Genomic DNA, 57,398 nt, shown 5'->3' on the forward strand with positions numbered 1-57,398 from the left:
TGGCGCCCGGTAAGTTGGATGAAGTGGCGTATGGCTGTAGCTATGAGGAAATCGATGCGTACCTGATGGGCGAAGAGGTGTCGTCGCAGGCGCGACAGATCATTGAAGGCGCCTACCTCAAGACAGCCCACAAACGAGCATTGCCACGCGTCCCTGCATCGTTGTAATAGGGTTCTAAATGCAATGCTGTTCACTTAAGGCAATCGACAAACCCGTGGCGAGGGAGCTTGCTCCCGCTGGGCCGCGAAGCGGCCCCAAAACCTGCCCAATGCGGAGCATCAGGCATACCGCCCACGCCGGTTTACGACTGCTTCGCAGCCGAGCGGGAGCAATCTCTGGCCACAGGTCCATCATTTCTCTCAAGTGAACAGCATTGGGTTCCAAAGGAGACTTTTGACCTTGAACGGAGTGGGTAAATGACACAGGCAATCGGCATCAAGGACCGTGTACGCATCAAGCACGTCGAAGTCCTCTCGGACGACTGGTACGTGCTGCGCAAGACCACCTATGACTACCTCGGCCGCAATGGCCAATGGCGCGAACTGACGCGTGAAACCTATGACCGCGGCAACGGCGCCACCATCCTGCTCTACAGCAAGGCCAAGCAAACCGTGGTGTTGACCCGGCAATTCCGTTTCCCGGCCTTCGTCAACGGGCATGATGACCTGTTGATAGAAACCTGCGCCGGCCTGTTGGACAACGACGATCCGCACACCTGCATCCGCAAGGAAACCCAGGAGGAAACCGGCTATATCATCCAGGACGTGCGCAAGGTGTTCGACGCCTTCATGAGCCCGGGCTCGGTGACGGAGCGGGTGCATTTTTTCGTCGGCGAATATTTTGACGAAGACAAGCAGCACGAAGGCGGTGGCCTGGAAGCCGAAGGCGAGGAGATCGAAGTGTTGGAGCTGTCCCTCGACCAGGCTTTGGGCATGATCGAGACCGGGGAAATTTGCGACGGCAAGACCATCATGCTGTTGCAGTACGCCAAGCTGCACCGGTTGCTGGATTAGCCCCGGGCCTGCTGTGGGCGGGGCGCGCCGCTGCCGAATCGTTCGCGATAGGCGGTGGGCGGCAAACCGACAGCGTTGCGGAACGCCGCCCGGAAACTTTCCACCGACCGATAGCCGCAAGCCTGGGCGATGCCGGCCGTGCTCTGGTCGGTGCTTTCCAGCAGCTCCCGGGCCCGGTTCAAGCGTTCCTGTTGCAGCCAGGTCTTGGGCGGCAGGCCGGTGGTCTCGACGAAGCGCCGCAGGAAGGTGCGCTCGCTCATGGCGACGCGGGCCGCCATGTCGCAGACGCTCAAGGGTTGATCCAGGTGCTCGCGAAGCCACTGCAGGACGCGGCTCAGTTCGTTGCGTGGCGACTTGCTTACGGGGGCGACGATGAATTGCGCCTGCCCGCCGGTCCGTTGCGGCGCCATGACCAGGCGACGGGCCACGGAGTTGGCGACATGCGTGCCGAAATCCCGGGCGATCAGGTGCAGGCAGGCGTCAATGCCCGCCGCGCTGCCGGCTGAGGTGATCAACGGTCCGGAATCGACATACAGCACGTTTGGATCAACCTTGATCAGCGGGAATCGCTCGGCCAGTTCCGCGCAGAATTGCCAATGGGTGGTCGCGGTCTTGCCGTCGAGCAGCCCGGTGGCGGCCAGGGCAAACACCCCCGAGCAGATCGACAACAGGCGTGCGCCGCGGGCGTGGGCGCGGCGCAGTGCTTGCAGCAACGCCTCGGGAGGCGGTTCGTGGTGGCTGCGCCAGCCGGGGATGATGACGGTTCGCGCGCTGTCCAAGGCTTCGAGCCCCGCGTCGACGGCTATCCGAAGGCCGCCCAGCGCATGCATCGGTGCTGGATCGACGGCGACGATTTGGTGGTCATACCACGCTACATCCAGTTCCGGGCGCGGCAGGCCGAAAATCTCCAGGGCGATGCCAAATTCGAATACACACAAGCCTTCATAAACCAGGATCGCCACGGTTCCGGGGTGAGCGTGCATTTGGCGTGATTCCACCGTTTATTGTCTTGCGCCGCACTGTAGCGGACTGGCCCGTCTCCCTACAATCGATCGCAGGCAATCAGGGACACCGAGACGGTTGAGCCTTGCAAAGGTGGATAAGGGACGGAAAATGAAGAAAATCGCCGTGGTGGGCTGCACCGGTGCAGTGGGCATGACCATGCTGCAATTGCTTGAAGATACCGACTATGAAGTGGTCTGCATGGCCTCGGGGCGTTCGGCCGGCAAGCGCTTGGCGGTGGGGCGGGCGCGACATCTGATCGAGCCTTTTTCCCTTGAAGGTTGCGCCGCGTGCGATATCGTTTTCCTGTGTGTTTCCGGGGCCTTTGCCTTGGAATACGGTGAGCGCTTGGCGGAAAATTCCTACGTCATCGATAACTCATCGGCGTTCCGTTATCACAACGATATCCCTTTGCTCGTACCGCCCATCAATGGGCAGCGCTACAGGGGCGAGAAATTGGTCGCCAATCCCAATTGCTCATCAGCCATCGCACTGATGGTGCTGGGTCCGCTGCATGACGCGTTCGGGCTGCAGAGCGTGATCATCTCTACGTACCAGGCGGCCAGTGGGGCGGGACAGCCGGCGATGCTGGAACTGCGGGAGAAGGCCAAGTCCTTCAGCGACTATGGCGACCGCGATGACAGCGAGCACTTCGCCCATAACCTGGCCTTCAACGTGATTCCCCAGGTCGACTCGTTCGAAGCCAACGGTTACACCCGTGAAGAAATGAAAGTGGTCTGGGAGTTGCGCAAGGTGCTCGATGAACCGGCATTGGCGATCAGCACCACCGCGGTCCGGGTGCCGACCTTGCGTTCCCATGCCGAAAGTCTCAGCCTGCGCTTCAACACCCCCATCCAGTCGCTGGCGCAGGTGCGCGAGCTGTTACGCAACGCGCCAGGGGTTGAAGTGGTGGATGAGCCGGAATACGGCGCTTATCCGATGCCCATGACCTCGACCTACAAACACGCGGTGGAAGTCGGACGGATTCGCTACAACCTGATCTACGGCGAGTACGGGTTGGACTTGTTCATCAGCGGCGACCAACTGCTGCGCGGGGCGGCATTGAATGCATTTGAAATCATGCAATTGATCAAACATTGATCAGGTCCGACTCCGAACATTGGAACGCGCAGCCATGGCTGCGCGTTTTTTGTTCAGCCGGATTGGACCTCGCTGTCTTCCTGCATATCGTCCAGGTATTGCGGCTGGTCCGTCTGGCTTGCCTGATCCGGCAGTTCGGTCACGACGCTGAAGTCGCTGATCTCGATGGCGCCGACCCCATGACCGAGCAGATGGAAGGAAAACGCCTTGCGCTGCTGTGGGTTGTCGAAACTGATGTTCATCACCAGTGGTTGGTCGGGTGTCACCGCCACCTCGGTCGGCAGGTCCATCGGCACATCCTGCTCGAACTCCTTGGCCTTGAGGGAAATGTAGGCGGCATGGTCAGCTTCCACGGCTCGGATGGTCAGGCTGACGCGGGTCTGCGAGCCCTTGGGCATTTCCAGGTATTGGGCACCGATCAGGTTGTCGGTCCAGTCGTTGGTGACCTGGGCCGGCAACGGGATTTTGTCCGTGCTGCCGAACTGATAATGCTGGTTCAAGGGCGTGCGCAACAGTGTCTGGTCCAGGGCGGTGGCCCGGGCGCTGATCAATCGGGCACGCTGGCCGCTGTATTGCCCGCCATAGATGACGCGGTCGGCGATGAAGCCTTCGCTGGTGTAGTCACGGCAATGCTGGAGGAAATCGCATTCGGTAAACGTGCCCTTGCCATCGTGGTAGCGCAGCTTGCCGTTGGTGAACGACATGATTTCCCGACCCGTCGGGTAGTCCCTGAACATCGAGCGGCCGGACAACGATTTGGGCACCGCAAAGCCGAAGTAATCGAGGATCGAGGCGGTCAGGTCCACATGCCCGTAGGTGCCTGACTTGATCCGGGGCAATGGTTCCGGCGCCAGCGTCAGGTTGAACCCCCAGGACGAGGCCAGCCGCACATCGTCGATGCCATGGGATTCGTCCGAGGTGATGACCACCAGGGTATTGTCCAGGATGCCCTGGCGTTCCAGGCCCGCCAGGAAGTTCGCCAGTGCGTCGTCCAGGTAACCCACCGCCGCCTGCTTGGCCGTGTCGTAGCGTTGCAGGTAGTCGTCCGGCGCGGAGTAGGGCTGGTGCGTGCCCACGGTCAGCAGAGTCAGCATCCAGGGCTTGTCCGCTTGTTGCAGTTGCCCGACGTAGTCCAGCGCGCCTTCGAAGAACGTCTTGTCGTCCTTGCCCCAAGGAAATTCCAGATAGGCGGGGCGCGTGAACCACTCCATGCCCAAGGTCGTGTCGAAGCCGATGTGCGGCATGATTCGGTCCTTGGCCATGAAGCGCAGGCCCGCGCCCTGGAGGAAATGCGTGGAAAAGCCGTTCTGGCGCAACTGGGCCGGCAGGCAGGCTTGGTTGCGCTGGGTCTGGTTGAGCATTTCGACGCCTTTGGGCGTGCCGTCGTCGAGCTTGTCGTAATCGCCACACAGCATCGCGTACAAGCCACGAATGGTCTGGTGGCTGTGCAGGACGTAATCGGGGGTGTTCATGCCGCGCTCGGCCCAGGCGCTGAGGTGTGGCATCAGGTTTTCCTGATAGCTGCTTCTCAAGGCCTGGCGATTGGCACTCACATAGGCGCCGGGAATGCCTTCCAGGGCGATAACCAGCACGTTGCGCGCACGCCCCGGTTCGGCCAGCAATTTGCGGCCATCGAGGTCCAGGCGGGTCAGCCCTTCCATGGGCGGGATTGGGTCAACGGTGTCGCCATCGAGCCATTGCCGGGCTTGGTCCTGCCCGGCGGCGATCCCCGCCGTGACGAGTTGGTGGGGCAGGTTGAACACATTCCATTGGTCCGCCTCACTGGGGCGCCAGGCTTGCAGTGCGCCGTGGATCAGCAAGAGCAACACCGGCACGGCCCAGGCGCGGCGCGGCAAGCGTGGCGCCTGGTGGGGGCGGCAGGTCCATTGGCTCACCAGACACAACGCCAGGGCTGCCAACTGGATCGCGGCCAGCCACGGATGGGCGAAGCCGCCGCTGGTGGAGTTTTCAACGAACTGCGGGTCGGTCAGGTAATGAATATCCGAAGGACCGGGCATCCGCCCGACCGCGCTGACCAGCTCGATGCTGGCCAGGGTCAATGCGCTCCAGGCCAGTAATACCGGGAATGCCAGCCACCCGGGACGGCGATGGAGCAGCACGATCAACAACCCGCCGATACCCAGGTCCGAGAGATAACCCAGCGGGTCGGACCAACCCAGGGCGAGACGCAGGCCCATGGGGACCATCAATACGCAGCCAATCAGGGCGATGAGCGAGGCGCGGGGATGGGTTGAAGCGCGATAAAGAACGTTCACAAAAGCAGGCCTTTCGGTTGAAGTCATTCTACTGAACGGACACTGCCCCTGTGGGAACGAGCCTGCTCGCGATAGCGCCGGATCAGCTGAGTTCATAGTGACTGACACACCGCCATCGCGAGCAGGCTCGCTCCCACAGGGGGCTTCCGTCGGTCATGAAACTGTCATGAAGAGAGATGGTAGCAAGGGCTGTCGCCCCTGGCCGGGCCAATGGTCCGGTGTCCGGCTGCGCTACGCTGTGGTTCACTGGCACAGGCCCCTACAATGGCCGTGTCGCGCTGCTTTGAGGCGTGCAGAAAACTTGTATCAGGATTTCTCATCGGGGGGATGGATGGACAGGTTCCAGGAAATGCAGGTTTTCCTCGCCGTGGCCCAGGCGTCGGGGTTTTCGTCGGCGGCGCGGCGCCTGGGCCTGTCGGCGGCCAGCGTCACGCGGGCGGTGGCAGCGTTGGAGCAACGCATCGGCACGCCACTGCTGGTCCGTACCACTCGCAACGTGTACCTGAGCGAAGCCGGCCAGCGCTTTCTCGAGGACTGTCGGCGGATCCTGAACGATTTGCAGGAAGCCGAGGATTCGGCGGCTGGCAGTCACGTCCAGCCCCGCGGGCAGTTGACGATTACCGCGCCGGTACTGTTTGGGCAATTGTTCGTCACGCCGCTGCTAGTGGATTACCTGCACCGATTCCCCGAGGTCAGCATCAACGCCTTGTTGTTGGACCGCACGGTCAGTCTGGTAGAGGAGGGCATCGACGTTGCCCTGCGCATTGGCGAGCTGCCGGACAGCAACCTGCACGCCGTGCGGGTCGGTGAAGTGCGGCGGGTGGTGTGCGGCTCCCCGGATTTCTTCGCGCGCCACGGGCGGCCCCGGCATCCGGATGACCTGGAGCGAATGCCCGTGGTGGCGTCATCGGCCATTGGCCAGGTCAAAAGCTGGACCTTCATCGATTCAGGCCAACCGTTGGCCGTCCGGCCCGTGCCGCGGTTGGTAGTGACGGCCAACCAGGCGGCGATTACCGCCGCTTGTCAGGGACTGGGGATGACGCGAATCCTGTCTTATCAGGTGGCGGGCAACGTGGCCGCCGGTGAGCTGGAAATCGTCCTGGCCGATTTCGAATTGCCGCCGCTGCCGATCCATGTGGTGTACCAAGGCGGGCGCAATGCGCCGGCGCGGGTCCGCAGTTTTGTCGATTTTGTTGTCAGTGCATTGCGCGAACATCCAGCCTTGAGCGGCTGAAGCATTGTTTCTCTGGCTGAAACAATGGATTGCATCTGCAGGTGATTCTCTTGTTTTTGCCTTGGGCGGAAGATGACCCCATCGACGCCGTTGTGGTGATGGCGTCACTTCCAGCGGAGTCGACCATGAACCCGATCAAGCACTATCACTTCCCGCTTTCCGGCCATTCCCATCGCGTTCAACTGATGCTGTCGTTACTCGAACTGCCGGTCGAGGAGATCTTTGTCGACTTGGCCAAGGGCGCGCACAAACAGGCGGATTTCCTTGCGCTCAATGCGTTTGGCCAAGTACCGGTCATCGATGATAACGGTGTGGTGCTGGCGGACTCCAACGCGATCCTCGTGTACCTGGCGCAAAAATATGGCAAGGGCCGCTGGCTGCCCACCGATCCGGTCGGTGCCGCCCGGGTGCAGCGCTGGTTGTCGGCGGCGGCCGGGCCGATCCATGCGGGGCCGGCCACGGCGCGGCTGATCACGGTGTTTGGCGCGGCCTACAACGCTGAGGACGTGATTGCCCGATCCCACAATGTGTTGAAAGTCATCGATCAGGAATTGAGCAGTCGTGATTTTCTGGCGGGTGATACGGCGACCGTCGCTGACGTCGCCGGCTACAGCTACATCGCCCACGCACCGGAAGGCAATGTGTCGTTGGAGGACTATGCCAATGTGCGGTCCTGGCTGGCGCGGATCGAAGCCTTGCCCGGGTTCGTGGGCATGCCGCGGACGGTTGTCGGGTTGCAAAAGCATTCATGAGCACTTGAATGGGTGTGGCGAGGGGATTTATCCCCGCTGGGGCGCGAAGCGGCCCCCTAGAAGTATCGGCCGTCGCGGTTTGTCAGAACGAGAGCAAGGGGCTGCTGCGCAGCCCAGCGGGGATAAATCCCCTCGCCACATAGGATTGCGTCGCTCTATCGTGAGGTGGGATCAGGCGTAGGAAAGCGCCTTTTCCTCCAGCAGTTCCTCGTACAGCTGCACCCACTTGTGGCCCATCTCTTCGGACGTGAACAGCTGACGATAACGGGCTTCGGCCCTGGCCCCCATTGCCTGGGCCTGCGCCGGGTTTTCCCACAGGGTGCGCATCGCCTCGCGGAATGCCTCGGGGTTGCTCGGTGGCACCACCAGGCCGGTTTCTTCGTGGATATTGATGTAGCTGGTGCCAGTGCCGATTTCGCTGGAGATCATCGGCTTGCCGAACATCGCGCCTTCGAGCAGGGAGATGCCAAAGGCTTCGGAGCGCAGGTGCGAAGGGAACACGATGGCATAACTCAGTTCCAGCAGCGCAACCTTGTCTTCGTCCCCCAGTCGCCCGAGGAAATGCAGGTTGCGCAGGCCCAGTGCCGCCGCCTGGGCATGCAGTTGTTTTTCCAATGGACCGGCGCCCACGATGACCACGGGATAATTCACGCCTTTGAGGGCGTCGAGCAGAATGTGCAGGCCTTTGTAATAACGCATCACCCCCACGAACAAAAAGAACCGCTCACCCAGTCTGGCCTTCCACCCCGCCATGCGCTCGGCGTCGGGCTGTGGATAACTGCTCTTGTTCAGGCCGTAGGTGATAATCCGGGTCTTGGCCCTGTATGCCTTGAGCACATCGCTGGTATGCACATAGTTCGGCGAGGCTGCGACGATCCGATCCGCGCCGTCCAGGAAACGTCGCATCAGCGGTCGATAGAGCGTGAGCAGGTGCCGTTGGCGAACGATGTCCGAATGGTAGGTCACGACGTAGGGTTTTTTCGCGGCGCTGCAAAAGTGCACCAGGTCCATGAACGGCCAGGGGAAGTGGAAATTGATCACGTCCGCTTCGGCGGCCAGTTCACGGAATTTCTTGAAAACGCTGTAGGAGAAGCCGGTGGATGCTAGCTGGAAGTCCATTCGAGCTTGATGAACCACATGCTGGCGGATCTTGATCGGCTCCGACGCCGGTTGCCCGCTCAGGGCCAACACGGTGTTATCGATACTCAACCGGTCGGTGCTGTCGCACAGCTGGAAGATAACCTGTTCGATGCCACCCATGGAGTCTGGCAAATAGGTTTTGTAAAAGTGCAGGACTCGCATTCAACCTCCCAAGACCTGGCGATACGCCTGAGCCGTGACCTTTGCACAGCGCTCCCAGGAAAACAGCGCAGCCTGTTGTAAGCCTGCTTCCCGACACGCCTGCCAGTGCGGGCGATCCTCAATCAACCGCTGCATGGCGTCGCGCATGCCTTGTGGATCGTCGGGCTCGCAATAAATGCCAGCCGCCCCGGCCACTTCCGGCATCGCCGAGCAGCGGGTGGTCATTACCGGCGTGCCGCTGGCCATGGCTTCAAGCACCGGTAGGCCAAAGCCTTCGTAGAACGACGGGAAAATCAGTGCCCGGGCCCCCGCCAACAGCTGGGCGACCTGTTCGTCAGGCAGATACCCCGCCAGGCAGACATGACCATCTGCCAGGGCGCGTTTCAACTCATCATTGAGCTGTGCCTGTTGCCATCCGCTCATTCCTACAATGAACAAAGGAAAAGCCTGACGTATGGACTCAGGAAGCCCGGCATGAGCGCGCAAGGCCAATGACAGGTTCTTGCGTGGCTCCAGGGTGCCGACACAGAGAAAGTATCGGCCGTGCTCCAGCCCATGGGCCTTGAGCACGCTGTCGATCGCTTCCGGTTCGCGCGGGTGGAAACGTGTCGCCACCCCAAGCGGCGCGACCCTCAGGCGCTCGGCGGGAATGCCGAAATATTGCTGGGCTTCATCGGCGATGAATTGCGAGTCGGTCAGAATCAATTGGGCCTGTTCCACTGCGCGGCTGAGCCGTCGCTCGATTTCCTTCAGGCGTGCCGGTGGCTGCGTCTCGGGGTAGCGCAGGTGCGTGAGGTCATGGAGGGTGATCACCGTCGGCCCTTCGAAAGCCAACGGCCACAGGCTGGGTTCGTGATACAGGTCGATAGCCTTTGAACGGCCTTGATCGAAGCGTTTCTGCTCCAGCCAGCGCCGCGCTTGGTAGGCGCCCGGAACCCGTCGCAGCAACGGGCTCAGCTTGGAATAGCCTGGCTTGGCTGTTGGTGGCAACTGCGGGCTCCAGCCCCAACCGTGGAACAACGACAACTGTACGTCCGGCTCCCGCGCCAAGGCAGTCGCCAGTTCCGCTACGTAGTGGCCGATACCGGTGCGGGGCGCCTGGAGAATGCGTGCGTTGAGGGCTATCCGCATGTTGTTTCCCTGTCGACGATCGCTGCACCAATAATGTGGCCCTCGATTCGCTCCACCAATTGCGCACTGGCCTGGCGCCAGCTCAGCCATTGCCATTGCCATTGATCCAGGTTGCGCTTGGCCGGGAATACCCCGGTGCGCTCCATGTCGATGACCAGGTTCGCCAGGCTTTGGGGATCGTCGAGATCGAAATAGGCCATGAACTCTCCGCCGATTTCCCGAAACACTTCAATGTCGCTGCCCATCGCCGGCAAGCCGCGTTGCATGGCTTCTACCAACGGCAGGCCGAAGCCCTCCACATAGGACGGGAACACCAGCGCCGTGGCGTGTCGGTAGGCGTGTTCCAGGCTTTGGTCCGCCAGGTTGTTGAACATGAACAGGCGGCTGTCGAGCTGCGGATGGCGTTGAATGCGCTCGATCAGGGCTTCGCATTTCCAGCCGATCTTGCCGACGATGCAGAGTCGCGCTTGTGAACCGGCGGCCCAGGCCCGTTCGAAGGCATCGAGCAGGTAAGCGTGGTTTTTGCGCGGCTCGATGGTGCTCACCATCAGGAACACCGGCTCGGGGCGCTTGAACAGCCGCAACAAGTTCGGGTCGACGGGTTGGGTGGCGTCAACCAGGTCCAGTTCGCTGCCCAGGTGGAAATAGTCGAACCAGCGCTTGCGCACCTCTTGCTCGCCAATGCGCCGGACCATTTCCTGGCGAAGCTGGTCGCGGATGGTGGCGGAAATGGCGATGTAGCCGTCGGCGGTGCGGGCGATCCAGTCGAACCAATGGTTGAACACCTTGACCAGTCCGGCGTCGCAGAATTGCGGATGGGTCAGGGGAATCAGGTCGTAGACCACTGAGATGATCCCGACGCCATCACGCTTGAGCTGTTCGGCCAGGGGAAAGAAACCTGAGTGCCAGGAAGAGTCCAGCAACACCAGCTGATCGCCGGCCCGATGTGCCAGCGGTACGCTGCGTGCCGGGACTGGCTTGCGTTTGAGGAGACGATCGAGGATTCGAATGGGGAGGCTCAAGCACGCCAGGGAGAACAGTCGGCAAGCCACGTACAAGAAGCGGCGAGCCCAGATCGACTGGCTGAAGGGGCGCCGTTGTTCGAGGGTCCGCTGCCTGAGCCAGAACAGGTTGGCGAACTGTACCAGCCGTGCTCGCAGACTGGCCAGATCCAGTCCGTTCGTGGGCAAAGGGGCCAGGCTTTTCACTTCGTACAGCTTGCCCTGCAGCATCACCACGGGAATGCATTCGCGTTCGTGGTCCCTGGCCGGCAGTTCGCGAATGACGTTGCGCACCACGCGCTGGATGCCGGAGTTGTCATTCGGGTGGTCGTATACGTAGGTGCAATCCACCAACAGACGGCTCATGGCAACTCCTTTTGCGGCACCGCCTCGACGGCCGTTTGGCTCGAACGCTGGATACTGGTCCGGGCCTGGAGCCAGGAACAGCCGACGAAATCCTCCTGGCGATTATTGATCACGTGGAACACCAATCCGTAGTCGCGCCATTCGAAATTACGGTCCAGGTGCGAGTCCAGCCGCGACAGGCTGAGCGCGACGGAGTAATTGCCCTTGCCCAGGCGCATGTCGAAACTGAAGCGGAAGGTGATCTGTTCGCCGGCCTTGAGGTCGGTCACGGCCTTGTCCTGGCGATGGGTGTTGATGCCGTACATGGGCTGGCCCAGGCGGTCCTTGATCAAAAAGCCCAGTACCAGCCGTTCGATGTCCTGGCGGGTCTCGACCCGCACTTGCAGCACCATCGGCTGGCCGATCCCGGCCACTTCCACCGACTGCCCTTGGCTGTTGAGCAACTGCACATCGACGATGCCGGCCTCGCCGGTGCCGGAAATGGTCCGCACCTGACCGCTGGCGAGCATTTCCTGGCGGACCACTTGGCCTTCGCGCTGGGCCAGCATCGCGTTGTAGTAATCCATCACCTCTTCCGGTTTGCCGCGCATGGCCATGCGCCCGTGTTCGAGCAGGATCGCGGTGTCGCAGATCGACTGGATCGCCGAGCGATCATGGGACACGATCAGCAGCGTGGTGCCGGCCTTGCGGAAGCTGCGGATGCGCTCGAAGCTCTTGTGCTGGAAGTAGGCGTCGCCCACCGACAGCGCTTCGTCGACGATCAGGATGTCCGGGCGCCGGGCGGTGGCGACACTGAACGCCAAGCGCATCTGCATGCCGCTGGAATAGGTGCGTACCGGCTGGTCGATGGCCTCGCCGATTTCGGCGAAGCCCTCGATCTCGGGCATCAGGGCTTCGATTTCCTCCACCTGCATGCCCAGCAACTGACCGGCCATGAACGCGTTCTGGCGACCGGTGAAATCCGGATGAAAGCCCATGCCCAGTTCCAGCAACGCGGCAACGCGGCCTTGTAGCTGGATGTGGCCGCAGGTGGGTTGGGTGGTGCCGGTGATCATCTTGAGCAACGTACTTTTGCCGGCGCCGTTGACCCCGACGATGCCGACGGCTTCCCCGGGCTGGATCTCGAAATCCACACCCTGGAGGATCCAGTGCAGTTGATGGCGCTGGCGGGAAAAGGGAACCAACCACTCCAACAGCCGGCTCCAGCGGTTCGGATACTGCTTGTAGGCCTTGCCCAGGCCGGTGACACGCAAATGTCCCATCAGAGTTCATCCACCATTTCACCGCCGCGCCGGCGAAACATGCGCAAGCCCAGGGCGCACAACAGCAGGGCGAGCACCAGCAACGGCACCAGCGAACTCCAGACCGGCCACTGGTTATAGAGAAACAGGTTCTGGTAGCTCTGCATCAGGGCAGTCATGGGGTTGAACGCGAGCAGTTGCTGGATCGACGGCGGCAGGATCGTCATCGGGTAGACGATCGGCGTGAACCAGAACCAGAATTGCAGGCAAATGCCGAACAGCTGCCCGACATCGCGGAAAAACACATTGAGGATCCCCAGCAGCATGCCCAGCCCGGCGGCGAACATCACTTGCAGGGCCAGCAGCGGCACCAGGGCCAGCAAGGTCATGCCTGGCCAGCGTCCGGTGATCAACAGGAAACCGAGAAACAGCCCAAGGATGATCGCGAAGTTGATGCCCGCGTTGAAGAGCACGATCACCGGCAGGCAGATCCGCGGGAAGCTGATCTTTTTCAGCAGGTTGGCGTTTTCCAGGAACATGCCCTGGCTGCGGGTGGTGATTTCCGCGAACAAGCCCCAGGTCAGCAGCCCGGCGCAGAGGTAGACGCTATAGGCCATGCCATCTTCGACCCCGGGCAGGCGGGCACGCATGATGTGGGAAAAAATCACCGTGTAGACGAGGATCATCGACAACGGGTTGAGCACCGTCCACAACGCGCCGAACAACGAGTTGCGATACCGCGCCTGGAACTCGCGCTTGACGCTGCCCAGGACGAAGCCGCGGTAATTCCACAGGGAGTGGGGCAAGCTCAGCAACATGCGTCGACCCTGCCGTAGTGGTCTTCGAAGCGAACGATGTCGTCTTCCCCCAGATATTCGCCACTTTGCACTTCGATGATCACCAGATCGATCACGCCGGGATTCTCCAGACGATGTTTGTGTCCGGCCGGGATGAAGGTCGATTCATTCTTGGCGACCAGGTGCGAACCCGAGCCATTGTTGGTGACCTTGGCCATGCCTTCGACCACCACCCAGTGTTCGTTGCGATGGTGGTGCATTTGCAGCGACAGCGACGCGCCAGGCTTGACCACGATGCGCTTGATCTTGAAGCGTGGCCCTTCTTCAAGCACGGTATAACTGCCCCATGGGCGGCTGACCGTGCGATGCAGGCGATAGGCTTCGTGCGCCTTGTCCTTGAGTTGCCGGGCGACGCGGCGCACATCCTGGGCGCGGTCGGCATGGGCCACCAGCACGGCGTCGGCGGTGTCGATGATGATCAGGTTTTCCACGCCCAGGGCCGCCACCAGACGGCCTTCGCTCTGGACGAAGTTGTGCTGGCTGTCGATGAACAGGGCCTCGCCGGTGGCGCGGTTGTTCTGCGCGTCGGCGGGCACCAGGCCGGCGACGGCGCTCCAGGAACCAATATCGCTCCAATCGAATGTGGCCGGGATCACCACGACATTGGCGGAGCGCTCCATCAGGGCATAGTCGATGGAGATGTCTGGCATGTCGGCGAAATGCGCCGCGGACAATTCCTGCTGCACGCACCCTGAGGTTTCCACCGCCGTGCTGGCCGCGACACAGGCGCGCGCCTGTTCCAGCAGCTCGGGGGCGTGGGCTTGCAACTCCGCCAAGAGGGTCTTGACCGAGAAGCAGAACATTCCTGAGTTCCACAAGAAGCGGCCGCTTTCCAAATACTGCGTGGCGGTCGGCAAGTCGGGCTTTTCGACGAAGCGAACGACCTTGGCCGCGCCCTTGGTGTCCAGCGGCTGGCCCCGTTCGATATAGCCGAATCCGGTTTCCGGCGCCGAGGGCAGCACGCCGAAGGTCACCAGGTGACCGCTCTTCGCCAGTTCCACGGCGTGCGCCACCGATGCCTGGAAGGCCGCCTCGTCCTGGATCAAATGATCGGCCGGCATGACCACCAGGATCGCCTCGTCGCCATGCAACGCCTGAATGGCGAGGGTGGCCGTGGCAATGGCCGGCGCGGTGTTGCGGCCCGTGGGTTCGAGGAGGAAGTGACCACGGTGACGTTCCAGGTGGGCACTTTGATAGTGATCGCGGCTCTGGAAATAGTATTCGCGATTGGTGACCGTGACGATATCGCCCCGGCCATCGAACAACCCCGCGGCACGCCGGTAGGTTTTGCCCAGCAACGATTGGCCGTCGGGCAAGCGCATGAAAGGCTTGGGATGACCCTCGCGGGACACCGGCCACAACCTCGTCCCGGCTCCGCCGGAGAGAATCACAGGAATGAGCATGGCCTACTCCTTGGCGACGCGTTTCATGTCCGCATCCATCATCATGCGGATCAGGGTGTCGAGGTCGGTCCGGGGCTTCCAGCCCAGGACGCGTTGGGCCTTGGCCGGGTTGCCGAGCAACACCTCGACTTCGGCCGGGCGGAAAAACGCCGGGTCGATCTTGACGAAGTCACGGTAGTCCAGCCCCACATGTTCGAAGGCGATCCTGCACATCTCGCGCACGGTGGTGGTGACGCCAGTGGCCACTACGTAATCGTCGGGGGTGTCCTGTTGCAACATCAGCCACATGGCCTCGACGTAATCGCCGGCAAAGCCCCAATCGCGCTTGGCGTCGATATTGCCCAGGCGCAACTCCTGCTGCTTGCCCTGCTTGATACGCGCGGCGGCGTCGGTGACCTTGCGGGTCACGAACTCGATGCCGCGCAGCGGTGATTCGTGGTTGAACAGGATGCCGCTGCTGGCGTGCAGGCCGAAGCTTTCCCGGTAATTGACGGTGATCCAGTGGCCGTACAGTTTCGCGACGCCATAGGGACTGCGTGGGTAAAACGGGGTGTGCTCGTCCTGCTGCTCGGCCTGGATCAGGCCGAACATTTCGCTGGTGGAGGCCTGGTAGAAACGGGTCTGCGTACTGAACTGGCGAATGGCTTCGAGCAGATGGGTGACCCCCAGCCCGTCGACGATGCCGGTGGTCACCGGCTGGTCCCAGGAGGCCGCGACGAAGCTTTGCGCGGCCAGGTTATACACCTCGTCCGGCGCCGACTTGATCACCGCCCGCTGCACCGAGCAGGCGTCGGCCATGTCACCGTCCAAATAAACGATGTCTTGTTCGATGCCCATCTCTCGCAGCCGCCAGCGCGAGTCGCTGCTGCGTCGCGCCACCAGACCGTGGACTTTGTAACCCTTGTCGAGCAGCAACTTGGCCAGATACGCGCCGTCCTGGCCGGTGATCCCTGTGATCAATGCACTTTTCATTCTTGTTGTACCCGTATCTCCCAGTCGGACAGGATCGCCCGCAAGGATTGTTGTGTTGTTGTTTCGGGCGTCCATCCGGTGGCCTGTCGTAGCTTGGCAGGGCTACCACAGACGCGACGCTGTTCTGCGCGGCGAAGACGCGCAGGGTCCTGGATCAGTTGCACATCGACCTGGGCGATATCGCCCAGTTGTTCGATCAGGCTGCGAATGCTCTGCTCGCGACCCGAGCAGATGTTGTAGACCTGCCCCGGGGCGCCTTTTTCCAGCAGGCTCAGGTAGGCCAAAATCACATCGCCGACATCGAGGAAGTCGCGGGTCACGTCGATATCGCCCACCTGCAACCGGGCCGGTTGCAGGCCCAGCTTGATCAGGCTGATTTGCCGGGCGGCGCTGGCAATGACGAAGCTGTCCTTCTGGCCGGGGCCGATGTGATTGAACGGGCGAGCCACCAGCACCGGCCAGCCTTCGCTCATGCCCCATTGCAGGCTCAGCAGTTCGGCCGACAGCTTGCTCACGGCGTACGGGTTGCGTGGGGCGGGTGCTTGCAGTTCGGTAATCGGCAGCCGGTCTTCGCTGACCTGACCATAGACGTCACCGGAGCTGACATACAGGAACGTGCCGGTGAACCCCCGGGCCTTGAGGGCCTGGAGCAGGTTCAAGGTGCCCAACAGGTTGATGTTCAGGGTGCGTGCCGGGTCGCGGAAGGCTTCAGGGACAAAGGTCTGGCCCGCCAGGTGGATCACGGCGTCGGGAACCTCGGGCCAGAGGCCCTCCAGGGTCTTGGCATCCGTCAGGTCGTAGCGCGCGGCGACAGGCATCACCTGCCAGGCCGAATCATGACCGTTCAGTCGAGAATTGAGGTGACGTCCAACGAAGCCGCTGAGGCCCGTAACGAACAGACGTTTTTTCAAGCACCAGCCCCCTTTACGGTGACTTCGTCTATCGCGAATGGAGTAGGAAATTTCCGTAAGATCGGGGAAAAGTCACTCAACGATCAGCTTAGCGAAGCATTTGTTGTAGTTGTTTGGTTGCCAATCTGTTCCAATTTCGCCGCAATTTCAACAGCGCAAACCGTGACTGACCAGTTCTCATATTTATAGCGGGTTTATTCACATCGAGCGGTTCACGAACCCTTGGCGGATGTGTTTAGAATGCCCCTCGTCACACTTGCCCCTGGTTCCGATCTTCGGATCAAACCGCAAGGGACGGGACCATTAAAAAAACAAGAACGAGACGGGTAGCAAGATGAACGACGCGTGGCGGCTCCCGGGCCGGCTCGATGCGTGACTCGACCGTCATGAAGTTGGGGCTGCCGGGATGGCGGCGCCATGATGGGATGCCATGAATTTCATTCTTTACTCGGATGTAAACGATCACTCCATCAGTCAGAGCCTCGGTCGCCCTGAGTACAGCTATTACTTCGTGCTCAAGGCCTATCGCCCCGTGCTGGAAAGCCTGGGGCCGGTGCATGTGGTGTCGTCGGTCGCAGAGGTCGATCCGCTTTATCAAACGTTGCGGCAGGCCGGACAGGACTGCTTGTTCCTTTCGTTTTCCCCCCCGCACAAGACCCCGCTCGACCTGCTGTGCCCGATGGTCTGCGTAGTGGCCTGGGAGTTCGATTCGATCCCGGCCGAGCACTGGGATGACGACCCGCGGCATGACTGGAGCCGCACGCTGGCCCGTCATGGCCGGGTGATTACCCTGTCCAGCCACACGGCCGAGGCGATCCGTCGGACGCTGGGCGAGGATTTCCCGGTGTTGGTGTTGCCCACGCCACTGTGGGAGCGTTTCGCGGCGGTTCGTGAGCAACACCCAAGCCGGCCGGTCAACCCGGGAACGACCTTGCAGATCAAGGGTTGCATCATCGACAGTCGGCCCCTCGGGTTGTCGGCGGATGGCTTGATCGCGCCGATTTTCGAAGGTGAGCCGGAACCAGAGCCTGGCATTGATCCGGGCATCGTACCGCCGCCGCTGACTTGGCGGCGGCGGGCATTCATTTCCCGTCATTACCTGCGCGAAGTCGTCCGCGCCTTCACCGGCAGGAGCGAGCAGGGCCCCGTCTGGCTGTTCAAGCACAACCTGCTGTGCTGGTATCGCGAGGCGGTCCGCGACCTGATTCCGGTGCCGGTACGCGTTGCCACCAGCCGGGTCCTGAGGGGGCCAGCGCCGCCGTTAGTCGTCGAGCCCGTTCCTGAGCCCGCGCCACCGGAACATCCCCAAGCCGTCCTGCCGGACACCAGCCAGATGGCGGAAACCGACGTCAGTGGGGTGGTGTACGTCAGCGTGTTCAACCCTGATGACGGTCGCAAGAACTGGCATCAGTTGATCACCGCCTTCTGTTGGGCGCTACGCGACGTCGAAGACGCCACGCTGGTGCTGAAGATGACCCAGAACGATCTGTCGACCTACTACGTCGAGCTGCTGACGCTGCTGTCCCAGCTGTCGCCATTCAGTTGCCGGGTGGTGGTGATGCACGGTTACCTGGAGGACGAACAATTCGCCCGGCTGTATGGCGCGGCGAGTTTCTACGTCAACGCGTCCCGTTGCGAAGGCCTGTGCCTGCCGCTGATGGAATTCATGTCCTGCGCCCGCCCGGCCATCGCGCCGGACCACACGGCGATGCGCGACTACATCGATACCGAAGTAGCCTTCATCGTCAAGTCCAGCCGCGAACCCACGATCTGGCCGGAAGACTCGCGCATCTTGTATCGCACCCTGCGCCATCGGCCCGACTGGGGTTCATTGAAACTCGCCTATGAACAGAGCTACGCCATGGCCAAGCACCAGCCGCAGGCCTACCAGGCCATGGCCGTTGCCGCGAGCGAGCGGATGCGCCGCTATTGCGGGTTCGCCCCGGTGCAGCAGCGCCTGGCGGATTTCCTGGCGGCGCCAGGCTGTGATGAAGGGCTGTCGCGGGTGGCCCAGGCAGGTACCGCCTCATGTTGATCATCATTTATTCGGAAACCAACCAGAGCAACATCCTGGAAAACCTCGGCAAGCCCGAGTACAGCTATTACTTCGTGCTCAAGGAGTTCCGCCCGGTGCTGGAGCGGTTGGGGCAGGTCGTCGAAGTGACTCGACCTGACGAAGAGGTCGACCCGCTTTATGCCGATTGCCTGGGGCGCGGCGAGGATTGCGTATTCCTGTCGTTTTCACCGCCGCACCGCACTGCCGCCCATTACGCCTGTCCGACGATCCCGGTGTTTGCCTGGGAGTTCAGCACCGTCCCCACCGAAAGCTGGCAGGGCGAGCCCCGGCACGATTGGCGGGTGGTCCTGGGCGCAACCGGCATGGCGATCACCCATTCCAGCTTCACGGTCAAAACCGTTCGCGAGGTGATGGGGGCGGACTTCCCCATCGCCGCCGTCGCCGCGCCGGTATGGGACCGCTTTGCCGCCCGTGGGGCGGCGCTGGCCCAGCGGCCGACAGTGGATCACATGCGCCTGCAATTGCACGGCCTGTTGATCGACAGCCGCACCACCGACCTGCGGCCGTATGGCCCACCGGCGCATCAGGCCGGTATACCGCTGGTGCTGGACGGCCCGGCCGAGGATTGCGAGTTACTGCTGGACGGTGTGATTTACACCTCCGTGTTCAATCCTTACGACGGTCGCAAGAACTGGAAGGACATGATCAGCGCGTTTTGCACGACGTTTCGCGACGTTGCCGACGCAACCTTGGTGCTCAAGCTGACTCATCACGACGTCAGCGCCGCGCTGACCGACATGCTCCACCATGTCTACAAGAACCAGTCGTACCGCTGTCGCATCGTGCTGATACACGGTTACCTGGCGGACGCGGACTACGAACGACTGGTGGAAGCCACCCGGTACGTGGTCAACAGTTCCTACGGCGAAGGGCAGTGCCTGCCGTTGATGGAGTTCATGTCGTGCGGCCGTCCGGCGATTGCGCCGCTGAACACGGCGATGGCCGACTACATCGACCCTGACAACGCCTTCATAGTGGAGTCGACCGAGGAATTGACCGCCTGGCCCCACGACCCGCGTGCCGCATACCGCACCCTGCGGTATGTCACCGATTGGGACTCGCTGTGTTTGGCCTATCGCGCCAGTTATGACGTGGCCAAGAACGACCCCGAGCGTTATCGCCGGATGTCGGCCCACGCCGTGCGCAGCCTGGAAAAATTCTGCAGCCAGGCCAACGCCGAGCAGCGTTTGCGGGCGTTTTTTGAAGCCATACCCGAGCGGCACCGGAACGCGCAGCAACCATGATCCGCCGATGGCTGGCCGGGCTCAGGCCACCGGTCGAACCCTCGCCACCGCCGACGGCGGCCGTTTCGCCCCGGGATGCCGGCCTCTACGACGCGATGCTCGACGGTTGGTTTTGCAGTGAAACCGGTGAGTTGCTCAAGGGCTTTGCCATCACGACCGAGGATACTTTGCTGGATGTCGGCTGCGGCGAAGGCGTGGCGACCCTGTTTGCAATGCGCCAGGGCGCGTCCGTGATCTTTACCGACAGCGAACAGGACAAGGTGCGCGACCTCGCCCGCCAGGTCGAAGCCCAGGCCGCCGCGCCGTTCCTGGGCCTGGTCAGCAACAGCCTGCCGCTGCCCCTGGCCGATGGCTGTGCGAACAAGATCGTCTGCATGGAAGTGCTCGAGCATATCCATGATCCAGCGCCGTTCATGGCCGAACTGGTGCGCATGGGCCGGCCCGGGGCGCAGTACCTGCTCAGCGTGCCGGCTTCGGTGGGCGAGCATTTGCAGCAAGGCATCGCGCCGCCGGGCTACTTTCAAGCGCCCAACCATGTACAGATTTTCACTGCCGAACGATTCGCCGCGCTGGTGGAAGACGCCGGGCTGGTGATCGAGCATCGTCAGGCCAGCGGATTTTTCTGGGTCATGGGCATGATTTTCTTCTGGGCCAGCGAACGGGCGGCGGGCCGGGACCTCGAGGGGGCCGTGCGCGACCGTATCCAGGCGCCGTACCCACCGTTGATGGAGCGCTGGGCGAGCCTCTGGCAGGACCTGCTGGCGCAGCCCGACGGCTTGGCGATCAAGCAGGGGCTGGACCGGTTCATGCCCAAGAGCCAGGTCATCATCGCGCGTAAACCCGATCGTTCTTCCGGGAGTCCTTCATGAGCAGCAAGCGGATCATGGACATCGAGTTGTTGCGCGCTGTTGCGGTGATCGGCGTGTTGTTCCATCACCTGCAAGGCATGCCATTTCCTGGCGGATGGCCGCGCCTGGCGGCCCTGGCCGACAGTTTCCAGCTGTGGTGGGGCGTGGACCTGTTCTTCGCGATTTCCGGGTTTGTCATCGGACGCAGCCTGATCCCGCAGTTGCGGCGCTGCGACAATCCCCGGCAATTCTGGGCCATCACCCGGGACTTCTGGATTCGCCGGGCGTTTCGCCTGTTGCCGTCGGCCTGGCTCTGGTTGCTACTGGTGCTGTTCGCGGTGTTCTTCCTGAACCGCTCCGGCGCGTTTGGCAGCGTGCAGGCCAACCTGCAGGCGACGCTGGCCGGTTTCCTGCAATTCGCCAACCTGCGTTTTGCCGATGCGTTCATGCAGTACGAATACGGCGCAAGCTTCGTGTACTGGACGCTGTCGTTGGAAGAGCAGTTCTATCTGATCCTGCCGTTGCTGGTGTTCGTCTCGCGTCGCTATCTGGTGTGGGTGTTGCTGGCGGTGGTGCTGGTGCAATTCTTCACTTGGCGGGCGCTGTGGTTGTCGGTGATTCGTACCGATGCCTTGGCGCTGGGTGTGTTGTTGTCGATCTGGAGCTTGCGGCCCAGCTACTGGCGCTTCGAGCCCACGTGGTTGCGCCGCCCCCCCTTGGGCCTGCTGCTGGTGCTGGGCCTTGGCAGCGTGATGGCCTGGATCGCCACCGAGCACTTCAATTTGTCGTTCTACCGTCTCGGGGTCATTGCCGTGCTCAGCGCCGTGCTGGTCTGGGTGGCCTCGTATGATCGGGATTATCTGTTGCCCCGCGGTCGACTGAAAACGGCGCTGACTTGGGTGGGCAGTCGTTCCTATGGGATCTACCTGATCCACATCCCGGTGTTTTTCCTGCTGCGCGAATTGTGGTTTCGTTTCGCCCCCTTGGGCTCGCCGGACCCGGCAAGCCATCCCTGGCCGGCCCTGGCGTGTGCGTTGTTATTGATCGGGCTGTTGAGCGAGCTCAATTACCGCTGGGTCGAAATGCCCATGCGCAACCGTGGTGCCCGGCTGGTTGAACGCCTGTCCGCCGCGCGAACCGTCCTTCCTCTCCCTGGAGCCCCGACATGCTGAGCCTTTTGAAGAAACTCACCACGGGCCTGCCCGCGCCCGCCGAGCCGGCCGCCGAGAAAGTCGACCCGTATATGCTCGGGCTGCACGATGCGATGCTCAGCGGCTGGTTCAACCAGCAAACCGGCGAACTGTTCACGGGTTTCCCGGTGACGCCTGAAGACACGCTGCTGGACGTGGGCTGCGGCGACGGCGGCAACGTGCATTTTTGTGGAATGCGTGGGGCGAAGATCATCATTGCCGACATCGACGCGGCCAAGGTCGAAGCCACTCGCCAGCGCTTGAGCGACACCCCCGCGCGCGAAGTCGAGTGCCACGTGACCGACTGCAACCCGCTGCCGATTGCCGACGCCACGGCCACCCGGGTGGTATCCACCGAAGTCATCGAGCACGTCGACGACCCGGCGCAATTCCTCGCCGAGCTGGTGCGGGTCGGCCAGCCCGGTGCGCTGTACCTGCTGAGCGTGCCGCACCCCAGTTCCGAAGACCTGCAAAAGGACATCGCCGCGCCGGAGTACTTCCGCAAGCCCAACCACATTCGCATCATCAGCGAAGAGCAGTTCAAGGCGATGCTCAGCGAGGCCGGCTTGGAAGTGTTGAGCCACAGCCAATACGGATTCTATTGGTCGATGTGGATGCTGTTGTTCTGGGAGGCCAAGGTTGATTTCAGCAACCCCGACCACCCGTTGCTCAATCATTGGGCCGACACTTGGCAAGCCATACTGAATTCGCCGCGTGGTGTGGAGATCAAGCAGGCGCTGGACGCGGTGGTGGCCAAGAGTCAGGTGATTATTGCGCGTAAGCCTGGCGCGCTCCCCTAGCAGCAAGGGCGCCTTTTGTGGCGAGGGAGCTTGCTCCCGCTGGGTTGCGAAGCGACCCCCATTTGGTGGGCGCTGCGCACCCAAGCGGGAGCAAGCTCCCTCGCCACAGATATTCGCCAGGATCCGGGGGGCGTAATCTGCCAGACTTTTATGGATGGTAAGGCTTCATGACGTTTCTTTCCCGGCTCGCCCTGGCCCTCGCCGCGTTGCTTCTAGGGGGCTGCGAACAATCTCCGGCGCCGGCCCTCGATCAACAGCTCTATATTTGGCAACGCCAATGGACCCCGGCCCACGGGCTGGCGCTGCGCCAAAGCCAGGGTGACTTTTCCACGTTGCGGGTGCTGGCGTTGCAGGCGTTTCCCGGGGCGGGCTGGCGTCGTGCGCGGATCGATCCGGCCTTGCTCAAGGCGGACGGCCGTCCGCTGATCGCCGTGATTCGCCTGGACGGCCAGCTCAAGGCCCTGGACCAGGACGACGTCATCGCGCAAATCCAGCAAGTGCTGGGCGAGTGGCAAGCCCAAGGCCTGATCCCGGTGGGCGTGGAGATCGACCATGATGCTGGCAATGCGCGGTTGCCGGCCTATGGACAATTCCTCGGCCAACTGCGGCACAGCCTGCCGGCCAATCTGCGGCTCAGCATCACGGCGCTACCGGCCTGGCTCGACAGCCCCGCATTGCCGGGGTTGCTGGAAACGGTGGACAGCAGCGTGCTGCAGGTCCACGCGGTGAGTGATCCACGGCAAGGCCTGTTCGATCCGAAACAGGCCCGGCGCTGGGCGCAACGCTGGGGTGAACTCACCTCGCGGCCGTTTTACCTGGCCCTGCCGGCCTACGGCGTGGCGCTGCTGACCCAGGAGAGCGGCATGCCGGTGGTGGAAAGTGAAGTGCCGATCGACCGCGGCGGCGAGCGTCAGGAATTGCTGGCCGATCCGCAGCAAGTGGCCGGGCTTGCGGCAGATTTGCGGGCCGATCCGCCGCAACATCTTGCCGGGCTGATCTGGTTTCGCCTGCCCTTGGCCGGTGACCGGCGGGCATGGAGCCTGATCACGCTCGGTGCTGTCGCTCGGGGCGATCATCTGGACAGTCGCCTGGCGTTGCAGTGGCAGCAGCAGGACGGCTTGTACGATATCCGCCTGGTCAACCAGGGCAATCTCGACAGTCCCTGGCCCCAGCGCCTGACGCTGACTGTCGGCGCCTGTGACGGTGTCGATGCCCTGGCTGGTTATACGTTGCAACAAACCCCCGGACTGCTTACCTTCACCCGCATTCAGGAAGGCCGCTTGGCGGCGGGTAGCCAACGGGCAATCGGCTGGGCGCGCTGTACGAAAATCGACCAAGGAGGTTTCAATGTTTACCCGTGAGTGGCCTCGTCACCTGCTGTGCCTGAGCCTGTGCCTGCCGTTGGGCCCGGTGCTGGCCTGCGGGCCGGATTTCCCGATGCGCCTGCTGGATAACCGCGCCCAGACGCTGGCGGAATTGCCCGAGGGCAGCTTTCGCTTCGAGGTCAGCCGTCTCGGCCAGGCGATTGCCGGACTCAAGCCGGCCACCGAGGCGACGCGCAACCCGGACTACAGCTATGACGACCTGCCTTCCTACGTGGAGCAACGCACCAAGGCCGAACAGATTGGCCTGACACCGCCGCAACAAGCGGTGGTGGAGCGCTTGCGCGCGTTGACTGACATCGACCAGGTGGCGGCTGAAGCGGCGAATCTGCCGGACGAGCTGCGCCTGTATGCGCTCGGCGCGGCGGCTTTTAATGTCGGAGAACATCAGCGCGCCGTGGAAGCCTTCCAGCAATTGCTGGCATTGCCGGCTGATCAACGTCGGTTGCGTAGCACCTGGGCCGCGTATTCCCTGGGACGGGCCTTGTTCGCCGTGAGCACCGAGGCGGGCAGTGGGGACCCCGTGGCCTTGCAGGACCAGGCGCGCGCAGCGTTTCGCCAGGCCCGGGAAATGAGCATTGCCGGCTTCAGCGATCCGTTGGAACTGGGTATCGCCAGCCTCGGTGAAGAAGCCCGGGTGGCCTACACCGCAGACGACTGGGACAGCGCCATCGGCCTGTACGCGATCCAGAACCTGCAAGGCTCACCGGTCGGCTACAGCTCGTTGCTGCAATTGGCACAAGGCTTGAGCGTCCAGCCAGATGAACGCTTGAGTGAATTGCTCAAGACCAAGTCGGTGCAACGACTGGTCACCGCCTATCTGCTCAGCCGCGTCGGCTGGTGGGACGGTGAAGAACCGTCGGGTGAGAAAAGGCTGGTCAAGCTGTTACAGGCCAACGCTCGGGACAACCTGGACGATGCCGACCGTTTGGCGGCGGTGAGTTACCAGCACGGCGATTACGCCAGCGCCCAGGCATTTGTGCAGAAGGCTGCCAACACAGGCCTGGCCTGGTGGCTGCGCGCCAAGCTGGCCTTGCGCGATGGCGACAAGGCGGCCGCGGCGGCAGCTTATGCCAAGGCTGCCCAGGCCTTTCCGAACGATGAGTCCTGGGGCAACCGTCGTACACCGGATTGGAACTACGAGTCGGTGCAGCCCAAGTGCCGGGTCGAGGGTGAAAGCGCAATCCTGGCCTTGCAGCGCGGTGATTATCTGCAAGCCTTCGATCAGCTCTATCGCGGCCAGGGCAACTATTGGTACGACGCCGCCGCCGTCGCCGAGCGGGTGCTCACGGTGGAGGAGCTCAAGCAGTACGTCGACGTCCAAGTCCCGGCGCCACCGGCGTTGAGCCAGGCGGATCGAGACAACTACGTGCCGCTGCCCGTGGCTGCGAGCCTGCGCAATCTGCTGGGTCGGCGTTTGCTGAGGGAAGGGCGCTTTGATGAGGCGCCGGCTTATTTCGATAACCCAGAACTGCAGAACAAGGCCCGCGCCTATGGGCAGTTGCGCCAGGATGCAGAGTCCAAATGGTGGCCAACCCGGCGGGCCGAGGCCTACTACTACGCATCCCGGATGGCGCGCGAATGGGGCATGGAGCTGCTGGGTTACGAAATGGCGCCGGATTACGCCAGCCTGGGCGGCAACTACAGCCTGGAACCGGTCGAGCTGAAGGTCGGGCCGCTGGTGGCCGAAGGGGAAGTGCAACGCCAGCAGGCCAGCGCCGCGCAGCCGGACGTGCGTTATCACTATCGGTTTGTCGCTACGGCGCTGGCGAGCCAAGCGGCGGATTATCTGCCGCACACCAGCCAGGCGTTTGCGGCGGTGCTGTGCAAAGCCGTGGGATACAACTCCAGCCTTGAAGAGCAAAGCGCGTTGTACCAGCGTTATGTGAAGGACGGTCCGTATGTGGTTTGGGCCGGGGATTTCGGCCATCAATGCCAGGAACCGGATTTCAGCTCTGCGAACAAACGCTACGTGACCCAGGCCTTGGACCCGATCCGCTCGACGCTGCGGCCTTACAAGGTTTGGCTGCAAGTGGGAGGGGCCGTGCTGGTGGTGGCGATGGCGTTGGGGCTGATCAGCCGGCGCCGGCGCAAGGCGCGGATGTCGGCCAGCTAAACTAACGGCCAGCCGAACACAAATTGTGGCGACGGAGCTTGCTCCCGCTCGGCTGCGCAGCGGCCGTCATTTTGCGAGTCCGCTGCCTGACCTGGGAAACGATGGGGACCGCTTCGCGGTCCAGCGGGAGCAAGCTCCCTCGACACAAAAGATTGTTCGCTCCAGCTTTGCGTTGTTCCTACATCTGCGTCGCCATCCCCTCCACATTCATGGCCGCCTGGCGCAACGCCTCCGAGCGGGTAGGGTGGGGGTGGCAGGTCAGGGCGATGTCCTCGGCCGAGGCGCTGAACTCCATGGCCACGCAGTACTCACCGATCATCTCGCTGACGCTCGGGCCCACCAGGTGCACGCCAAGGATTTCATCGGTGCGTTCATCGGCCAGGACCTTGGCGAACCCTTCGGTCTCGTGGTTGATCTTGGCCCGGCTGTTGGCCGTGAACGGAAACTTGCCGACCTTGTAGGCCCGGCCTTCAGCCTTGAGTTGTTCTTCGGTCTTGCCGACGCTGGCCAGTTCCGGGCGGGTGTAGATGACGCTGGGGATCAGCCCATAGTTGACCTCGGCGGCCTTGCCGGCGATCTGTTCGATGCAGGCCATGGCTTCGTCTTCGGCCTTGTGGGCCAGCATCGGTCCGGCCGTCACGTCGCCAATCACCCAGACGCCGGGCGCTTCGGTGCGGTGACGCTGGTTGGCGAGCATGCCGCGTTTGTCGGTGCTCAACCCGACGTTCTCCAGTCCCAGCCCTTGCGTGTAGGGGCGACGACCGATGGCGACCAGCACATAGTCGGCGTCCAGGGTCTGTGCTTCTCCGCCCGACGCCGGTTCGACCTGCAATTGCACGCCGCTGGCCGAAGTAGCGGCGCCGGTGACCTTCGCACTCAACCTGAATTGGATGCCTTGTTTAGCCAAGGCCCGTTGCAAGGTCTTGCCAGCTTCGGCGTCCACCCCCGGGCAGATGCGATCCAGGTATTCCACCACGGTGACCTGGGCGCCCAGGCGCCGCCAGACCGAGCCCAGTTCCAGGCCGATCACACCAGCACCGATCACCACCAGATGCCGGGGCACCTCACCCAGGGACAAGGCGCCGGTGGAATCGAGGATGCGTTGGTTATCTATGGTCACGCCTGGCAGCGGCATGGGCTCCGAGCCGGTGGCGATGACGATGTCCTTGGCGCTCAGTTCGGCCTTGGTCCCATCGTCAGCGGTGACGGTCACCTTTCCCGGCCCGTCGATGTGGCCCCACCCTTTGATCCAGTCGACTTTGTTCTTGCGAAACAGAAACTCGATGCCTTTGGTCAGGCCCGCCACGCTGTTGTCTTTCTGCTTCATCATTTGCGCAAGGTTGAGCGTGGGGCTGACTTCAATGCCCAGGTTGGCGAACTCCGCGCCTGTGGCCGCTTCGTACAGTTCCGAGGCATGCAGCAGCGCCTTGGAGGGCATGCAACCAACGTTCAGGCAGGTGCCGCCCAGGGTCGCTCGGCCTTCGACGCAGGCGGCCTTCAGTCCCAACTGCCCGGCCCGAATCGCCGCGTTATACCCGCCAGGGCCGCCGCCCAGAATGACCACGTCGTAGTTGCTCATCGCTGTTCTCCCGCTTGGCCTGAGAAAAATTATGCTCGTAATATGAGCGTTTCCGGAGATTTCGGTCAAGGCTTAAGTCAAGCGGCCAGCGGGGCCTTGCCATGAAGAATTCAAAACGGAAATTTCACAGCAATCGTTATAAGGTAACGACCTATAACAGAGTGTCGGTGGCGTCTGCCCACGGGCCCGGATTTTGATCGCCACAAGTGCTGGGGTGGTATGCAAGTCGATCTAGCTATCGAGGGGGCACAAGTCGCCGAATGGCCGCGTTTTCAGCAAGCGTCGTTCCAAGGGCGCCGCTTGAAACGGATCGCCTTCGCCTTGGGAAGCGTGGCGGGCGTGGGCCTGGTACTGGCGTTTTTCATCGGGGTGTTTTCGCCGCAATCACTGTGGCCAGCCTTGTTGGTCAGCCAAGGCGCGGGGCTACTGGTGCTGGTGGCAGGCTTGCAATCGGCCTGGTGGGTGACGTTATGGCGCAGCAAAGCGCTGTTGCCGGCTGTGGATAACCTGCCGATTGAAAACGTGCCTGTTGATAACCTGGGTTGGTATGAGCGGTTGCTGGACCGCATCGGCGCACGCTCGGTCGGCCTGCTCAAGCAAATCGGTGCGCCTGCGCTGTGGCTGGCCGGTTGGGCGGTGCTGGTATTACTGAGCCTGGAGCAAGCCTGGGACTTGCAACTGCCCGCTGCCACCCTCGGGGTCTCGGCCAGTGTGGGGGCGGTGCTGTCGTTGTTGTTGGCGTTCGGGTTATTGGTATTCGAGCGGCAATTGGCTCAGCAATCCACGGCGCAATGGCCGGAAGCGCCGGCGCTGGCGCAACTGACCCGAGTGGCGATCATCGGGCTGGTGCTCGGTGCCTTGTGCTTGCTGTTCGCCACCGAAACGTCTCTCTGGCCGCTGCGCCTGGCGGTACTGATGGGGCTGTTGCCAGGGTTGGTGGCGGCAGAGTTGTTGCTGCGCGCGGTGCTGTCGTTGTTTATTCCGCGCCGGGACAGCCTGGAACCGACGCTGCTGGGGCGCAGCGTCATCGCCGATCTGCTGCGCTGGCCGCCGCAACCGTTGCTAGCCTTGCAGCATGAGCTGCACAACCGTTTCGGCATCGATCTGCGCCAGGTCTGGGCCTTCAGCTACATGCGCCGGGCTATTTTGCCGGTGTTGGCGCTGGTGGCGCTGGTGGGCTGGTTGTTGACGGGCGTACATGAGGTGCCGCTGCAAGGGCGGGGCATCTATGAGCGTTTCGGTAAACCGGTAGAAGTATTCGGCCCCGGCTTGCACGTCGCGTTGCCTTGGCCGTGGGGCAGGGTGCTCAACGTCGAGAACGGTGTTGTGCATGAGTTGGCGACCAGCGTCATGGATAACCAGGCGGTAGTCGAGGCTGCGCCGGCGGAAGGCCCGGCGCCGGCAATTGCCAATCGGTTGTGGGACGCCAGCCATGTGAACGACAAATCCCAGGTCATTGCCAGCCGTCGTGCCGATCAACAGAGCTTCCAGATCGTCAACATGGACGTGCGGTTTGTCTATCGCATCGGCCTGACTGACGCCGCGGCATTGGCGGCGACCTACAACAGCGCCGATGTGCCAACGCTGATCCGCAGCACCGCTAGCCGCATCCTGGTGCATGAATTTGCTTCGCGCACGTTGGATGGTTTGCTGGGTGCGGACCGTGTCAGTCTGGCCGACGAAATTGGTCGCGCCGTGCAGGCGGATTTGCAGTCGCTCGACAGCGGTGTGGAAATCCTGGCGACGGTGGTGGAGGCGATTCATCCGCCGGCCGGTGCAGCCAATGCCTACCACGGCGTGCAGGCAGCGCAGATCGGCGCCCAAGCATTGATCGCCCGGGAGCGTGGTGCGGCGGCGGAACAGACCAACCAAGCGCAGTTGCAGGCCAGCATCGCCCATGACCAGGCCACTGCCACGGCCCAGGAAATAAACGCGACCGCCCGGGCGGCCGATTTGCGTTTCAGCGCCGACCGCAAAGCCTACGCCACGGCGGGGCACGCTTTTATGCTGGAACACTATTTGAGCCAACTGAGCCAGGGCCTCGGCGATGCCCAGTTGCTGATTCTCGATCATCGCCTGGGCGACGGCGGCAACGCGCCGACCATCGACTTGCGTACCTTCGCGCTGCCGGCCGACCCCGCGTCGCCGCGTAACCCTGCCTCACCAGGAGCTGCCCATTGAGCCAGTCCTCTTCACACGGTCACCACGACCACGCCGGTCACGATCACGGCCATGGCGGTCATCACCACGGCCATCATCACCACCCTCACGGCGATCCGCAGCAAGCCGGTCCGTTTCCTTGGCGACGGATGGGCTGGGCGGCGCTGCTGGTGGCATTTGCCGTCGCGGCCGCGAGCCTGGTGCAGGTGCGTTCGGGGGAGGCCACGGTCATTACCCGTTTCGGTAATCCGGCCCGGGTGTTGCTGCAACCCGGCCTGGGGTGGCGCTGGCCGATGCCGTTCGAGGCGGCGATCCCGGTGGACCTGCGATTGCGTACCACATCCAGCGGCCTGCAGGACGTCGGTACCCGCGACGGACTGCGGATTATCGTCCAGGCGTATGTGGCTTGGCAGGTGCAGGGTGATCCGGACAACGTGCAGCGTTTCATGCGCGCAGTGCAGAACCAACCGGACGAAGCGGCGCGACAGATCCGCACGTTTGTCGGCTCGGCGCTGGAAACCACGGCCGCCAGTTTCGACTTGGCGAACCTGGTCAACACCGATGCCAGCCAGGTGCGCATCGCCGATTTCGAAGCCCAGCTGCGTCAGCAGATCGATCAACAATTGCTCACTACTTACGGCGTGCGTGTGTTGCAAGTCGGCATCGAGCGCTTGACCTTGCCCTCTGTGACACTGACCGCAACGGTGGATCGCATGCGAGCCGAGCGCGAGACAATCGCCACCGAGCGCACCGCCATCGGCAAGCGGGAAGCGGCGCAGATTCGCTCCGCCGCGGAACGTGATGCCCGGGTGGTGCAAGCTGATGCAACGGTGAAAGCTGCCGATATCGAAGCGCAGTCCCGGGTAGAAGCGGCCGAGATTTATGGTCGGGCATACGCTGGCTCCCCGCAGCTCTACAACTTGCTCCGTTCGCTGGACACCTTGGGCACCATCGTCGGTCCTGGCACCAAGCTCATTTTGCGCACCGATGCCGCGCCGTTCCGTGTGCTGGTGGACGGCCCTGCTTCCGTGGAAGGCAAAGGTGGAACACAACCATGAGTGTGGTTCCACGTGGAACAAATGAGTTATCCAGTCCGTGGATCCAGGCCGGGCGCCTGGCGTTCCTGGCGCTTTACGCCGTGACGGTGTTGGCGGCGTTGGCTTGGGTTTTTTCCAATGTGCGGCAAATCGATCCGCAGAATCGCGCGGTGGTCCTGCATTTTGGCGCCTTGGATCGCGTCCAGAATGCCGGTCTCTTACTGGCGTGGCCGCGTCCCGTGGAGCAAGTGATCCTGCTCCCAGCCGCGGATCGGGTGCTTGAGCGGCGGGTGGAAAATCTGCTGCGCTCGGATGCGGCCCTGCAAGCCGATCGTGTCGCCAGTTTCGCCACGCCGGTCAGCGATGCGTTGGCCGGTTCTGGTTATTTATTGACCGGTGATGCCGGCGTGGTGCAACTGGATGTGCGCGTGTTTTACAAAGTCACCGACCCTTACGCTTTCGTCTTGCAAGGCGAACATGTCCTGCCGGCACTGGATCGGTTGGCGACCCGCAGTGCCGTGGCGCTGACGGCGGCCCGGGACCTCGACACTATTCTGGTGGCGCGCCCCGAACTGATGGGCAGCGATAACCAGGCCGCCGAACGGCGCGAACGCTTGCGGGGTGATCTGGTGCAAGGGCTTAACCGACGCTTGGCTGATTTGGCGGCGACAGGGCAGGGGCTGGGCATCGAAGTGGTGCGGGTCGATGTGCAATCGAGTCTGCCGGGGCCGGCGGTGAGTGTGTTCAATGCGGTGCTGACCGCCAGCCAGCAGGCCGACAAAGCCGTTGCCAACGCCCGCACCGAAGCGGAAAAACTCACCCAGGCCGCTCGCCAAGACGCAGACCGTGCCGTGCAAGTCGCCCATGCCCAGGCCAGCGAACGGCTCGCCAGGGCTTCGGCCGACACGGCCACGGTGCTCGGCCTGGCGAAGACCCAAGGCAGCGATTCGCAAATGCTGCTGCGCCTGTATCGCGAACGCATGCCCGCCATCCTTCGACAGGCCGGTTCAGTGACCACGGTCGACCCAAAAGACGATTCTCGTCTGATCATCCAGGGAGCCGGCCAATGAGCGCCCAAACCCCCGCAGCACCGATGTTGTCCTCGGCGGAACAACGCACCGCAGTTCGGCAATTGACCTTGGCAATGGTCGCCCTCGGCTTGCTCGCATTGGGCCTGGCATGGCGCGGCTGGTCGCCGGAGCAGAGCGGTGTCAGCCAACTGCTGTTGGGGTTTGCCTCGCTGTTGGTGGCCGTGCCGGTGATGCGTTCGGCCTGGTACAGCTTGCGTTACCCAAGCCTGCACGGGATCACTGACCAACTGATCGCCCTGGCGATGCTCGGCGCCTGGGCCACCGACGACCTGCTGACGGCGGCGTTACTGCCGATCATCATGATCTTCGGCCATGTGCTGGAAGAGCGCAGTGTCATTGGTTCCCAGGAAGCGATCCATGCCCTTGGCCAATTGACCCGCAGCCAAGGTCGCAAAGTGCAGGCCGATGGCTCGATCATTGATGTCGACAACGCGACTCTCCAGCCTGGCGATGTCGTCGAGGTGCGCGCCGGCGACCGAGTGCCGGCCGATGGCCGGGTGTTGTCTGGCCAGGCCAGCCTCGACACCGCGCCCATCACCGGTGAATCGGTGCCGCTGGAGGCGGTCGTTGGCACCGAGGTCTATGGCGGGGCGATCAATCTGGATGGCCTGCTGCGCCTGGAAGTGACCCGCACCGGCGAAGAATCCACCCTGGGCAAAGTCATTGCCCTGATGCAAAACGCCGAACGTTCCAAGCCACCCATTACCCGTTTGTTGGAGCGCTACGCCGGCAGCTATTTGGTATTGGTGTTGTTGTTGGCGGCGGTGACTTGGTTCGTGACCAACGATGCCCAGGCGATGTTGGCGGTATTGGTGGCGGCGTGTCCTTGCGCGTTGGTGCTGTCGGCGCCAGCCACGGCCATTGCCGGCATTGCGGTGGCGGCCCGCCACGGGATCCTGATCCGCAGCTCGGCCTTCCTGGAAGAGCTGGCGGACCTGACCTCGTTGGTGGTCGATAAGACCGGCACCTTGACCTACGGCGTGCTGCGTCTGCAATCCATCGAACGTGCCCAGGATGCCCACGCATCATTGTTGCTGCCATTGGCCGCCAGCCTGGGTTCGGCCAGCAGTCATCCGGTCAGTCGTGCATTGGCGGGGTTGGTGGAACAGGAAAATGGCCTGCCGCTGTGGGATATCCGCGAGCGCCAAGGGCTGGGTGTGGTCGCCATGACCGCACAGGGGGAAGCGGCCCTCGGTCGGCCGGAATTGTTTGCACAGCTGGGCATTCAAACATCGGCGATCCCTGAGCACGACGGTCCGATTGCCGGGCTGGCCTTGGACGGGCAATTTCTTGCCTGGCTACTGCTGGCCGATAGCGTCAAGCCGGAGGCGCAGATGGCCATGGCTGAACTGCGGGACTTGGGTCTGGGCCGCCAGCTGCTGTTGACCGGCGACCGCCAGAGCGTGGCCGCGACCCTGGCCCGGGACGTCGGCATCGGCGAGGTGCAAGCCCAGGCCTTGCCGGAAGACAAACTTGAACGGGTCATGGCTGAAATCGACCATGGGTTCCGCCCCATGGTGGTAGGCGATGGCATCAACGATTCCCTGGCGCTCAAGGCCGGGGTGGTAGGTGTGGCCATGGGCGCGGGCGGTGCCGACATCGCCCTGGCGTCGGCGGACATCGTGTTGATCGGCAGCGACCTGCGGCGCCTCGGCACCTGCGTGCGGTTGAGTCGCCAGTGCCGACGCACGCTGCAGGTCAACGTGATCATTGGCTTGGGTTGGACGTTGGCCATCGTTGCTTTTGCCGCTTTCGGTTGGCTTGGCGCGGCGGGGGCGATGATCGCAGCGTTGCTGCACAATTTGAGTACGCTGCTAGTCTTGGGTAATGCCGGGCGCTTGCTGCGCTTCCATGAGCCATTGCTCAAGGTCCAAGCGAAAGGCACCGTTGGATAGCTCCAGGCGAACTGTGCGTCACACGCGCAGTCTGCTGTTGGAGAGGGCATACCGCCGCGGGACTTACCCGTCACAGGGAGTGTTATGGGACAGCGATAGAAAAAGGCTATAAATTCGATAGCCAGCTATTTTTCTAACATGGTCTACCCTCATTTCAGACGTCTGAAACAAGGGGGATTATCCATGCTCGCGCAACTTCCACCGGCCTTACAGAATCTGCATCTCCCGCTTCGGCTGCGGCTCTGGGATGGCCATGAATTTTCATTGGGTGCCGATCCCAGCGTCACGATTGTGGTCAAGGACCCACAAATGGTCGCGCAATTCACCCACCCCAGCCTGGACGCATTGGGGGCGGCGTTTGTCGAAGGCAAGCTGGAACTCGAAGGTTCGATCCACGAAGTCATTCGGGTCTGCGATGAATTGAGCCAGGCATTGGTGGAGGATGATGCCGGTAACCAGCCGGTACGTTCCGTCCACGACAAGGAAACCGACGCCAAGGCGATCTCCTACCACTACGATCTTTCCAACGCGTTCTATCAGCTGTGGCTCGACAGTGACATGGTCTATTCCTGTGCCTACTTCGAGACGGGCAGCGAAACCCTCGAACAGGCCCAGCAAGCCAAATTCCGTCATCTGTGCCGCAAGCTGCGATTGCAGCCAGGCGATTACCTGCTGGACGTCGGTTGCGGTTGGGGCGGTCTGGCGCGATACGCCGCGCGGGAGTTCGGTGCCAAGGTCTTCGGTATCACCCTGAGCAAGGCGCAGTTGGCCCTGGCCCGGGAACGGGTCAAGGCCGAAGGCCTGGAGGGTCAGGTCGAATTGCAACTGCTGGATTACCGCGACCTGCCCCAGGACGGCCGCTTCGACAAAGTGGTCAGCGTCGGCATGTTCGAGCATGTCGGCCATGCCAACCTCGAGCAGTACTGCAAGACGTTGTTCGGCGCCGTGCGAGAGGGTGGGTTGGTGATGAACCATGGCATCACCGCCAAGCACACCGATGGGCGTCCGGTCGGTCGCGGCGCTGGCGAGTTCATTGAGAAGTACGTATTCCCCAACGGTGAGTTGCCGCACCTGTCGATGATTTCCGCGCAGATCAGCGAAGCCGGGCTAGAGATTGTCGACGTGGAAAGCCTGCGCATGCACTACGCACGCACCCTCGATCACTGGAGTGAACGCCTGGAGGACAACCTTGAGGCGGCGTCCAAGGAAGTGTCGGAGCAGGCGTTACGGATCTGGCGACTGTACCTGGCCGGCTGCGCCTACGCGTTCGCCAAGGGCTGGATCAATCTGCACCAGATCCTGGCGGTGAAGGCACACGCCGACGGCAGTCACGAGTTACCCTGGACCCGGGACGATCTTTACGTCCCTTAAAGAATCGGCGAAATAAGCCGGGCGATTCGCATGCCGATCTTCTGCAGGCGGTGGGTCTCCCGGCTTTCCTGTTTGTCGATTTCCTGGGCCTGGGCGAAGTCCTCTTCAAGCATCTGCTCGACCTCGCTGGCGAACGGAATATCCACGGTGAGCAGCATGACTTCGAAGTTCAAGCGGAACGAACGGTTGTCCAGGTTCGCACTGCCGATGGCGCTGATTTCCCGGTCGATCAGCACCACTTTCTGGTGCAAGAAACCCGGCGCATAACGGAACACCCGCACGCCGGCCCGAACCGCTTCAAATGCATACAGGCTGGACGCTGCGTAGACGATCTTGTGATCGGGCCGTGAGGGCAGCAGGATGCGCACATCCACGCCGCGCAGTACCGCCAGGCGCAAGGCGGCGAACACCGCTTCGTCGGGGATGAAGTATGGCGTGGTGATCCACACGCGTTCGCTGGCGGCGTGAATGGCCTCGACAAAAAACAACGAGCAGGTTTCATAGTCATCGGCCGGGCCGCTGGCCAGCAACTGGCACAGTACACCGTCGTCTGGGTAGCTGTCTGGCAGGATCAATGGAGGCAGCAAACGGGCCGCCCAGAACCAGTCTTCGGCGAACGACTCCTGCATGCTTGCCACCACCGGCCCGCGCACTTGGACGTGGGTGTCGCGCCACGGCGCCAAGGGTGGTTTTTCGCCCAGGTATTCGTCACCGACGTTGTGCCCGCCGACGAACCCCTGCACACCGTCCACTACCACGATTTTGCGATGGTTGCGAAAGTTGACCTGGAACCGATTGAGCCAGCCACTGCGGGTGGCGAACGCTTTTACATGGACGCCGCCGTCGCGCAAGGCTTGCACATAACGGTGGGGCAGGGAGTGGCTGCCGATACGGTCGTAGAGCAGATACACCACCACGCCCTCGGCGGCTTTTTTCAAGAGCAGTGTGTGCAGGCGTTGACCGAGGCGGTCGTCATGGATGATAAAAAACTGAATCAGCACGGCCTGTCGTGCCTGGTCGATGGCCTGGAAAATCGCTTCGAACGTGGCATGGCCGTTGACGAGCAACCGCACCTGGTTATTCGCCAGGCACGGTGCGCGCCCCAGTTTCGGCATGGCCCGCAATGAAGCGTAGGCCTGGGAGGCGCGAGCGGTCAGGGCTTCTTCGACCCACGGCCGCCAGTTCAGCTCTGAGATCGCCTTGCGCATTTCCTCGTTGGCTTGCCGGCGCGCCTTGATGTAGCCATCGAAGGTGCTGCGGCCGAACACCAGATATGGAATCAACGTCAGGTAGGGAATGAAGGTCAGCGACAGGGCCCAGGCAATCGAGCCTTGGGCGGTGCGTACCGTCAGTACGGCATGGACAGCGGCGATGGAACCCAGGGTATGGAGCAGCGCGATCAGGTAACCGAAAACATGCGGGCCGAAATAATCCATGGGGCAGCCTTGCTCCTGAAGTTTCAATGCTTAACAGACCATGTTCCAAGGTGAATGTCGCTATTTAATTCACAGGTCTTGGCCCTGAACCGAAGCCTGTCGGTGGCGTCTAACGGCCACTTGTCCTCTGGAGTTTGTGCAATGAATGTTCGTCTGCTGGGTGTGGCCTTGGCGATGGGTTTGTCGGTTCCGATGGCGGCTCAGGCGCAGATGCTCCAGCCGGGTTTGTGGGAATTGACCACTAGCAACATAAAGGTCGATAACCAGAACCTGCCGGACCTGCAACTGATCCTCGGCCAGTTGCAAACCCAGATGACCCCAGAGCAACGGGCGATGCTGGAAAAGCAGGGGATCACCATGGGCGGTAAAGGTATTCGCGTGTGCCTGACCCCGGCGCAGGTGCAGACCAATGATATTCCGCTGCAAGACCCGCAATCGGGTTGCAAGCAGCAGATTACCGAGCGCACCGGCAATCAGTGGAAGTTTCGCTTCAGTTGCCCGAAAGCCCAGGGGAATGGGATCGCTACGTTCCAGAGCGATCGTGAATTCACCACCAAGGTCAACGGTACTTTTAACGCCACCGGCATCCAGCAGAATGGCAGCCTCGACACGCGCGCGGTGTGGCTGGGGCAGGATTGCGGAACGGTCAAGCCGAGGGCTTGAATCGTAAACGTAATCTCTTGGTGAACCTGTGGGAGCAAAGCTTGCTCGCGATGCGGGCAACTTGGTTTATCGCCAAGCGCGTCATCGTTCATCGCGGGCAAGCCTTGTTCCCACAAGTGCTTGGTAAGGGCAGCCTTACCACAAGTGCTTGATCAAGGCCGACTCAGCGCCTCATACAATGTATTGAGGTTGTACTCGAACAGGCCAGTGAACGTACTGGCCGGTCCGCTGGCGGCGAGTGCATCGGAGTACAGCGTGCCACCGATGTGGGCGCCGCTCTCGTCGGCGATCTGCTTGAGCAGGCGCGCGTCCTTGATGTTTTCCATGAACACCGCTTTGACCTTCGCCTGACGAATCTGGGTAATCAACGCCGCAACTTCTGCCGCCGAGGGTTCACGCTCGGTGGACAAACCCTGGGGCGCCATGAACTCGATGCCGTAGGCCTGGCCCAGGTAACCGAATGCATCATGGGACGTCACGATCTTGCGATTACCGGCAGGCAATGCGCCGAGCTTGGCCTTGGCTTCGGCGAGCAGGGCGTAGATCTTCTTCAGGTACGCCTGGCTGTTGCGTTCGTAATCGGCTTTGTTGGCCGGGTCGGCCGCTTCCAGTGCCTTGGTGATGTTGCTGACGTACAGCTCGGCGTTCGCCAGGTTGTGCCACGCGTGCGGATCGGGAATGGTCTCGCCATCCTCCTCCAACGACCGCGGAATAACGCCGCGGCTGGCGCTGATCACCGGGGCGCTGGTTTCGGTGCTGGTCACCAGGCGGTCCAGCCACGGCTCGAAGCCCAAGCCGTTCTTGATGATCAGTTTTGCCTTGAGCAATGCCTTGGCGTCGTCTGGCGTGGGTTCGTAGGTGTGTGCATCGGCGTCCGGCCCGACCATGTTGGTGATTTGAATATGCTCACCGCCGACCTGCCGGGTCATGTCGGCGAGGATGCTGAAACTGGTCACGACCTGAAGTTTTTCGGCGGCGGACAGGGACATGGACAGCATCAGACTGAGTAGCACGAGCAGAACGCGCATCGGGAGACACCTCATTGGGATGTGAGCAAAGGCGGGCGGCGCAGTAAACCGTGCACCGGACCGAACACCACCGACAACAGATACAACACGCCTGCCACCAGAATGATGGACGGCCCGCTGGGCAGTGAGTAATAGAAGGACAGCAACAGGCCAAGCCAGACCGAGAGGCAACCGAGCAGCCCGGCGATGAGCATCAGCAGCGGCAGACGACGGCTCCAGAATCGCGACGCGGCGGCCGGCAGCATCATCAAGCCGACCACCATCAGTGCGCCGATGGCCTGGAAGCCGATCACCAGGTTCAGCACCACCAAGGTCAGGAACACGCCATGGGCCAACGGACCGAGACGACTGACGGTTTGCAGGAACAGCGGGTCCAGGGTATCGAGCAGCAACGGTCGATAGATCAACGCCATCGCCACCAGGCTGGCGCCGGAAACCCACAGCATGCCGTTGAGTGTCGGTCCGTCTACCGCCAAGGCCGAGCCGAACAGCAGGTGAAGCAAGTCCAGGCGTTTGCCCGCCATGCCAAGGATCAGCACACCCGCGGCCAAAGAAATGGGATAAATCGCCGCGAGGCTGGCGTCCTCTCGCAGGCCGGTGCGGCGGGTAATCCAGGCGGCGAGTCCGGCCATGCTCAAGCCCGCGCCCAGGCCGCCAATGGTCAACGCTGGCAGGCTTAGTCCGGCAAACCAGAAGCCCAAGGCAGCGCCAGGCAAAATGCCGTGAGCCACCGCGTCACCAATCAAGCTCATGCGCCGAAGAATCAAGAACACACCCAACGGCGCCGTGCTGCACGCCAACACCAGGCCGCCCAGCAAGGCCCGACGCATAAAGACAAACTCTAGGAAGGGTTGCCAGAAATGCGTGGCCGTGAGCATCAAGCCACCCACGTTTGGGGTTGTTGGGCAATCAAGTCGATACTGCGACCCAGCACGCAGCCAGTGTTTTTGATCAGCAGCGTATGGGGGACATGTTGGCGTACCGCTGCCAAATCATGACACACCACCACGATCGTTCTGCCCGCGGCATGCCATCGATGAATGTGTTTCCACAGCAGCGCCTGGCCTTGTTCGTCGAGGGCGGCGTGGGGTTCGTCGAGCAACAGCAAAGGCGCTTCGGCCAGGCTCAGGCGAGCGAGCAGGGCGCGTTGCAACTCGCCCCCGGACAACGCCATCAAGGGACGATGTTCAAGGCCGCTCAGTGCCCAATCCTTGAGTACGGTTTGCAGCAACTGTCTTCGCATCGCAGGCGTGTGCCGATTGCCCCAGGAACCGGCGGCCACCAGTTCTTGCAAGCTGATGGGAAATTGCCGATCCAGATGTTGCTGCTGTGGCATGAATGAGACGCCGCCACGTCGTGGAACATTTAGAGCGACCTTGCCGGAGAGCGGTTTTTGCAGTCCTGCGAGCACTTTCAGCAAACTGCTTTTGCCTGAGCCGTTGGCACCGATGATGGCGGTGAGGCTGCCTTCCGGTCGCTCCATGGCGAGCGGCGGCGTGAGCGGTTGGCCGGAAATGCCCCAGCGCAGTGCTTGGCAGTTGATCATGATAGGTCTCGGTTCCAACGGCTTTGAGCCACGGCGTCATGGGCATGGAGGCTTTCGGCATGAACGACGCGTACCTCCAGGGCAGTGATCCCGGGGGACCGGGCCAGGGCCGTGCTCAGTCGCCGCGCAGCGTCTTCGCAGAACATCAGGTTTTGGCCGTTGGCCAGGGCGAATGCTTGTTCATCGGCGCGTTTGACGGCGGTCTGCACAGCGGTGCCGAGGGCTGCTTCGGCTTCGTCGATGAACGACTGTAGGGGCAATTCCTCAACATCGGCGTCCAGGCGCAGGGTCAGGGTTGCGGTACTACGCTGGCTATGTGGGGTGGCGACGATCCCATTCGATGAACCCAACCAAGCCAGAATTTCAGCGTGCTCGAGTTTCTTGTTGGCGAAATCGTCGACGAATTGCTGCTGAATTAACTGCCGCGAAAGGGCGGCCGAGCATGGGCAAGTCGAGGAATAGGGAATCTGGATTTTCAGTTCCACGTGGAACATTGTGTTTTTCAAATGAGCTTCAATGCTCACCGGATAGCCTTTCCAGCCCATCAACGGGCTGATTAACGCCGGACGCTTGAGCAGCAGATCGATGTGCACGCTGAGCGAAGCCGCAACGGACAAACCTTCATGACTGTCGAGGAATTGCTTCAGGATTTGGCGCATTAGCGATGGTGAAAGTGGCCTTTCCTCAAGCAACCCTAGCGCCAGGTATAAACGTGACATGTGGATACCGCGTGCTTCACCGTCATCAAGGCTGACGCCGGCGTCGGCCGTCGCACTTAGACGCTGACCGTCAATCAATACCGGTGTTGCGATGCCACACATGCCCACCCAATCAAGGGGCAGGGTTTGACGTGAAACCTGCGCAGCCACGTCGGGCAACGTTAACGCATTCATGGCTGAGACCCATCGAAGGTTCAAAATTAGATGTTATAGTATAACGGTATAATTAAAGAAGCCTTTTTCCATGAAGGGAGTTTCATCTTCCTAAACGTTCATGTTCCACGTGAAACATCAGCGCGGTGAAGCCTGACAGCCGTTCATACGGCCGCATACAAATGATCCGCCGCTACCGCCCGAGCTTGAAAAGCGATTAAGGGTTGTCCAGCCCACACGCCGGCTGTAGCCAACCCAACTTTCTCCATCCGATGCCAAGCCCGTAAAGAACGTAAGCTGACCGTAACGGCTGTTTGTTTGCGCCCAATAGCGGCGACCGACGGCTTCAAAACCGCGCAAATAAATTGTATTTCCCGCGGTCGCGACGCTGTAGGCATTGCCTTGTTCATCCACGCAGGCCAGCAAATTCGCGCTTCGGGTGCAGTTCGCCAATAGTGGACTTTGGGCCGCCGCACTCAGCGCCCATAGCAAAAGCGGACCCGCCAAAACAAATTTCAGATGGTTGCGCATGGATTGATCTCGGGCCAATGAGAGCCGGCGGGGCTGGTTGAATAGTGTTGTTATACTATAACATAAAAAGAACCAGGCCCTGAACCCAGCCAAACCCTGGAAACGAGCCGTCGTCGAAGCGGCCGCCCGATGAGGATATACCGATGCCCAATCGCCTACCCGTAACCGTGCTTTCCGGATTTCTCGGTGCCGGTAAAAGCACGCTGCTCAACCACGTCCTGCGTAATCGCGACAATTTGCGGGTCGCCGTAATCGTCAACGATATGAGCGAAATCAACATCGATGGCAGCGAAGTCCAGCGAGATGTCACCCTGAGTCGTTCCGAAGAGAAATTGGTCGAGATGAGCAACGGCTGCATCTGCTGCACGCTGCGTGAGGACTTGCTTGAAGAAGTCGGGCAGCTCGCCAGGGAAGGGCGTTTCGATTACCTGTTGATCGAATCCACGGGGATCTCCGAGCCGTTGCCCGTGGCGGAAACTTTCACGTTTCGTGATGAAGAAGGCCGAAGCCTGGCCGACGTGGCGCGACTCGACACCATGGTCACGGTGGTTGATGGGGTGAACTTCCTGTTGGATTACCAAGCTGCCGAAAGCCTGGCCTCAAGGGGCGAAACCTTGGGAGAAGAAGATGAGCGTTCGATCACCGATTTGCTGATCGAACAGATCGAGTTTGCCGACGTCATTCTGATCAGCAAGATCGACTTGATCAGCCAGCACGAGCGGGAAGAGTTGAGCGCGATTTTGCGGCGCCTCAACGCCCAGGCACAGATCATTCCCATGGTCATGGGAGAGGTGCCCCTGGGCCGAATTCTCGACACGGGGCTTTTTGATTTTGAACGCGCCGCCCAGGCGCCCGGCTGGCTACAGGAACTGCGTGGCGAACATGTGCCAGAAACCGAGGAATATGGCATCGCCTCGACTGCCTACCGTGCCCGCCGGCCGTTCCATCCCCAACGGTTCTTCAGCTTCATCGACCGTCCGTGGCCCAACGGCAAGCTCCTGCGTTCCAAGGGTTTTTTCTGGCTGGCCAGCAAGCCTGAGGAGGCGGGCAGTTGGTCCCAGGCGGGTGGCTTGATGCGGCATGGTTTCGCCGGGCGCTGGTGGCGGTTCGTGCCGAAGAATCAATGGCCGCAGGATGAAGAGAGCACGGTGACAATCATGAAGAACTGGCTGGCCGCCACGGGCGATTGTCGCCAGGAACTGGTCTTCATTGGCCAGGACATCGATTTTGCCCAACTTACCGCTGAGCTGGACGATTGCCTGCTCACCGATGCGGAAATGGCCCTCGGCGTTGAAAGCTGGCGGCTGTTGCCCGATCCGTTCGGCCCATGGCATGAAGGGGTCGCAGCGTGATGCTGGCGCCGGCTTTGAAAAAAATGATGCAGGTCCGGCAGGTCCAAGGCGACACGCCAGGCATCTTCACGAAGATCCTGGAGGACGGCACCAACCTGGCAGTCTGGCAGCGGCAGCTTCCTGCACACATCGGCGATTTTGCCGCCATGGTGCTGGCGATGGACCAGCCACTGGCCGAATCCCGTGTGCTCGACTTGCCAGAGGAAGACACCCAGCCGGCGCTGCACGGCCTGGCTGCGGGTTTCAGCGACCTGCAGGGCTATGAAGGCTTTATCGCCGATGTTTCCTGGCTCGTCAGCGCGTTTACCTGCCTGCTGGGCGCCCAACGTGTCGGTTTGCGTCTACGCACCCTGGATAAGGCCATGTGCCCGCGCTTCCATGTCGACCACGTGCCGGTGCGGTTGCTGACTACCTATGCGGGTGTCGGTAGCCAGTGGCTTAAGGAAGAGGTCATGGACCGCCGGCGCCTGGCACAGCCTGAAGCCGGGCCGGTTGATCCGCGCGTGATCCAGCAGTTTGGTTGCGGTGATGTCGGCTTGCTTAAAGGCGAGAAATGGCACGGTAATGAGGGGTTTGGCCTGATCCATCGCTCGCCGGAGCCCGCGCCGGGAGAGCGTCGCCTGATTCTCACGCTGGACTGGCTGGCTTAAGGCTTGAGCCAAGTTCCCTGGCTTTTCCCCTCACAAAATGGCTGCAGGTAAGCGGCATCGGTCGCCACGCCGTAATAGTGAATATCCTGGCGGTAAGGCATATTGGCGACCTGGGCGTTGCTGCACACGCCGAACGCGCCGCCAGGGCATTGATCGACGTATTGCACCTCGACTTTCTGGCCGGCAAGGTTTGGCTGGCAGAAACCGTCGGCAAACAGCTTCTGCGGGATGTTGCGGTTCTGCTGGCAGACTTTCACATCCAGTCGTTCCGCCTGGCTGTGGATCACACAGGCCTGGGCCAATGCCTGGTTCGACGTCAATGCCAGTAACAACCAGCCGATCATCCGCATGTTCACCTCCATCGAAAGTCGTCGATTATGTTGCAGCACATTCCCACCCATGTCATCGCCGGTCCCTTGGGCGCCGGCAAGACCAGCCTGATCAGACATCTGCTGGCCCAACGCCCGGCCAATGAGCGCTGGGCGGTGCTGATCAATGAGTTTGGCCAGATCGGCCTGGATGCCGCGCTGCTGACCCAGGCTGGCGATGGTATCGCACTGGGCGAAGTGGCCGGCGGCTGCTTGTGCTGCGTCAATGGCGCGCCGTTTCAGATCGGTCTTGGGCGTTTGCTGCGCAAGGCCCGGCCGGATCGGCTGTTCATCGAACCCTCGGGCTTGGGACATCCGGCGCAGTTGATGCGGCAGTTGAGCGAAGCGCCATGGCTCGGCGTGCTGGCGGTGCAACCCTGTGTGCTGGTGTTGGATGCCCGGGCGATGGTGGACGGCAAGCCCTTGCCCGATGCACAGCAACAAGCCTTGGCGGATGCCGGACTGCTGGTGCTGAACAACTCCGACACCCTCACCCAAGCCGATCGCGAACGGTTGACGGCTCAACTGCCAGGGCGGGCGTTGTACTGGACGCAACAGGCTGCGCTGCCGATCGATCGATTGCCAGGCCTTGCGGCTCGGGGCAGTGGGGCTGTGGATAACTTGAATCTACCGAAGCGCTTGGGCCAGATACCGGCCATCTGGCCCGACCCGACGATGCCGATCTGTTTGTATCAGCAGCAGGAAGGTGGCTGGAGTATTGGTTGGCGCTGGCACCCCAGCCAGCAATTCGACGCAGCGGCATTGACGCGATGGCTACAAGGCCAAGACTGGAAACGGGCGAAGATGGTTATCCACAGCCTCGACGGTTGGGTTTCAGCCAATGCGTTAGAAGGGGCGGCGCTGGGCTGGCAGGCCAGCGAATGGCGCCAGGATTCCCGGATCGAGCTGATTTTCGATCAGCCGCAAGACGTCGATCACCTGCAAGCCGGTCTGGCGAACTGCCGGTGTGCCTGAATCAACCCTGTTTCAAGGCTTCCACTTGTTGTGTTCCTGGCGCCACTGGCTCAACTCGATGACTTCGGCCCTGGGCCTGGTCTGGACCGGTTCAATAGGGGTTGGTGGTGTTTCTTCGAACGGCATCGGGTAGGGCGCCAGTTCTATGTGTGCGCTGTGGGCACCGAACTGGGTGATGGTGCCCGAATGGCGGCTTTCGCCGGTGACGGTGAACTCGAAGGTGTAGACGCGAGCCAGGCGTCGTCGACCATTGGCGTCCTTTACGAAGCCGATTTTTTTCAGCGCCACGTTGCCGTCCAGCAGCTCGATCTTGAGGTTGGCGCAATGCTGCATGACCCTCGCCAACGCCCGTTCGCGCAAGCCATGGTTGTGCCACAGCCAGGCGCCGCCGCTAGCCAGCAGCATCAGCACGAAAATATTTCCAAGGGTCAGCATGAACGAAGTGCTCCGACAAGTTGCTGTCAGCTTAACTGTCTCGCCGGTCTGTCGTACAGGCTGCGTTTAGTCGCATACTGCGCGGCTTGAATTTCAATCGTTTTACGGAAACTTCCCGCATGAAACGTACGCCTCATCTGCTTGCCATTCAGTCCCACGTGGTGTTCGGGCACGCCGGCAATAGCGCCGCAGTGTTTCCGATGCAGCGGGTCGGTGTGAACGTCTGGCCGCTCAATACCGTGCAATTTTCCAATCACACCCAGTACGGCCAATGGACCGGCGAGGTGCTGGCGCCCGAGCAAATACCTGCATTGGTAGAAGGCATCGCCGCCATCGGTGAGCTGGGGCATTGCGATGCGGTGTTATCCGGTTACCTGGGCAGCGCGGCCCAGGGGCGGGCGATTCTGACGGGCGTGGCGCGGATCAAGGCGGCCAATCCAAAGGCGCTGTACCTGTGTGACCCGGTCATGGGGCATCCAGAGAAAGGCTGTATCGTGGCGCCCGAGGTGAGCAAATTTCTCTTGGAAGAAGCCGCTGCCGTGGCGGACCTCATGTGCCCGAACCAACTGGAACTGGACAGTTTTTCCGGGCGCAAGGCGCAGTCGTTGCTGGACTGCCTGGCGATGGCTCGCGCGCTGCTGGCCCGTGGCCCGAAAGCGGTGCTGGTCAAGCACTTGGCCTACCCCGGCAAACCCGATGACAGCTTCGAAATGCTGTTGGTGACCGCCGAGGGCAGTTGGCACCTGCGCCGTCCACTGTTGGCTTTCCCGCGCCAGCCGGTGGGTGTGGGTGACCTGACCTCGGGGTTGTTCCTGGCACGGATACTGTTGGGGGACAGCCTGGTGGCGGCGTTCGAATTCACCGCCGCTGCGGTGCACGAAGTGCTGCTGGAAACCCAGGCCTGCACCAGCTATGAACTTGAACTGGTCCGTGCCCAGGACCGGATCGCCCATCCACGGGTGCGGTTCGAGGCGGTGCCGATCAGCCTCTGATCAATGCAGGCCATGCGAGCCTGCTCGCGATAGCGGTGTAACAGCGACATTGATAGTGAATGTGATGCCCCTTTCGCGAGCAAGCCCGCTCCCACCTACTCGAGTTGGGTGTCGATGGCCCGCGACAAAGGCACTCGGTTAACTGTGGGAGCGGGCTTGCTCGCGAAAGGGGCGACTCGGTCGAATGGACAGTCGCTCCAGTTAAGGCCCGTCCGCCTTGATCTCCTGGTAGCGCCTCTCCAGTTCCTGGCGAATCTGCCGCCGTTGCTGGGCTTGTTCGTAGCGGCGCTTTTCTTCGCTGTTTTGCGGCTGCAAGGGCGGCACGGCAGCGGGTTTGCGCTGGTCATCCACCGCAACCATGGTGAAGAAGCAACTGTTGGTGTGACGCACCGAGCGTTCGCGAATATTTTCGGTCACGACTTTGATGCCCACTTCCATCGACGTGTTGCCGGTGTAGTTCACCGAGGCCAGGAAGGTCACCAGTTCGCCGACATGAATCGGCTCGCGGAAGATCACCTGGTCAACCGACAGGGTCACCACGTAGCGCCCGGCATAGCGGCTGGCGCAGGCGTAGGCGACTTCATCGAGGTATTTGAGCAAGGTGCCGCCATGGACATTGCCAGAGAAGTTGGCCATATCGGGGGTCATCAACACCGTCATCGACAGCTGGGCGTTTCCGGGTTCCATAACGTACTCACGGTTCAAGGCAGTCATTCGGGAGTGCACCTCTGCGGATGCTGGTGAGTGGCCTGCAAACAGGTCACCCCGTTTTAAAACCACCGATATCGGGACGCTGCGCCTGTGCTTGCCGTCACGCGCCGATGGATCTGTTTCCATATATTGCACCGTCTTTTTGTCGGAAGTCGCGGTGTTACCCTTCAAAAGCCCTTCGCGAGGGCAATTCCTACAGCGGAAACGGATTTCTCCAGCTCGGTCGTGCGTCATTTGAACAGGGAGCCCCGACATGCATGCCATCAGTTTCATCCAGGATCTGGCGATCATCATGATGGCTGCGGGGCTGGTAACCGTACTCTTTCATCGTTTCAAACAACCGGTGGTACTGGGCTATATCGTGGCCGGCTTCATCATTGGCCCGCACACGCCGCCGTTTGGTTTTATCCACGACGAAGACACGATCAAGACCCTGGCCGAGCTCGGGGTGATCTTCCTGATGTTTTGCCTGGGGCTGGAATTCAGCCTGCGCAAACTGTTCAAGGTCGGCGCCACAGCCTTCATCGCGGCGTTTCTCGAAATCGTGTTGATGACCTGGATCGGCTATGAAATCGGTCGCTGGTTCGAGTGGAGCACCATGGACTCGCTGTTTTTGGGCGCGATCCTGGCCATTTCCTCCACCACCATCATCGTCAAGGCCCTCAACGACCTGAAGATGAAGAACGAGCGCTTCGCGCAGTTGATCTTCGGGGTGTTGATCGTCGAGGACATCCTCGGTATCGGCATCATCGCCTTGCTGTCGAGCATTGCCGTCAGCGGCACCGTGAGCTCCGGCGAGGTGTTCTCCACCGTTGGCAAGTTGTCGCTGTTCATGATCGTCGCGTTGGTCATCGGCATTCTGCTGGTGCCGAGGTTGCTGGCCTACGTGGCGAAGTTCGATAGCAATGAGATGCTGCTGATTACCGTACTGGGCCTGTGTTTCGGCTTCTGCCTGCTGGTGGTGAAGCTGGAATACAGCATGGTGCTCGGGGCATTCCTGATCGGTGCAATCATGGCCGAGTCCCGGCAACTGCTGAAGATCGAGCGGTTGGTGGAGCCGGTGCGCGATCTGTTCAGCGCGATCTTCTTTGTCGCCATCGGGCTGATGCTCGATCCGGCGATATTGCTGCAATACGCCTGGCCGATTGCGGTGATCACGGGCGCCGTGGTGCTTGGCAAGATGTTGTCGTGCGGCCTCGGTGCCTTTATCGCCGGCAACGATGGGCGCACCTCGTTGCGCGTTGGGATGGGTCTTTCGCAGATCGGCGAATTCTCCTTCATCATCGCGTCGCTGGGGATGACCTTGCAGGTCACCAGCGATTTCCTCTACCCGGTAGCGGTCGCCGTCTCGGTGCTGACCACACTGCTGACGCCTTACTTGATCCGGGCCGCCGACCCGCTGTCCGTCAAGTTGGCAACGGCCATGCCGCAACGGCTGACGCGAGTGCTGGGGATGTATGGCGAATGGCTGCGTAGCATCCAGCCCCACGGCGAAGGTGCGATGCTGGCGTCGATGATCCGGCGGATTCTCCTGCAGGTAGGCGTCAACCTGGCGTTGGTCATCGCCATTTTTGTCTCGGGGGGATATTTCGCCGAGCGGATGTCGGCTTACCTGCAAGCCTGGATCAGCGATCCGAGCTGGCAAAAAGCATTGATCTGGGGTGGGGCGTTACTGCTGTCGCTGCCGTTCCTGATCGCTGCTTACCGCAAGCTCAAGGCATTGTCGATGTTGCTGGCGGAGATGGGCGTGAAGCCGGAGATGGCTGGCCGCCACACCCAGCGCGTGCGCCGGGTGATCGCCGAAGTGATCCCCATTCTCTCGCTGCTGGTGATTTTCCTGCTATTGGCAGCCTTGTCGGCCAGCATCCTGCCGACCAACAAGTTGCTCGTACTGATCGCCGTGGTGGCGACTGCCGTGGCGGCACTGCTTTGGCGTTGGTTCATCCGCTTGCATACGCGGATGCAGGTGGCCTTGCTTGAAACCCTGGACAACCACAAGGAGTCGTCCGGGCATTGACCGGCAGCGGGGCTCAGCTTTCCAGCCAGACGTCCCGGGCCCAGTGCCAGACCGATTCCCAGGTTTCCTCGGCGACCAGTTCTTCTTCGGCTTGCCACAACACCACCGTGCCGTCTTCTTCGACGCAGTAATAATCATCGCCGTCCTGGCAGATCGGGATCAGGCTGCGGTCGACACCGGCATCCCAGGCATTGGCGGCCACATCCGGCAGGTAGGTGTGGGACTGTGGATCGGTGACGGTTACCGGTTCCAGGCTGCCGTAGACGACGTCGCTGACGGTTAGCAAAAACTCCCTGAAGACGAACGGGATATCGATGAACAGCTGCTCTTCGATCTCTACCAGCATGTCTTCGTCGGGCAATTCCAGCGGGACCGGTACGGGCTCGTTGGCTTCACGCAATTGTTCGATGATTTCTTCCACGTCCGGGGATCCTCTTTCTCGATGGCGCGGTTTTATATGGAGCGGTTTATACAGTAGCTCGCTATAGATGCAACCGCGAAATAGAAAACCCCGGCCTGAGCCGGGGTTCTTTTATTTCAACATGCAAAAACGGTAAAGGTTCAACCGTTCTGGCGGATACCGGCCACCAGCCAAGGCTGGTCATCGCCCTGGGCACGTTCCATGTTCCAGCTTTCGCTGAACGCTTCGCCCTTGTCGAAGCGAGAATCCTTCGACAGACCGCTGAAGGTCAGGGTGGCGATGGTCTTGTCGGCGCGATCGTCGACACCATCCAGTTGCACCTGCAGGTTGTCGATGTAGGTGGACTGGAAGCCGTCACCCAGTTCGGCCCGTTCGCGCTTGAGGAATTCCAGCAATTGCGGGGTGACGAACTCGGAGATCTTGTCCATCTCGTTCGCGTCCCAATGTTGCTGCAGGGCCATGAAGTGGTTGCGCGCGGCTTCGATGAAGCGTTGTTCATTGAACCAGGCCGGCGCATTGATCACCGGACGAGCGGCCACAGGCGCTGCCGAACCACCGAAGATCGAACCGCTGGCAGGCTGCTGGTTGAACACTTCACGCTGCATCGGCGCGTGGCCAGCTGGAGCGAGTTGCTCCTGCTGCTTGCGACGACGAGCGGCAATGAAGCGGAAGACCAGGAAGGCGATGACCGCCATGATCAGGATGTCGAAGATCTGCATGCCCTGGAAGCCGTCACCCATGAACATGGAGGCGAGCAGGCCACCGGCAGCGATGCCGGCCAGGGGGCCGAGCCAGCGCGACGCGCCGCTGGCCTTGGTGGCAGCGCCCGCGGCACCGGCCGCGCCTGCGGTGGCAGCGGTAGAGCCGGCGGCAGAAGACGGCGCCATCTGGCTGGTCTGGTGAGTCGGGGCTGCTCCCGAACTTTTACCACCGCCAAAGCGCTTGGCGGCATTGGCGTCGATGGCCATCGTCAGGCCGATGCACAACGCCATGGCGATGCTAAGAAAACGTTTCATATAAAGGCATTCCCATTTGTGGATAGCACGCGCGCCATGTTGCACAGCTGAACTGTTGCTGGCTAGCGGGAGAGTGTTTCGGGCTTTTGCGTGACAGCTTAGGTTCAGCTTCGGCTGTGCAAGAAGGCTTGTTCGCTTTGGGCTGTAGGAAAGGGGAACAAGTTCTATCGGAAACTACAATGTGGGTGGGGGTTTTATACCTGTGGGAGCAAGGCTTGCCCGCGAAGCGGTGGCGGCCCATTCGACATAGATGTGTCAGACCGATCGCTATCGCGGGCAAGCCTTGCTCCCACAGGAGGCACAGAGGGTGCTTCCTGTGGGTCTTTAGATCGCTTCGAGCTTGGCATACCCCAGCATCAGCCACTTGCTGCCTTCGCTGAAATTCACCTGCACCCGGGCCTGGGCGCCGGCGCCTTCGAAGTTGAGGATAACGCCGTCGCCGAATACCGAGTGCCGCACGGTCTGGCCGAGGCTGAAGCCGGTTTCCGGGATATCGCTGCCGCCAAACAAGCTGCTGGTGCTTTGTTGCTGGCCGCCGCCGAACGGTCGGCTGACACTGTTGGACAGCCGCACTTCCTGGATCAAGCCCTTCGGCACTTCACGTACGAAGCGCGACACTTTGTTGTAGGTCTCGCTGCCATACAAGCGTCGGGTTTCGGCGTAGGTCATGACCAGGTTCTGCATGGCGCGGGTGATACCGACATAGGCCAGGCGTCGTTCCTCTTCCAGGCGTCCCGGCTCTTCCAGGCTCATCTTGTGAGGGAACAGGCCTTCTTCCATGCCCACGAGAAACACGTAGGGGAATTCCAGGCCCTTGGCGCTGTGCAGGGTCATCAGCTGGACGCTGTCTTCATGTTCGTCGGCCTGGGTGTCGCCGGCCTCCAGCGAGGCGTGACCGAGGAAGGCCGACAGGGGCGACAGGTCTGCGTCTTCTTCGGTGTTCTCGAAGTTGCGCGCGGCGCTGACCAGTTCCTCGAGGTTTTCCACCCGGGCCTGGCCTTTCTCGCCTTTTTCCGCTTCGTGGTAGGCGATCAGGCCGGACTGCTCGATGACGGTCTGGGTCATCAAGTGCAGGGGCATTTCCCCACACTTGGCGGCCAGGTCTTCGATCAGGTCCATGAAGGCCTTCAGGGCACCGGCGGCGCGACCGGTCACGCCTTTGTTGGTGACCAGCTGGCGCATGGCTTCCCACATGGACACATGGCTGTGGCGCGCGTGATCGCGAATCGCCTCGACGGTTTTCTCGCCAATGCCCCGCGTAGGCACGTTGATGACCCGCTCCAAGGCCGCGTCGTTGCCCCGACCTTCGATCAGGCGCAGATAGGCCATGGCGTTCTTGATTTCCGCACGTTCGAAGAAGCGCTGGCCACCATAGATGCGGTAAGGGATCCGTTCGCGCAGCAAGGCCTCTTCCAGCACTCGCGACTGGGCGTTGGAACGGTACAGGATGGCAATGTCGCTACGGGCCAGGCCGGTTTTCAGCGCGCTCTCGATGGTTTCCACCACGTAGCGGGCCTCATCGTGTTCGTTGAAGGCGGCATAGAGGTTGATCGCTTCGCCTTCGCCGCCATCAGTCCACAGTTCCTTGCCCAGGCGCCCGGTGTTGTTGGCGATCAGGGCGTTGGCGGCTTTGAGGATGCCGGCGGTGGAGCGGTAGTTCTGTTCCAGGCGGATGACTTCGGCGTCGGGAAAGTCCGCCGAGTACTGGTGAATGTTCTCGATCTTGGCGCCGCGCCAGCCGTAGATCGACTGATCGTCGTCACCCACCACCATCAGGCTGTCGCCGCCCTTGGCGAGCAGGCGCAACCAGGCGTATTGCACGGCGTTGGTGTCTTGGAACTCGTCCACCAGTACATGCCGGAAGCGCTTTTGGTAGTGAGCCAGCAGGCCCGGGTGGTCGCGCCACAGGTCCAGGGCCCGCAGCAGCAGCTCGGAAAAGTCGATCACCCCGGCACGCTGGCACGCCGCCTCGTAGGCTTCGTAGATGCTGCGCATGGTTGCCAGGAACAGGTCGCCGCTGGCCTGGATATGCTGCGGGCGCAGGCCTTCGTCTTTCTGGCCGTTGATGAACCATTGGGCCTGGCGGGCCGGCCAGCGTTGTTCGTCCAGGCCCAGCTCGCGGATCACCCGCTTGACCAGGCGTTGCTGGTCGTCGCTGTCCAGGATCTGGAAGGTCTGGCTCAGCCCGGCCTCCTGCCAATGCGCCCGCAACAAGCGGTGCGCCAGGCCGTGGAAGGTGCCGACCCACATGCCGGCGGGGTTGATGCCCATCAGTTGTTCGATGCGATGGCGCATCTCCGCCGCGGCCTTGTTGGTGAATGTCACCGACAGGATCGAATGGGGCGAGGCGTTCTCGACCTGGATCAACCAGGCGATACGGTGCACCAGCACTCGGGTTTTACCGGAGCCGGCACCGGCCAGGACCAACTGACGACCCACGGAGGCGGCTACGGCCTGACGTTGGGCATCGTTGAGGGAGTTCAGCAGAAGGGAGAGATCATCGCGCATCGGAGCATTCTAGGGTGCGGCGTCACCCCGGGCAAACCGAGCTTTGCATCGGCCGATAAAAGACCGTTTGGTGATGACCGGCGAGTCACGGGCTACAGGCATTGGCAGGACTCGCTCGGGAGGGGCGCCATCCAATGAAATAGCGACTTTTTTCAATGTTTTTATGAGCTGGGGCAGTGTGGGATGGCCCATGGCTTGTGTATGCTCGGCGCTTGTTTCGGGTTCTCCACGCTCCTCTCTATAAGAACAAGAACAGTGCCAATGACCCTCAATTCCGATCCGGCGGGCCCCTGTATGGAACCGCGGGTCATCTGCAAGCAGTACGCCACGGAGATGGCGGTCGAGCGCACACGTCTGCTGTATCAGGGCTCACTGCTTCCTACATTGTTCATGCTGCTCAACGGTCTGGTCTGCGCCGCACTGTTATGGGAGCCGCGGCGCTATTTCCTGGTCAGCGTCTGGCTCGTCTGGTTGTTGTCACTGGTGGCGTTGCGGGTGATCCAGGTGGCGGCTTTCGATTCGGCAATGCCAAGCCGCCAGGCCCACCCGATCTGGTTGCGTATGTTTTTGCTGGGCTCGGCGATGACTGGCCTCACGCTGGCTGGTGCTGGCATCGCGTTGGTCCCGGCCGACAGCTTCCAGCAGCAGGCCTGGGTGTTCGGCCTGATTGGCGCGGCCGCGTTGTCGGCCAGCGTGGCCTATGCCGTGAGTCTTCCGGCGTTCCTGTCCTTTGCCTTGCCCTGCCTGTTGCCGGCCATCGGCTATCTCTTCTGGGGTGGCGATGAGCAGCAGCGGGGGTGGGGCTGGCTCGGGCTGATTGTGTTGGTTTCCTTGAGCGTGGTGGCTTGGCAAGTCAATCGCCTGATTCAGAATGGCATGTTGCGCCGTTTCCAGAACCAGGCGTTGATCGAGCATCTGCAGCAAACCCAAACCCGCGGTGCGATGCTCAACGAGGCGCTGGGCCGGGAGGTTGAGCAACGGCGCTCGGCCGAGGAAAAATTGCGGGCGGCCCAGGTGGGCCTGGAGGCGCGGGTCGCGCAGCGCAGCCTTGAGTTGGAGGCCGCCAGCCAGGCCCTGAGCAAAAGCGAGGCGCGCCTGGCCCTGGCCCTCAAGGCCAGTGAGCTGGGGTTGTGGGATTGGAACCTGCAGACTGACGAAGTCCATCACACCCAGCTCAAGGAGTTGTTCGGCCTGGAGCCCGAATACGTCACGGCGATGCTCAGCCATCTCACTCCGCGCCTGCACCCCCAAGACCTGCCGGCGCTCAAGCGGGCCCTGGTTGAACACCTCAAGGGTCGCAGCGAGGATTACCAGATCGAATACCGGGTGCGGCACGGCGATGGCCATTGGGTCTGGATTGAAGACCGTGGCCGGGCCGTGGAGCGCAGCGCCAGCGGACGGGTGCTGCGCATGGTCGGGACTCGGCGCGACATCAGCGCGAGCAAGGAACTCGAGCAGCAACGGCAGCTGGCGGCCACGGTGTTCGAGGCCGCCAGCGAAGGGATTGTGATTTTCGACCCCAACTATGTGCTGCTCGCGGCCAATCAAGCGTTCACGCGAGTCACCGGTTTCAATATCGATGACATGCTTGGGCGCAACGTCGTCAACCTGCCGTGCAGTCGCGACGCGCGCCGGCACTACCCCATCATTCGTCAAGCGCTCAAACAGCATGGCACCTGGCAGGGTGAGCTGGTGGAGGCGCGGGCCAACGGCGAGTTGTACCCGCAATGGCTGCAACTGAACGTCGTGCGCAATGCTCGGGGAAATATCAGCCATATCGTGGGCTTTTTCGCCGATCTTTCGGCGCGCCGCGAATCCGAAGAGCGCATGCGCTACCTGACCCATTACGACGAGCTGACCGGGCTGGCGAATCGCTCCCTGTTCCGCGAGCGCCTGAACGAAGCTCATCAGCGGGTGCGCCAGGGTGGACGGCGTAGCCTGGCGTTGCTGCATATCAACCTGGACCGTTTCAAACTGCTCAACGATAGCCTCGGCCATGACATCGCCGACCAGTTGTTGCAGAAAATGGCGCGGCGCTTGATCAATGCACTGCCCGAGGCCGACACCATTGCCCGGTTATCCGGCGATGAGTTTGCGGTGTTGTTCGATGCCTACGGCAGCCTTTCCAGCCTGGCGCGGGTGGCGACCCGGCTGGCCGCCAAGCTGCGCGTGCCGCTGACCATCGAAGGTCATGAATTGGTGCTCAGTGCCTCCATCGGCATCAGCTTGTTGCCAGACAACACGCGAGAAATTGCCACGCTGGTCAGCCAGGCGAACATGGCCATGCAGCACGCCAAGCATCTGGGGGGCAACAACTTCCAGTTCTACACCGAGAGTCTCCAGGCCAGCACGCTGGAGCGCCTGCAACTGGAAAATCAACTGCGCAAGGCCTTGGAAGAGCAACAACTGAAGGTCTTTTATCAGCCCAAATTGTGCCTGGCCACCGGTCGCCTGAACGCCGCCGAGGCGCTGGTGCGTTGGGATCATCCGGCCATGGGCCGAGTCCCGCCAGGGGATTTCATCGGCTTGGCTGAAGAGACCGGGCTGATCGGACCGATTGGCGAGTTCGTGTTGCGCCAAGCCTGTTGGCAGGCGTGCGAATGGCAGCGCCAAGGGCTTGAGCCGATCAGGGTGTCGGTCAACCTGTCGGTGCATCAGTTGCGCCAGGGCAAGCTGGTCAGCCTGGTGCGACAAGTGCTGGAGGAAACCGGCCTGGCGCCCCAGTACCTGGAGCTGGAGTTGACCGAGAGCCAGTTGCTCGACAGCGTTGAACACATCATCGCCACGTTCCAGCAATTGCGCGACCTTGGGGTCAAGCTGGCGATCGATGATTTTGGCACCGGCTACTCATCCCTGAGCTACCTCAAGCGTATCCCGGTGGACTACGTGAAGATCGACCAGGCGTTCATCCGCGGGCTGGGCGAGGGCAGCGTGGACACCGCCATTACCCGGGCAATCATTGCAATGGCCCATGGCTTGTCGCTCAAGGTAGTGGCTGAAGGCGTTGAGCGCCAGGAGCAGCTTGAGTTCCTCAGGAACGAAGGTTGCGATGAGGTTCAAGGGTATCTGATCAGCCGGCCGGTGGAAGCCGAGGGGTTGGCCAAGTTGTTGTGGATGGAACACTTGGCTGAGTGAACCTGATCGCCGATTGAAACTTCCCGTCCGACGACGAATGCGTCGGGCGGGAAGTTGTTTGTGGCCGAATGCTTAGTGGGTGATTAGAATTTCATCAATGTGGTGCAGCAACTTGCCTTCGAAAAAAATACTGACACCGGTGACGTTAGGTTCACCCAGCTCTTTGTATTCGACAACCTTGTCTGTGAGCACTTGTAGCGAAACCCCGACGGAGTTTTGAAGTATCAACTCCAATCGTAGATCAAAAGATTTGTCCTGTATGTCGCTCCGGACCAGCGTCGGGATAACGCCGGAATTTGCTACGGTTACGGTGCCAAAGGTGCGGAAAGATGCAGCGCCTGGCATACGATCGATTTGTGCTGTCCAATCTTTATTTGTGATTTTCATAGTGGTAACTCCTTAAGTTAAAGTTGATTGCTTCCTGCGGGAGCCAATATAACGGCTTTGACTTGATGGTGTTAGCTAAGTGGCAGTTGGGTATTGTAAGTAGAAATGAACTTTCAATGGCCTACTTGGTTTTGGCTTGAGAGCTACTGCCTAGGGTTGTAGGGATTATATATTGTTGGGAACTGCAAGTTGTTGAGTGTTTGGCTCATTGGAAATAGACGCTATTGCCCACGTTGGAAGCTCTGGCCGGGTCGGGAAGTCAGGCGATCGACAGCGCAGAGGCTTTGCGCTACGGCCCAGGCTGCTACATTGGGCAATCCTCGGCCAAAACAAAGGGGCAGCGAGGTAATCCAGTTACGTTTTGGGCGGGCAAAGCGCCAATTCTTGTAGTATAACTACAAGCTTGCTACATCCCGGCATCTGCCCATAACAAGAGTCCAGCCCCTTGAACCTGTTGCAACACATCGCCCAGTCACGCCACTTGCTGCGCAAGTCGGAGCTGAAAGTCGCCGATCACGTACTGCTTGATCCCGCGGCCGTGATGCATAGCTCCATGGCCGATCTTGCCCACAGCGTCGGCATCAGCGAACCGACCATCGTGCGTTTCTGCCGGGCCATCGGTTGCTCGGGCTTCCAGGACCTGAAACTCAAGCTGGCGCAAAGCCTGGCCGCCGGCGCGAGCTTCGGTCAGTTTGCGATCCATGAAGATGATTCAGTGGCGGACTACAGCCTGAAAATCTTCGACACGACCCTGCATACCCTCATGGAAGTTCGCGAGAAGCTCGACCCGGTGGCGTTGCAAAAAGCCGTCACGGCCATGTCCCAGGCCCAGCGTGTCGAGTTTTATGGCTTCGGCGCCTCGGGCGCGGTGGCCGCCGATGCCCAGCACAAGTTCTTCCGGTTGCTGCTGACGGCAGCGGCCTATTCCGACCCGCACATGCAGGCCATGTCGGCAGTGACCTTGAAACCCACCGATGTGGCGATCTGCATTTCCCAGTCGGGG

Annotated in this window: 49 protein-coding genes (2 of these 49 running past the window's edge); 25 read left to right on the plus strand and 24 right to left on the minus strand. The window is 61.5% G+C overall.

The window, feature by feature from the left end:
- Together nadE and nudK are read left to right on the plus strand one after the other, a co-directional pair.
- Window positions 1-167 carry the 3' end of an ammonia-dependent NAD(+) synthetase gene (gene nadE / locus M1D99_RS00535; protein WP_458131242.1) on the plus strand. Its footprint begins 667 nt before the window's first position, so 167 of the gene's 834 nt are visible here — the last part of the coding sequence; its start codon lies off the left edge, out of view; the stop codon is at window positions 165-167.
- A 249-nt stretch (window positions 168-416) separates the two neighbouring features.
- The gene (gene nudK, locus M1D99_RS00540; RefSeq protein WP_186706474.1) at window positions 417-1,013 is read left to right on the plus strand and encodes a GDP-mannose pyrophosphatase NudK; all 597 of its coding nucleotides are present in this window, start codon (window positions 417-419) and stop codon (window positions 1,011-1,013) included.
- On the opposite strand, the gene ftrA is transcribed toward nudK, so the two are convergent.
- On the minus strand, window positions 1,010-1,996 hold the full coding sequence (ftrA, locus tag M1D99_RS00545; protein ID WP_186728432.1) for a transcriptional regulator FtrA: 987 nt from the start codon (window positions 1,994-1,996) through the stop codon (window positions 1,010-1,012). The genes nudK and ftrA overlap by 4 nt on opposite strands.
- Window positions 1,997-2,126: 130 nt before the next feature.
- Here ftrA and M1D99_RS00550 point away from each other — a divergent pair, with 130 nt between their 5' ends.
- The gene (locus M1D99_RS00550) at window positions 2,127-3,116 is read left to right on the plus strand and encodes an aspartate-semialdehyde dehydrogenase (protein WP_434573405.1); all 990 of its coding nucleotides are present in this window, start codon (window positions 2,127-2,129) and stop codon (window positions 3,114-3,116) included.
- A 53-nt stretch (window positions 3,117-3,169) separates the two neighbouring features.
- Here M1D99_RS00550 and M1D99_RS00555 read toward each other — a convergent pair whose 3' ends face one another.
- Entirely contained in the window at window positions 3,170-5,392 is a 2,223-nt protein-coding gene (locus tag M1D99_RS00555) for an LTA synthase family protein (RefSeq protein ID WP_458131243.1), read from the minus strand.
- 331 nt (window positions 5,393-5,723) lie between these two features.
- Here M1D99_RS00555 and M1D99_RS00560 point away from each other — a divergent pair, with 331 nt between their 5' ends.
- Both M1D99_RS00560 and M1D99_RS00565 read left to right on the plus strand, forming a co-directional pair.
- Window positions 5,724-6,626 (plus strand): LysR family transcriptional regulator, encoded by a 903-nt coding sequence (locus M1D99_RS00560; protein WP_186728429.1) that lies wholly within the window; start codon window positions 5,724-5,726, stop codon window positions 6,624-6,626.
- Between the two features lie 125 nt (window positions 6,627-6,751).
- Window positions 6,752-7,378: a glutathione S-transferase family protein gene (locus M1D99_RS00565; protein ID WP_458131244.1), complete on the plus strand. Its 627-nt coding sequence runs from the start codon at window positions 6,752-6,754 to the stop codon at window positions 7,376-7,378.
- Window positions 7,379-7,549: 171 nt separating this feature from the next.
- On the opposite strand, the gene M1D99_RS00570 is transcribed toward M1D99_RS00565, so the two are convergent.
- Genes M1D99_RS00570 through M1D99_RS00605 form a run of 8 tightly spaced genes read right to left on the minus strand, consistent with a single transcriptional unit; the run spans window position 7,550 to window position 16,562 of the window.
- A complete protein-coding gene (locus M1D99_RS00570; protein ID WP_434573411.1) occupies window positions 7,550-8,680 on the minus strand; it encodes a glycosyltransferase family 4 protein in 1,131 nt (376 codons plus the stop codon).
- Window positions 8,681-9,811 (minus strand): glycosyltransferase family 4 protein, encoded by a 1,131-nt coding sequence (locus tag M1D99_RS00575; RefSeq protein WP_434573413.1) that lies wholly within the window; start codon window positions 9,809-9,811, stop codon window positions 8,681-8,683.
- Entirely contained in the window at window positions 9,802-11,178 is a 1,377-nt protein-coding gene (locus M1D99_RS00580) for a glycosyltransferase family 4 protein (RefSeq protein ID WP_458131245.1), read from the minus strand. Before M1D99_RS00580 ends, M1D99_RS00575 begins: the two co-directional genes overlap by 10 nt.
- Window positions 11,175-12,440, minus strand: coding sequence for an ABC transporter ATP-binding protein (locus tag M1D99_RS00585; protein WP_458131246.1), 1,266 nt, complete (start codon window positions 12,438-12,440; stop codon window positions 11,175-11,177). Before M1D99_RS00585 ends, M1D99_RS00580 begins: the two co-directional genes overlap by 4 nt.
- Window positions 12,440-13,237 (minus strand): ABC transporter permease, encoded by a 798-nt coding sequence (locus M1D99_RS00590; RefSeq protein ID WP_434573418.1) that lies wholly within the window; start codon window positions 13,235-13,237, stop codon window positions 12,440-12,442. Before M1D99_RS00590 ends, M1D99_RS00585 begins: the two co-directional genes overlap by 1 nt.
- Window positions 13,228-14,679 (minus strand): mannose-1-phosphate guanylyltransferase/mannose-6-phosphate isomerase, encoded by a 1,452-nt coding sequence (locus tag M1D99_RS00595; RefSeq protein WP_458131247.1) that lies wholly within the window; start codon window positions 14,677-14,679, stop codon window positions 13,228-13,230. The genes M1D99_RS00590 and M1D99_RS00595 overlap by 10 nt, the downstream gene beginning before the upstream one ends.
- Window positions 14,680-14,682: 3 nt before the next feature.
- The gene (gmd, locus tag M1D99_RS00600) at window positions 14,683-15,651 is read right to left on the minus strand and encodes a GDP-mannose 4,6-dehydratase (protein ID WP_186706486.1); all 969 of its coding nucleotides are present in this window, start codon (window positions 15,649-15,651) and stop codon (window positions 14,683-14,685) included.
- Window positions 15,648-16,562 carry a GDP-mannose 4,6-dehydratase gene (locus M1D99_RS00605; RefSeq protein WP_458131248.1) on the minus strand — a complete coding sequence of 305 codons (915 nt, stop codon included), beginning with the start codon at window positions 16,560-16,562 and terminating at the stop codon, window positions 15,648-15,650. The genes gmd and M1D99_RS00605 overlap by 4 nt, the downstream gene beginning before the upstream one ends.
- A gap of 430 nt (window positions 16,563-16,992) precedes the next feature.
- On the opposite strand from M1D99_RS00605, the gene M1D99_RS00610 reads away from it, so the two are divergent.
- The 7 genes from M1D99_RS00610 (at window position 16,993) to M1D99_RS00640 (ending at window position 26,219) form a co-directional block, all read left to right on the plus strand.
- Complete coding sequence (locus M1D99_RS00610; RefSeq protein ID WP_458131249.1) at window positions 16,993-18,597, plus strand: glycosyltransferase; 1,605 nt, start codon at window positions 16,993-16,995, stop codon at window positions 18,595-18,597.
- A complete protein-coding gene (locus M1D99_RS00615; RefSeq protein ID WP_458131250.1) occupies window positions 18,591-19,883 on the plus strand; it encodes a glycosyltransferase in 1,293 nt (430 codons plus the stop codon). Before M1D99_RS00610 ends, M1D99_RS00615 begins: the two co-directional genes overlap by 7 nt.
- Entirely contained in the window at window positions 19,880-20,752 is an 873-nt protein-coding gene (locus M1D99_RS00620) for a class I SAM-dependent methyltransferase (protein ID WP_458131251.1), read from the plus strand. Before M1D99_RS00615 ends, M1D99_RS00620 begins: the two co-directional genes overlap by 4 nt.
- Window positions 20,749-21,903: an acyltransferase family protein gene (locus M1D99_RS00625; RefSeq protein WP_186706490.1), complete on the plus strand. Its 1,155-nt coding sequence runs from the start codon at window positions 20,749-20,751 to the stop codon at window positions 21,901-21,903. The genes M1D99_RS00620 and M1D99_RS00625 overlap by 4 nt, the downstream gene beginning before the upstream one ends.
- Window positions 21,897-22,721, plus strand: coding sequence for a class I SAM-dependent methyltransferase (locus M1D99_RS00630; protein WP_458131252.1), 825 nt, complete (start codon window positions 21,897-21,899; stop codon window positions 22,719-22,721). The genes M1D99_RS00625 and M1D99_RS00630 overlap by 7 nt, the downstream gene beginning before the upstream one ends.
- A gap of 167 nt (window positions 22,722-22,888) precedes the next feature.
- Entirely contained in the window at window positions 22,889-24,082 is a 1,194-nt protein-coding gene (locus M1D99_RS00635; RefSeq protein WP_458131253.1) for a DUF3142 domain-containing protein, read from the plus strand.
- Entirely contained in the window at window positions 24,069-26,219 is a 2,151-nt protein-coding gene (locus M1D99_RS00640; RefSeq protein ID WP_458131254.1) for a hypothetical protein, read from the plus strand. Before M1D99_RS00635 ends, M1D99_RS00640 begins: the two co-directional genes overlap by 14 nt.
- 178 nt (window positions 26,220-26,397) lie before the next feature.
- Here M1D99_RS00640 and lpdA read toward each other — a convergent pair whose 3' ends face one another.
- Window positions 26,398-27,798, minus strand: coding sequence for a dihydrolipoyl dehydrogenase (gene lpdA, locus M1D99_RS00645; RefSeq protein WP_458131255.1), 1,401 nt, complete (start codon window positions 27,796-27,798; stop codon window positions 26,398-26,400).
- Between the two features lie 219 nt (window positions 27,799-28,017).
- Here lpdA and M1D99_RS00650 point away from each other — a divergent pair, with 219 nt between their 5' ends.
- The 5 genes from M1D99_RS00650 (at window position 28,018) to cfaB (ending at window position 35,352) form a co-directional block, all read left to right on the plus strand.
- Window positions 28,018-29,979: an SPFH domain-containing protein gene (locus tag M1D99_RS00650; RefSeq protein ID WP_458131256.1), complete on the plus strand. Its 1,962-nt coding sequence runs from the start codon at window positions 28,018-28,020 to the stop codon at window positions 29,977-29,979.
- A complete protein-coding gene (hflC, locus tag M1D99_RS00655; RefSeq protein ID WP_186706496.1) occupies window positions 29,976-31,016 on the plus strand; it encodes a protease modulator HflC in 1,041 nt (346 codons plus the stop codon). Before M1D99_RS00650 ends, hflC begins: the two co-directional genes overlap by 4 nt.
- Window positions 31,013-32,065 carry a protease modulator HflK gene (gene hflK, locus M1D99_RS00660; protein WP_458131257.1) on the plus strand — a complete coding sequence of 351 codons (1,053 nt, stop codon included), beginning with the start codon at window positions 31,013-31,015 and terminating at the stop codon, window positions 32,063-32,065. The genes hflC and hflK overlap by 4 nt, the downstream gene beginning before the upstream one ends.
- Window positions 32,062-33,981 (plus strand): heavy metal translocating P-type ATPase, encoded by a 1,920-nt coding sequence (locus M1D99_RS00665; RefSeq protein WP_434573444.1) that lies wholly within the window; start codon window positions 32,062-32,064, stop codon window positions 33,979-33,981. The genes hflK and M1D99_RS00665 overlap by 4 nt, the downstream gene beginning before the upstream one ends.
- A gap of 183 nt (window positions 33,982-34,164) precedes the next feature.
- Window positions 34,165-35,352 carry a C17 cyclopropane fatty acid synthase CfaB gene (gene cfaB / locus M1D99_RS00670; protein ID WP_434573446.1) on the plus strand — a complete coding sequence of 396 codons (1,188 nt, stop codon included), beginning with the start codon at window positions 34,165-34,167 and terminating at the stop codon, window positions 35,350-35,352.
- Here the strand turns inward: cfaB and cls are convergent.
- The gene (gene cls / locus M1D99_RS00675; RefSeq protein WP_458131258.1) at window positions 35,349-36,788 is read right to left on the minus strand and encodes a cardiolipin synthase; all 1,440 of its coding nucleotides are present in this window, start codon (window positions 36,786-36,788) and stop codon (window positions 35,349-35,351) included. The genes cfaB and cls overlap by 4 nt on opposite strands.
- A 141-nt stretch (window positions 36,789-36,929) precedes the next feature.
- Between cls and M1D99_RS00680 the strand changes: the two genes are divergently transcribed.
- Entirely contained in the window at window positions 36,930-37,451 is a 522-nt protein-coding gene (locus M1D99_RS00680; protein ID WP_434573450.1) for a DUF3617 domain-containing protein, read from the plus strand.
- A gap of 152 nt (window positions 37,452-37,603) precedes the next feature.
- On the opposite strand, the gene M1D99_RS00685 is transcribed toward M1D99_RS00680, so the two are convergent.
- The 5 genes from M1D99_RS00685 to M1D99_RS00705 all read right to left on the minus strand — a co-directional run bounded on the left by M1D99_RS00685 (window position 37,604) and on the right by M1D99_RS00705 (window position 41,428).
- Window positions 37,604-38,479 carry a metal ABC transporter substrate-binding protein gene (locus M1D99_RS00685; RefSeq protein ID WP_434573452.1) on the minus strand — a complete coding sequence of 292 codons (876 nt, stop codon included), beginning with the start codon at window positions 38,477-38,479 and terminating at the stop codon, window positions 37,604-37,606.
- Between the two features lie 11 nt (window positions 38,480-38,490).
- Window positions 38,491-39,357, minus strand: a complete 867-nt coding sequence (locus M1D99_RS00690; RefSeq protein ID WP_434573454.1) for a metal ABC transporter permease — start codon at window positions 39,355-39,357, stop codon at window positions 38,491-38,493.
- Window positions 39,357-40,025, minus strand: coding sequence for a metal ABC transporter ATP-binding protein (locus tag M1D99_RS00695; protein WP_458131259.1), 669 nt, complete (start codon window positions 40,023-40,025; stop codon window positions 39,357-39,359). The genes M1D99_RS00690 and M1D99_RS00695 overlap by 1 nt, the downstream gene beginning before the upstream one ends.
- Window positions 40,022-40,918, minus strand: coding sequence for a GTP cyclohydrolase FolE2 (folE2, locus tag M1D99_RS00700; protein WP_458131260.1), 897 nt, complete (start codon window positions 40,916-40,918; stop codon window positions 40,022-40,024). The genes M1D99_RS00695 and folE2 overlap by 4 nt, the downstream gene beginning before the upstream one ends.
- 117 nt (window positions 40,919-41,035) lie before the next feature.
- A complete protein-coding gene (locus tag M1D99_RS00705) occupies window positions 41,036-41,428 on the minus strand; it encodes a glutamine synthetase (protein ID WP_434573460.1) in 393 nt (130 codons plus the stop codon).
- Between the two features lie 143 nt (window positions 41,429-41,571).
- Between M1D99_RS00705 and zigA the strand changes: the two genes are divergently transcribed.
- Window positions 41,572-42,780, plus strand: a complete 1,209-nt coding sequence (gene zigA / locus M1D99_RS00710; protein ID WP_458131261.1) for a zinc metallochaperone GTPase ZigA — start codon at window positions 41,572-41,574, stop codon at window positions 42,778-42,780.
- Window positions 42,780-43,430, plus strand: coding sequence for a DUF1826 domain-containing protein (locus M1D99_RS00715; protein ID WP_458131262.1), 651 nt, complete (start codon window positions 42,780-42,782; stop codon window positions 43,428-43,430). Before zigA ends, M1D99_RS00715 begins: the two co-directional genes overlap by 1 nt.
- Here M1D99_RS00715 and M1D99_RS00720 read toward each other — a convergent pair.
- Window positions 43,427-43,780 (minus strand): NADH:ubiquinone oxidoreductase, encoded by a 354-nt coding sequence (locus M1D99_RS00720; RefSeq protein WP_458131263.1) that lies wholly within the window; start codon window positions 43,778-43,780, stop codon window positions 43,427-43,429. The two genes, M1D99_RS00715 and M1D99_RS00720, sit on opposite strands and share 4 nt — an antisense overlap.
- 27 nt (window positions 43,781-43,807) lie before the next feature.
- Between M1D99_RS00720 and M1D99_RS00725 the strand changes: the two genes are divergently transcribed.
- On the plus strand, window positions 43,808-44,773 hold the full coding sequence (locus M1D99_RS00725) for a CobW family GTP-binding protein (RefSeq protein ID WP_458131264.1): 966 nt from the start codon (window positions 43,808-43,810) through the stop codon (window positions 44,771-44,773).
- A 12-nt stretch (window positions 44,774-44,785) separates the two neighbouring features.
- Here the strand turns inward: M1D99_RS00725 and M1D99_RS00730 are convergent, their stop codons facing one another.
- Window positions 44,786-45,208, minus strand: a complete 423-nt coding sequence (locus M1D99_RS00730) for a DUF3301 domain-containing protein (RefSeq protein ID WP_250965395.1) — start codon at window positions 45,206-45,208, stop codon at window positions 44,786-44,788.
- Between the two features lie 119 nt (window positions 45,209-45,327).
- On the opposite strand from M1D99_RS00730, the gene pdxY reads away from it, so the two are divergent.
- Window positions 45,328-46,200 (plus strand): pyridoxal kinase PdxY, encoded by an 873-nt coding sequence (gene pdxY, locus M1D99_RS00735; protein ID WP_250965394.1) that lies wholly within the window; start codon window positions 45,328-45,330, stop codon window positions 46,198-46,200.
- A gap of 201 nt (window positions 46,201-46,401) precedes the next feature.
- Here pdxY and M1D99_RS00740 read toward each other — a convergent pair whose 3' ends face one another.
- Complete coding sequence (locus M1D99_RS00740; protein WP_047226692.1) at window positions 46,402-46,887, minus strand: acyl-CoA thioesterase; 486 nt, start codon at window positions 46,885-46,887, stop codon at window positions 46,402-46,404.
- A 277-nt stretch (window positions 46,888-47,164) separates the two neighbouring features.
- On the opposite strand from M1D99_RS00740, the gene M1D99_RS00745 reads away from it, so the two are divergent.
- Window positions 47,165-48,928, plus strand: coding sequence for a cation:proton antiporter (locus M1D99_RS00745; RefSeq protein WP_458131265.1), 1,764 nt, complete (start codon window positions 47,165-47,167; stop codon window positions 48,926-48,928).
- Between the two features lie 13 nt (window positions 48,929-48,941).
- Here the strand turns inward: M1D99_RS00745 and M1D99_RS00750 are convergent, their stop codons facing one another.
- From M1D99_RS00750 to uvrD, 3 genes are all read right to left on the minus strand, one after another.
- Complete coding sequence (locus tag M1D99_RS00750) at window positions 48,942-49,349, minus strand: SMI1/KNR4 family protein (protein ID WP_186728408.1); 408 nt, start codon at window positions 49,347-49,349, stop codon at window positions 48,942-48,944.
- Window positions 49,350-49,489: 140 nt separating this feature from the next.
- On the minus strand, window positions 49,490-50,365 hold the full coding sequence (locus tag M1D99_RS00755; RefSeq protein ID WP_186728407.1) for a Tim44 domain-containing protein: 876 nt from the start codon (window positions 50,363-50,365) through the stop codon (window positions 49,490-49,492).
- Window positions 50,366-50,689: 324 nt separating this feature from the next.
- Window positions 50,690-52,873: a DNA helicase II gene (gene uvrD, locus M1D99_RS00760; RefSeq protein ID WP_186710753.1), complete on the minus strand. Its 2,184-nt coding sequence runs from the start codon at window positions 52,871-52,873 to the stop codon at window positions 50,690-50,692.
- Window positions 52,874-53,134: 261 nt separating this feature from the next.
- Here uvrD and M1D99_RS00765 point away from each other — a divergent pair, with 261 nt between their 5' ends.
- The gene (locus tag M1D99_RS00765) at window positions 53,135-56,008 is read left to right on the plus strand and encodes an EAL domain-containing protein (RefSeq protein ID WP_458131266.1); all 2,874 of its coding nucleotides are present in this window, start codon (window positions 53,135-53,137) and stop codon (window positions 56,006-56,008) included.
- Between the two features lie 72 nt (window positions 56,009-56,080).
- Here M1D99_RS00765 and M1D99_RS00770 read toward each other — a convergent pair whose 3' ends face one another.
- Entirely contained in the window at window positions 56,081-56,395 is a 315-nt protein-coding gene (locus M1D99_RS00770) for a hypothetical protein (protein ID WP_458131267.1), read from the minus strand.
- A 445-nt stretch (window positions 56,396-56,840) separates the two neighbouring features.
- On the opposite strand from M1D99_RS00770, the gene hexR reads away from it, so the two are divergent.
- Window positions 56,841-57,398 carry the 5' portion of a transcriptional regulator HexR gene (gene hexR / locus M1D99_RS00775; RefSeq protein WP_003187110.1) on the plus strand. 309 nt of this gene lie beyond the right edge of the window, so 558 of the gene's 867 nt are visible here — the first part of the coding sequence; the start codon lies at window positions 56,841-56,843; its stop codon lies beyond the right edge, outside the window.

The organism is Pseudomonas sp. R3-41, from assembly GCF_054161485.1.

Bases quoted from the DNA above. Each gene is read 5' to 3' on its own strand.
- M1D99_RS00570 (WP_434573411.1), bottom strand. From the start codon at position 8,680: ATGCGAGTCCTGCACTTTTACAAAACCTATTTGCCAGACTCCATGGGT.
- M1D99_RS00565 (WP_458131244.1), top strand. From the start codon at position 6,752: ATGAACCCGATCAAGCACTATCACTTCCCGCTTTCCGGCCATTCCCAT.
- M1D99_RS00640 (WP_458131254.1), top strand. From the start codon at position 24,069: ATGTTTACCCGTGAGTGGCCTCGTCACCTGCTGTGCCTGAGCCTGTGC.
- M1D99_RS00705 (WP_434573460.1), bottom strand. From the start codon at position 41,428: ATGCGCAACCATCTGAAATTTGTTTTGGCGGGTCCGCTTTTGCTATGG.
- pdxY (WP_250965394.1), top strand. From the start codon at position 45,328: ATGAAACGTACGCCTCATCTGCTTGCCATTCAGTCCCACGTGGTGTTC.
- M1D99_RS00635 (WP_458131253.1), top strand. From the start codon at position 22,889: ATGACGTTTCTTTCCCGGCTCGCCCTGGCCCTCGCCGCGTTGCTTCTA.
- gmd (WP_186706486.1), bottom strand. From the start codon at position 15,651: ATGAAAAGTGCATTGATCACAGGGATCACCGGCCAGGACGGCGCGTAT.
- cls (WP_458131258.1), bottom strand. From the start codon at position 36,788: ATGGATTATTTCGGCCCGCATGTTTTCGGTTACCTGATCGCGCTGCTC.
- M1D99_RS00620 (WP_458131251.1), top strand. From the start codon at position 19,880: ATGATCCGCCGATGGCTGGCCGGGCTCAGGCCACCGGTCGAACCCTCG.
- M1D99_RS00685 (WP_434573452.1), bottom strand. From the start codon at position 38,479: ATGCGCGTTCTGCTCGTGCTACTCAGTCTGATGCTGTCCATGTCCCTG.
- M1D99_RS00690 (WP_434573454.1), bottom strand. From the start codon at position 39,357: ATGCTCACGGCCACGCATTTCTGGCAACCCTTCCTAGAGTTTGTCTTT.
- lpdA (WP_458131255.1), bottom strand. From the start codon at position 27,798: ATGAGCAACTACGACGTGGTCATTCTGGGCGGCGGCCCTGGCGGGTAT.
- M1D99_RS00745 (WP_458131265.1), top strand. From the start codon at position 47,165: ATGCATGCCATCAGTTTCATCCAGGATCTGGCGATCATCATGATGGCT.
- cfaB (WP_434573446.1), top strand. From the start codon at position 34,165: ATGCTCGCGCAACTTCCACCGGCCTTACAGAATCTGCATCTCCCGCTT.
- M1D99_RS00615 (WP_458131250.1), top strand. From the start codon at position 18,591: ATGTTGATCATCATTTATTCGGAAACCAACCAGAGCAACATCCTGGAA.
- M1D99_RS00630 (WP_458131252.1), top strand. From the start codon at position 21,897: ATGCTGAGCCTTTTGAAGAAACTCACCACGGGCCTGCCCGCGCCCGCC.
- hflK (WP_458131257.1), top strand. From the start codon at position 31,013: ATGAGTGTGGTTCCACGTGGAACAAATGAGTTATCCAGTCCGTGGATC.
- M1D99_RS00665 (WP_434573444.1), top strand. From the start codon at position 32,062: ATGAGCGCCCAAACCCCCGCAGCACCGATGTTGTCCTCGGCGGAACAA.
- M1D99_RS00715 (WP_458131262.1), top strand. From the start codon at position 42,780: ATGCTGGCGCCGGCTTTGAAAAAAATGATGCAGGTCCGGCAGGTCCAA.
- M1D99_RS00650 (WP_458131256.1), top strand. From the start codon at position 28,018: ATGCAAGTCGATCTAGCTATCGAGGGGGCACAAGTCGCCGAATGGCCG.
- M1D99_RS00625 (WP_186706490.1), top strand. From the start codon at position 20,749: ATGAGCAGCAAGCGGATCATGGACATCGAGTTGTTGCGCGCTGTTGCG.
- M1D99_RS00580 (WP_458131245.1), bottom strand. From the start codon at position 11,178: ATGAGCCGTCTGTTGGTGGATTGCACCTACGTATACGACCACCCGAAT.
- M1D99_RS00720 (WP_458131263.1), bottom strand. From the start codon at position 43,780: ATGCGGATGATCGGCTGGTTGTTACTGGCATTGACGTCGAACCAGGCA.
- M1D99_RS00740 (WP_047226692.1), bottom strand. From the start codon at position 46,887: ATGGAACCCGGAAACGCCCAGCTGTCGATGACGGTGTTGATGACCCCC.
- M1D99_RS00560 (WP_186728429.1), top strand. From the start codon at position 5,724: ATGGACAGGTTCCAGGAAATGCAGGTTTTCCTCGCCGTGGCCCAGGCG.
- ftrA (WP_186728432.1), bottom strand. From the start codon at position 1,996: ATGCACGCTCACCCCGGAACCGTGGCGATCCTGGTTTATGAAGGCTTG.
- M1D99_RS00725 (WP_458131264.1), top strand. From the start codon at position 43,808: ATGTTGCAGCACATTCCCACCCATGTCATCGCCGGTCCCTTGGGCGCC.
- M1D99_RS00595 (WP_458131247.1), bottom strand. From the start codon at position 14,679: ATGCTCATTCCTGTGATTCTCTCCGGCGGAGCCGGGACGAGGTTGTGG.
- M1D99_RS00765 (WP_458131266.1), top strand. From the start codon at position 53,135: ATGACCCTCAATTCCGATCCGGCGGGCCCCTGTATGGAACCGCGGGTC.
- M1D99_RS00575 (WP_434573413.1), bottom strand. From the start codon at position 9,811: ATGCGGATAGCCCTCAACGCACGCATTCTCCAGGCGCCCCGCACCGGT.
- M1D99_RS00730 (WP_250965395.1), bottom strand. From the start codon at position 45,208: ATGCTGACCCTTGGAAATATTTTCGTGCTGATGCTGCTGGCTAGCGGC.
- M1D99_RS00680 (WP_434573450.1), top strand. From the start codon at position 36,930: ATGAATGTTCGTCTGCTGGGTGTGGCCTTGGCGATGGGTTTGTCGGTT.
- M1D99_RS00550 (WP_434573405.1), top strand. From the start codon at position 2,127: ATGAAGAAAATCGCCGTGGTGGGCTGCACCGGTGCAGTGGGCATGACC.
- M1D99_RS00755 (WP_186728407.1), bottom strand. From the start codon at position 50,365: ATGAAACGTTTTCTTAGCATCGCCATGGCGTTGTGCATCGGCCTGACG.
- nudK (WP_186706474.1), top strand. From the start codon at position 417: ATGACACAGGCAATCGGCATCAAGGACCGTGTACGCATCAAGCACGTC.
- zigA (WP_458131261.1), top strand. From the start codon at position 41,572: ATGCCCAATCGCCTACCCGTAACCGTGCTTTCCGGATTTCTCGGTGCC.
- M1D99_RS00770 (WP_458131267.1), bottom strand. From the start codon at position 56,395: ATGAAAATCACAAATAAAGATTGGACAGCACAAATCGATCGTATGCCA.
- M1D99_RS00610 (WP_458131249.1), top strand. From the start codon at position 16,993: ATGAATTTCATTCTTTACTCGGATGTAAACGATCACTCCATCAGTCAG.
- folE2 (WP_458131260.1), bottom strand. From the start codon at position 40,918: ATGAATGCGTTAACGTTGCCCGACGTGGCTGCGCAGGTTTCACGTCAA.
- M1D99_RS00695 (WP_458131259.1), bottom strand. From the start codon at position 40,025: ATGATCAACTGCCAAGCACTGCGCTGGGGCATTTCCGGCCAACCGCTC.
- uvrD (WP_186710753.1), bottom strand. From the start codon at position 52,873: ATGCGCGATGATCTCTCCCTTCTGCTGAACTCCCTCAACGATGCCCAA.
- M1D99_RS00585 (WP_458131246.1), bottom strand. From the start codon at position 12,440: ATGGGACATTTGCGTGTCACCGGCCTGGGCAAGGCCTACAAGCAGTAT.
- M1D99_RS00590 (WP_434573418.1), bottom strand. From the start codon at position 13,237: ATGTTGCTGAGCTTGCCCCACTCCCTGTGGAATTACCGCGGCTTCGTC.